Here is a 57,671-nt window from a genome sequence, read left to right as displayed (position 1 = left end):
TGCGCCCCGTCATCTTCTCCACTTTCCTGATGTGGTTGCTCGCCGACCTGTACACCCAGCTGCCCGAGGTCGGCGACGTGGACAAGCCGAAGCTGGTCTTCTTCTTCGACGAGGCGCACCTGTTGTTCGCGGACGCGTCCAAGGCCTTCCTCGAGCAGGTCGAGCAGACCGTCAAGCTGATCCGCTCCAAGGGCGTCGGGGTGTTCTTCTGCACCCAGCTCCCGACGGACATCCCCAACGACATCCTGTCTCAGCTGGGCGCGCGGGTTCAGCACGCGCTGCGGGCGTTCACACCCGACGACCAGAAGGCGCTGAGCAAGACCGTCCGCACCTACCCGAAAACCGATGTCTACGACCTGGAGTCGGCGTTGACGTCGCTGGGAATCGGCGAGGCGGTGGTGACCGTGCTATCTGAGAAGGGCGCACCGACGCCGGTCGCGTGGACCCGCATGCGGGTACCACGCTCGCTGATGGCGTCGATCGGCAACGACGCGATCGTGGCCGCGGCGAAAAACAGTCCGCTGCAGGCGAAGTACGGTCAGACGCTGTCCCAACCCCTGCAGCCCCAGTCCGGCCCGCCGGAGACGCAAACCCCGTCCGCTCCGCAGCCGCCGCAAACCCGGTCCGAATACCCGCCGGTTCCGCCGAACGAGCCGGTGCCGCCGATGCCGGAGCCGGCGGAGCCGAAGGGCACCAAAGGGCCCTCCATGTTGGAGGAAGTTCTGCAGAACCCCACCGTGAAAAGCGGCATCAACACTGCGATACGCGAAGCGGTGAAAGGCATCTTCGGGTCCGGACGCCGCCGGAAATAGCGCCTACCCGCCACCGAGCTTCTTGTAGAACGCGCCCACGATCGGCGCCACGATGGCGCGCGGACCGTACCCGCTGGCCACCGACATGGCCTTCGACGTCAGGCCAGGAACGACGCGCATCTTGTTGCGTGCCAAGGCATCCAGCGAAACCCGCGCGGTGTGCTCGGTCGAGATCCACAGGAAATCCGGCACCAGCCGCTCGACGATCGAGGCCTCGGCGTCGTCGGGCAGGTCGGTGCGTACCGGGCCCGGCGCCAGCAGCGTCACATTGACGCCGGACCCGCGCAGTTCGCCGCGCAGCGATTCGCTGAAGGTGTTCGCGAAGGCCTTGGTGGCCGCATAGGTGGCGTTGTAGGGGATCGGCGAATTGCCTGCCGCCGAACCGGAGATCAGGATTCCGCCGGACCCACGCTCGACCATCCCCGGCAGCACCGCCAACGCAAGGTCATGCACGCCAAGGACATTCAGCTGCAGCTGGGCTTTTTCGCCGGCCGGATCGAGCCGGGCGACCGGGCCGAAGGTTGCGGTGCCCGCGTTGGCGCACAGGATCGAGATGGGGCGGGCGGCCAGCTCGTCGCACAGCTTCGCGCGTTCGCCCGGATCGGCCAGGTCGGCGGGGCGCACGTCGACAGCGACGCCGTACTTGTCGGTGAGGCGGGCGGCCAGCTCCTTGAGCAGGTCTTCGCGGCGCGCGGTGACGATCAGGTTGTATCCGCGTGCGGCGAGTTCGGTGGCGAGCGCTTCACCGATGTTCTGCGAAGCTCCGGTGACAACGGCGCGCGCCTCGGGGCTTGGGGCGGGTAGCGGCATGCGCCAATCGTAGACAGCGGTCCGAACGCGGCCCGCAGGCGATCGCGAGCGCCGATAGAGTGCCGGGCATGAGCCAGCCGGAGCCGCGGCCCGCCACCCCCGCGCGATCGCGCGTGGTGGCATGGGCCCTCTGGGACTCTGGCTCGACCGGTCTGAACGCGATTGTGGCGACGTTCGTCTTCTCCGTCTATCTGACCAGCAGCGTTGGGGTGGGAGTATCCGGCTCCACCACGCCGGCGAGCTGGCTGGGCCGCGCGGCGGCCATCGCGGGGCTGACCGTCGCGGTGCTCGCGCCCGCCGTCGGCGTGTGGGTGGAGTCCGCGCATCGCAGGCGGGTGGCGCTGAGCGTGCTGACGGCCGCGGCGGTGACGCTGACTTGCCTGATGTTCTTCATCCGCGAGCGCCCCGGCTACCTGTGGGCGGGTCTGGTGCTCCTTGGGGCGACGGCGGCCTGCGGCGATCTGGCCAGCGTCCCCTACAACGCCATGCTGCGTCAGCTCTCGACGCCGCAGACGGCCGGGCGGATATCCGGATTCGGCTGGGCGGCCGGCTATGTCGGCAGCGTTCTGCTGCTGCTGGTGATCTACACCGGCTTCATCTCCGGATCCGGCAAAGGGCCCGATGCGACGCGCGGCCTGCTGCGAGTTCCCCTGCGGGACGGGCTCTATGTCCGCGAGGCGATGGTGGTGGCTGCGATCTGGTTCGCGGTGCTGGCGCTGCCCTTGTTGTTCGTCGCGCACCGACTGACCGAGTCGTCGGAGGCCCACCGGTCGACGAGCATGCTGGGCGGCTATCGCAAGCTGTGGACCGAGGTCGCCGCGGAATGGCGCCGCGACCGCAACCTGGTCTACTTCCTGTTAGCCAGCGCGCTCTTTCGGGACGGGCTGGCGGCGATCTTCGCGTTCGGGGCGGTGCTCGGCGTCAACGTGTACGGCATCTCGCAGGCCAACGTGCTGATCTTCGGGGTGGCGGCCAGTGTGATCGCCGCGGTGGGCGCGGTGCTGGGTGGGTTCGTCGACCACCGCGTCGGCTCAAAGCCAGTCATCGTGGCGTCACTGTCGGCGATCGTCGTCCTGGGACTGACCTTGATGGCGCTGTCGGGACCGGTGGCCTTCTGGGTGTGCGGGTTGGTGCTGTGCATGTTCATCGGGCCGTCGCAGTCGTCGTCGCGCGCTTTGCTACTGCACATGGCCAAGCACGGCGGGGAAGGGGTGGCGTTCGGTCTCTACACCATGACCGGGCGGGCGGTGGCGTTCGTGGCGCCGTGGCTCTTCTCGCTATTCGTCGACGCCTTCGGTGCCGTGCGGGCCGGACTGGGCGGGATCTTGCTGGTGCTGATCGCCGGACTGCTGGCGATGCTGGCCGTCCGGGTCCCACTGCGCGCCGCCGCGGTAGCCGAGCCCTCATAGCCCGTTGGGGTAGCGCCTAGCCGCGGGCGTCGCACACCGTGAGACCGCCGCCGACGCGTTTGCTGATCTGAACCCCGTCGATGGTGAGCGTGCAGGTGACGCTGTGGCCGATGTTGACGATCGTGACGTTGGCCGGGTGGGTCGCCGATTTCGACAGGCTCACCTCTTTGCTCCACGGCAGCGCGACGTTGAATTCGGTCTGGATGAGGCCGCCGGTGTCGATGTACATGATGCTGATCGCGCGGCCCTCACCCGAGACGGTGTAGACGACGTCCTGCATCGCGGCCGGTCCGGTCGTCTCGGACGGCAGCTCGGGGCCGCTGGTCGGCGGTATCGGGGCCGGAATGAGCGACGGCGACCGGTGCGTCGACGTCGTCGGGATCTCCGTGCTCGGCTCCGGCATCGCCGGCAACGGCGGGACGGCGGTCTGGGTCTTGATCGCGTCGTTCGCCAGCACCAGCGCAATCACCAAGGCGACGACCAGCAGCACCGCCGCGCCGGCGCCGATCCACAGCCATCGCGACGACTTCGGGGCGTCCGGCGGCGGGGGAGCCATGCCCGGCGGTATGTCGCCCGACGGGCCAAGGTCGTGCTGCCAATACGCCGGCAGCGGCTTGGTCGTGTTCGTCTCGTTCGGGGTGGGCGCCCAGGGCGGTGTTGCCCCGCCATAGCTCTGCGCGTAGGGAGTTTGGTCGGCGTACGCGGGATCAGCGGAGGGCGAGTACCTCGGCTGTTGGGGCCCCGGCTGCGATGTGGGAAACCGCTCGGTGGGACGTGAATCGTTCATGTCCACCTCATGGCTTGCAGGGTACCTGGACCGGGTGTTGAAGGCCTGAGCCAGCTTACGACGGGGAGCTCAGGGGCAATGATTTCCGGCCGCGAGCGCGGCCACCGTCATCGCTCGCATGACGGCGCGCGACCTCGCGGCGCGGCCGGACCTGCCGCGCAGAGTATCCGCGGGCTTGATGCTGTGCGGTGTCGAATTCAACAGGCCGAACACGGCGTGCGCGGTCAGCCGGGCGTCGGCCTCGGCCAACTCGGGGTTTAGCTCCCGCAGCACCCCCACCCAGACCTCGACATATTGACGCTGGGATTTGCGCACCTGCTTTTCGGCGGCTTCGGGCAGGTACGCGAGGTCGCGATCCTGGATGCGAATGAGGTCGGGCTCGTTGAACACGAAGTCCAGGTGAAAGTCGATCAGCCCGTCGAGTGCGGCCGCCGCGTCGGTGCTCTCGGAGTGCACCCGCCGCGCACCGGCGAGCAACCTGGTGCTGATGCCCACCAGCAACTCGACCAGCAGCGACTCCTTGTTCGGAAAGTGGCGATAGATGGCCGGACCGCTCACCCCGGCCGCCGCACCGATGTCTTCCAGCCGCACCGCGAGGAAACCACGCTCAGCGAACAGCCGTTCGGCGGCGGACAGCAGTTGCAAGCGACGGTCGGACTTCAACTGGCTCCGGCGATTTGGGGCGTCGACGGGACCGGCTCGCCCCTCGGAGGAGGACGCTGTCATGACGGACCTCCGCTTGGTCAATTGGCCCTAACGTAGCACGAGTTATTCGCGATTAACTCGCACTTTTCGCCACGCGTGGTGCCGCCTGGACCGGCAACGGCGGCAATGGTATTCTCACCTCTTGAGTTAATCGGCATTAACTCAAAACCCCGACCGCACGACGGCAAGGAGGCTGCTGCGGCGATGGACAACCTGGTGGCCTCGCCCGCCGAGGCCGAGGCGTCGTACTCCGATGAGCACCGCCGGCTGGTCGGCGAGCTGAACGCCAAGCTGGCGGCGGCGGCGCTGGGCGGAAACGAACGCGCACGGGAACGTCACGTCAGCCGCGGCAAATTGTTGCCCCGCGAGCGGGTGGACCGTCTGCTCGACCCCGGCAGCCCTTTCCTGGAGCTCTCACCACTGGCCGCAGACGGCATGTATGGCGACGAGTCTCCCGGGGCCGGGATCATCACCGGCATCGGGCGCGTGTCGGACCGCGAGTGCGTGATCGTCGCCAACGACGCGACGGTCAAGGGCGGCACCTACTACCCGATGACAGTCAAAAAGCATCTGCGCGCCCAAGAGGTGGCGCTGCAGAATCGGCTGCCGTGCATCTACCTGGTGGACTCCGGGGGCGCGTTTCTGCCCCGGCAGGACGAGGTCTTCCCCGACCGAGAGCATTTCGGCCGCATCTTCTACAACCAGGCGACCATGAGCGCCGAAGAAATCCCGCAAGTTGCGGCGGTGCTCGGTTCCTGTACCGCCGGCGGCGCGTATGTGCCGGCGATGAGCGACGAGGCCGTCATCGTGCGCGAGCAGGGCACGATCTTCTTGGGTGGTCCGCCCTTGGTCAAGGCGGCGACCGGGGAGATCGTGTCGGCCGAGGAACTGGGCGGCGGCGACCTGCATTCCCGGGTTTCCGGTGTCACCGACCACCTCGCCGACGACGACGAGCATGCCCTGCGGATCGTCCGCGCGATCGCGGCCACCTTCGGTCCGCGCGAGCCGAGCCCTTGGGACGTGCGATCTCCGCTCCCGCCCACGTGCGCACAGACGGAGCTCTACGAAGTCGTGCCGCCCGACCCGCGGGTGCCCTACGACGTGCACGAGGTCATCGTGCGGCTGGTCGACGGCGGCGAAATCAGCGAATTCAAGGCCAATTACGGCAAGACGCTGGTGACCGCGTTCGCCCATATTCACGGCCACCCGGTGGGCATCGTGGCCAACAACGGCGTACTCTTCAGCGAATCCGCCTTGAAGGGTGCGCATTTCATTGAGCTGTGCGACAAGCGCAAGATACCGCTGCTGTTCTTGCAGAACATCGCCGGCTTCATGGTCGGCCGCGACTACGAGGCCGGCGGCATCGCCAAGCATGGTGCCAAGATGGTCACCGCTGTCGCCTGCGCGCGGGTGCCCAAGCTGACCGTCGTGATCGGTGGATCCTATGGGGCGGGCAACTATTCGATGTGCGGCCGGGCGTATTCGCCACGCTTCCTGTGGATGTGGCCGAATGCCCGCATCTCGGTGATGGGCGGCGAACAGGCCGCCTCGGTGCTGGCGACCGTACGCGGCGAGCAACTTGCCGGCGCCGGCAAACCGTGGTCGGCCGACGAGGAAGAGGAGTTCAAGGCGCCCATTCGCGAACAGTACGAAAGTCAGGGCAACCCCTATTACTCCACGGCTCGGCTTTGGGACGACGGGATCATCGACCCCACCGACACCAGAACCTTTGTCGGACTGGCTCTTTCGGTGTGCGCCCAAGCACCGCTAAAACCCGTCTCCTACGGCGTCTTTCGGATGTGAGTGCAGTGTTCGAGACCGTTCTAGTGGCCAACCGCGGCGAGATCGCGGTACGGGTGATCCGAACTTTGCGCCGGCTGGGCATCCGCTCGGTCGCCGTCTACAGCGATCCCGACGACGGCGCGCGCCACGTGCTCGAAGCCGACGAAGCGGTGCGGCTGGGGCCCGCAGCGGCCCGCGAGAGTTATCTGAACATCGACAAGGTCGTCGAGGCGGCCATGCGCACCGGATCCCAAGCGATCCATCCGGGGTACGGATTCCTCTCCGAGAACGCGGATTTCGCCGCCGCCTGCGAGCGAGCCGGAGTGGTGTTCCTGGGGCCCCCGGCCCGGGCGATCCAGGTGATGGGCGACAAGATTACCGCCAAGAACGCGGTCGCCGCCTTCGATGTCCCGGTGGTGCCTGGTGTCGCCAAGCCCGGGCTGAACGACGACGAGCTGGCTGCGGCCGCGGACGAGGTTGGGTACCCGGTCCTGATCAAACCGTCGGCGGGCGGCGGCGGCAAGGGCATGCGGTTGGTGGAAGAACCGGGCAGGCTGCGCGAGGCGCTGGTGGGGGCGCGGCGCGAGGCCGCTTCGTCGTTCGGGGACGACACGCTGTTTCTGGAACGATTCGTGTTGCGGCCCCGGCACATCGAGGTGCAGGTGCTCGCCGACACGCACGGCAACATCGTGCACCTCGGCGAGCGTGAGTGCAGCCTGCAGCGCCGCCATCAGAAGGTGATCGAAGAGGCGCCTTCGCCGTTGCTTGACGAGGCGACGCGGGCACGCATCGGGGCGGCCGCCTGCGATACCGCGCGCAGCGTTGATTACGTCGGCGCGGGCACGGTCGAGTTCATCGTCTCCGCCGACCGGCCCGACGAGTTCTTCTTCATGGAGATGAATACCCGCCTGCAGGTTGAGCATCCGGTCACCGAAGCGGTCACCGGGCTGGACCTGGTCGAGTGGCAGCTGCGAGTGGCCGCCGGCGAGAAGCTCGCGTTCGCCCAGGACGACATCGAATTGCGTGGGCACGCCGTCGAGGCCCGGGTGTATGCCGAGGATCCGGCGCGCGGCTTCCTGCCCACCGGCGGGCGGGTGCTGCACGTTTCCGAGCCGTCCGGCGACGGCGTGCGGGTCGACTCCTCGCTATTGACTGGCACGCTCGTCGGCAGCGACTACGACCCGATGCTCAGTAAGGTGATCGCGCGCGGCGACGACCGCGGCGAGGCGCTGGCGAAACTCGACCGCGCGCTGAGCCGAACCGTAATCCTGGGCGTCCAAACCAACGTCGAATTCCTCCGATTCCTGCTCGCCGACCAGCGGGTGCAGGCCGGGGATCTGGACACCGCGCTGCTCGACGAGCGCCTGGCGGACTTCGCTCCGCTGCCGGCTCCCGATGACGTGCTCGCCGCGGCCGGCCTCTATCGGCAAGCGGCCCTGGCTTTGCGCGCTCGCCGCTTAGGCGACAATCCCTGGGCGGCGCCGACCGGATGGCGGGTCGGCGGTAACCCCGCGCCGGTCCGCACCGATATGCGCACGCCGCTGCGCAGTGAGACGGTGTCGGTGCGGGGGATACCCGAGGCGGCCACGGTGCAGGTCGGCGAAGGTGAAACTCATTCCGCCGCCGCGCACGTCGAACCGACACGGTTGAGTATGACGCTGGACGGTGTGCGCCGGGACTACCGCTGGGCCGAAGCGGACCGGCACCTGTGGATCGCCGATGAGCGCGGAACCTGGCATGTGCGTGAAGCCGAGGAAAATAGAATCCATCGCGCCGCGGGCGCGCAGCGGGCCGAGATCGTCAGTCCGATGCCCGGCAGCGTGATCGCGGTCCAGACATCCTCGGGCACCGACGTTTCCGAGGGCGACGTAGTGGTTGTCGTCGAGGCGATGAAAATGGAACATTCGCTTGCCGCACCGGTCTCCGGACAGGTGGAAGTACTGGTCTCCGTTGGTGATCAGGTGACGGTGGACCAGGTGCTGGCTCGACTGGTGCCCGAAGAGTCCAGCGCGGCAGCCGATTCGAGTAAGGACACGTCATGACCACATCCATCACCGCGGGGACATTGCCCAAGGAATACGAGGATCTTCGCGACACGGTCGCCGAGTTCGCGCGCACCGTGGTCGCGCCGGTGTCGGCCAAACACGACGAGGAGCACAGCTTCCCGTACGAAGTCGTCGCCAAGATGGGGGAGATGGGCCTGTTCGGCTTGCCGTTCCCCGAGGAATACGGCGGCATGGGCGGTGACTACTTCGCCCTTTCGCTGGCGCTCGAGGAACTCGGCAAGTTCGACCAGTCGGTGGCGATCACCTTAGAGGCCGGCGCCAGCCTCGGCGCCATGCCCATCTACCGGTTCGGCACCGAGGAGCAAAAGCAGAAGTGGCTGCCGGACTTGACCGCCGGCCGTGCCCTCGCCGGCTTCGGGCTTACTGAAGCCGGGGCGGGCTCCGACGCCGGAGGAACCCGCACCACGGCCCGGCTCGACAACGGCGATTGGGTGATCAACGGCAGCAAGCAATTCATCACCAACTCCGGCACCGACATCACCTCGTTGGTCACCGTCACCGCCGTCACCGGAACCGCCGCGAACGGCAAGAAAGAGATCTCGTCGATCATCGTGCCCAACGGCACACCGGGTTTCACCGTCGAACCGGTGTACAGCAAGGTCGGCTGGAACGCGTCGGATACGCACCCGTTGAGCTTCGACGATGTCCGCGTCCCGGAGGAGAACCTGTTGGGTGGCCGGGGCACCGGTTACTCGAACTTCTTGTCCATCCTGGACGAGGGTCGCATCGCGATCGCTGCGCTGGCGACCGGGGCGGCGCAGGGCTGCGTCGACGAAAGCGTCAAGTACGCCAAGGAACGCCAGGCGTTCGGTCAGCCGATCGGTGCCTACCAGGCGATCAGCTTCAAGATCGCGCGGATGGAGGCGCGTGCCCATGTGGCACGCACCGCGTACTACGATGCGGCCGCAAAGATGTTGGCGGGCAAGCCGTTCAAGAAGGACGCAGCGATCGCGAAGATGATCGCGTCGGAAGCGGCGATGGACAACGCCCGCGACGCAACCCAGATCCACGGCGGCTACGGCTTCATGAACGAATATCCGGTGGCGCGGCACTACCGCGACAGCAAGATCCTCGAGATCGGCGAAGGGACTACCGAAGTGCAGTTGATGCTCATCGCGCGATCGCTGGGACTGTCATGACGCGCGCCGGCGACGATGCAGAGCGAAGCGATGAGGTGGGGGCACCTCCCGCTTGCGGGGGAGAGCGGCGCTGATGACGGATGCCAAATCGGTTGTCCAGCGTGGCTTGTGGTTTGAGGAATTCGAGATCGGCACCACTTATCTGCACCGGCCGGGCCGCACGGTGACCGAGGCAGACAACGTCTTGTTCACCACGCTCACCATGAACACCCAGTCGCTGCACCTCGACGCGGCCTGGGCTGCGGAACAGCCGGGGTTTCGGGGCGAGCGACTGGTGAACTCCATGTTCACCCTCTCCACGCTGGTCGGTCTGTCGGTGTCGCAGTTGACGCTGGGCACCATCGTGGCCAACCTCGGCTTCTCCGAGGTGTCCTTCCCCAAGCCCGTCTTCCACGGCGACACCCTGTACGCGGAGACCGTGTGCACAGGCAAGCGCGAATCCAAAAGCCGGCCCGGCGAAGGCATCGTCACCCTCGAGCACACGGGACGCAACCAGCACGGCGACGTCGTCGCGCGTGCCGTGCGCACCACGCTGGTGCAGAAGCGCCCAAGCAACCAGGAGACCAGGTGAACCTGCAAGCCGCCGGCCCCGGATGGCTGTTCTGCCCGGCCGACCGCCCCGAGCGTTTCGCCAAGGCCGCCGCCGCCGCCGACGTGGTGATCCTCGACCTCGAGGACGGCGTGGCCAAGGCGGACAAACCCGCGGCGCGTAAGGCGCTGCAGGAGACACCGCTGGACCCGGAGCGCACCGTCGTGCGGGTCAACGCGGCCGACACTGCGGAATATCCTCTCGATCTCGAAGCCCTGGGCGGCACCGCGTACACGACGGTGATGCTGTCCAAGACCGAATCGGCCGCGCAGGTGACGGCGCTCGCGCCACGCGAGGTGATCGCCCTGCTGGAGACGCCGCGCGGTGCGGTATTCGCCGCCGAAATCGCGGCGGCACAGGGCACACTGGCGCTGATGTGGGGCGCCGAGGACCTGGTCGCGACGCTCGGCGGGAGCTCCAGTCGCAAGGCCGACGGCTCCTACCGCGACGTCGCCCATCACGTGCGGTCGACCGCCCTGCTCACGGCGTCCACCTTCGGCCGCGTCGCGCTCGACGCGGTGCATCTGGACATCCGCGATCTTGACGGCTTGCGGGAGGAGGCCGAAGACGCCGTCGCGCTGGGCTTCGGCGGAACCGTGTGCATCCACCCGAGCCAGATTCCGGTGGTGCGCGAGGCGTATCGCCCCACCGAGGAGCGACTGGACTGGGCACGACGGGTGCTGACCGCGGCGCGGTCCGAGCGCGGAGTCTTCACCTTCGAGGGACAGATGGTCGACTCACCGGTGCTCAAGCACGCGCAGATGACGTTGCGCAGGGCGGGTGAGGCCGTCCCCGAGTGACGGCTGCATTACCGCCGGACGGGCGCCGAAGCGCGACACGCTGTGCCGTTCTCGCAATCAGCCGGTCTCTTCCGGTTTGAGCGCATAATGGTGAGTACGTCAGTGTCGCGGCGAGCGAAGCCTTTCGTGTAGCTGGCGATCGATCTCCGCTCGCGGTAGATCCCGGCTGACCGTTAGCCGGGACCCGCTGTGGTCTACCGGACCACGCGGCACCCCACGAGGGAGGCGGTGTGGCGCAGATGTCTTCGACGGCCATGACTGTCGATCTCGAGCCGGTACAACTCGTGGCCCCCGATGGTTCGCCGACGTCCGAAAACCGCTACAGCCGTGAGCTTCCCGCGGAGACGCTGAGCTGGCTCTACGAGATGATGGTGATCACCCGCGAACTGGACGGCGAATTCGTCAACCTCAAGCGGCAAGGGGAGCTGGGACTGTATGCTTCCTGCCACGGTCAGGAAGCGGCACAGGTTGGTGCCGCGGCGTGCCTGCGCAAGACGGACTGGTTGTTTCCCCAGTACCGGGAACTCGGAGCATTTTTGGTGCGCGGCATCCCGCCCGGACACGTGGGGGCGGCGTGGCGCGGAACCTGGCACGGCGGCCTGGACTTCACTAAAAAATGCTGCGCTCCGCTGTCGATTCCGATCGGCACCCAGACCCTGCACGCCGTGGGCGCGGCGATGGCCGCCCAACGCCTGGGCGAGGATTCGGTGACAGTGGCCTTCCTCGGCGACGGCGCCACCAGCGTGGGAGACGTGCACGAGGCGTTGAACTTCGCGGCCGTGTTCAACACGCCCTGCGTGTTCTCCGTGCAGAACAACCAATGGGCGATCTCGGTGCCGATATCCAAACAGACCGCCGCACCGTCGCTGGCGCACAAGGCGATTGGTTACGGCATGCCCGGAATCCGGGTGGACGGCAACGACGTGCTGGCCTGCTATGCGGTGACGGCCGAGGCCGCCGCCCGGGCCCGCGCGGGCGGCGGCCCGGCATTGATCGAGGCGGTCACCTACCGCTTGGCCCCGCACACCACTTCCGATGATCCGAGTCGATACCGGACGCAGGACGAAGTCGACCACTGGACGGCGCTGGAACCGATCGCGCGATACCGCAGCTACCTGCAGGCCCAGGGCTTGTGGTCGAAACGGTTGGAGGAAAGGGTCGTTGGCCGCGCGAAGCGGATGCGGGCCGAACTGCGCGACGCGGTGTTTGACGCACCCGATTTTGACATCGACGAGGTGTTCACGTCGGTGTACGCCGAAATCACCCCGGGGCTACAGGCGCAGCGATTGCAGCTGCGGGCCGAACTGGACCGAAGTGATTGAGAGGCGTCCATGACCCAGCTCGCCGATCGTCCGGCCGGCCACGACGAAACACTCACAACGGCAGTGCAGAACGTCGCGTTCGGCACCGAGTCGTTGACCATGGTGAAGGCGCTCAACCGCGCGCTGCACGACGCGATGGCCGCCGACGATCGGGTGTTGGTGTTCGGCGAGGACGTCTCGGTCGAGGGAGGAGTGTTTCGGGTAACCGAGGGGCTGGCCGCGGCGTTCGGCGAGAAGCGCTGCTTTGACACGCCACTCGCCGAGTCCGCCATCATCGGGATTGCGGTGGGCCTGGCACTGCGTGGCTTCGTTCCGGTACCCGAGATCCAGTTCGACGGGTTTTCTTACCCTGCATTCGATCAGGTGGTCAGCCACCTGGCGAAGTATCACACTCGGACCCGCGGTGAAATCAACATGCCGGTGACGGTGCGCATCCCTTCCTTCGGGGGAATTGGTGCCGCCGAGCATCATTCGGACTCCACGGAGTCGTACTGGGCACACACCGCCGGCTTGAAGGTCGTGGTGCCGTCCAGCCCGGCTGACGCGTACTGGCTACTGCGTCACGCGATCACCTGCCCGGACCCGGTCATGTTTTTGGAGCCAAAGCGCCGGTACCAGGGCCGCGGCCCGGTCGACGTCACCAGGCCCGAACCGCCGATCGGGCAGGCGATGGTGCGCCGGGCCGGCACCGACGTGACCGTCGTAACCTACGGCAGTTTGGTCAGCACCGCGGTCGGTGCCGCCGAAGCGGCGCAGCGGCAACGGGATTGGAGCCTGGAGGTCATCGACCTGCGGTCCCTGGTGCCACTCGACTTCGACACCGTCGCCTCTTCGATCCACCGGACCGGGCGCTGCGTGGTGATGCACGAGGGCCCGCGAAGCCTGGGGTACGGAGCGGGCTTGGCCGCCCGCATTCAAGAAGAGTTGTTCTACGAGCTTGAGGCGCCGGTGTTGCGCGCCTGCGGGTTCGACACCCCGTACCCGCCTGCGCGGCTGGAGAAGTGGTGGTTGCCCGGCCCCGACCGGCTATTGGATTGCGTCGAACGCGTGTTGGCGCAGCCATGAGCGACGGGCGAATCAAGTCGTTTCGGGTCCCCGATCTCGGCGAGGGACTCGAAGAAGTTACGGTGACGCAGTGGCACGTGGCGATCGGTGACGACGTCGAACTCAATCAGGTGCTCTGCACGGTGGAGACCGCGAAGGCCGAGGTGGAAATCCCGAGCCCGCACGCCGGACGGATCGTCGAAATAGATGGCGCCGAAGGTGATGTGGTCAGCGTGGGAGCGGTGCTGCTGCGGATCGACACGGTGCCGCTCAGCGGTGACCTGCCTACCGCCGAAACAGCGGTGCCCACGCTGGTCGGCTATGGCGCCGACTCCGGCATCGACACCAGCCGGCGGCCCACCCGCCCGCTCGCCGCCCCTCCGGTGCGAAAGCTGGCCAAAGAGTTGATGGTTGACCTCAACTCGGTGCAGCACCACGCCGGCGCCATCATCACCCGGGAGGACGTGCTGTCGGCTGCTCGGGGGAACGGCAATGGCGCCGATGTCCGGCCGGTCCGGGGTGTGCAGGCCCGGATGGCGGAGAAGATGACCTTGTCGCACAAAGAGATTCCGGCAGCGAAGGTCGGTCTGGAGGTCGACTGCACCGAGCTGGTCCGACTGTCGGACCGGATGAGTTCGGCGGAGGAGACCATATCGCCCTTCGTGCTGGTGTTGCGAATGGTCGTCATCGCGTTGCGCCACAACGAGCTGATGAATTCCACCTGGGTCGACTCGCCGCAGGGACCGCAGGTTCGTGTCGAGCATTGTGTGCATCTGGGCATCGCCGTGGCCACCGAACGTGGGCTGCTGGTCCCGGTCATCACGGACGCCCACAGCAAGACGACCCGTGAACTGGCCGGCAGGGCAGCCCATTTGATCGTCGGTGCCCGTGCCGGCAGCCTGGGGCCGGGGGAGTTGCGAGGCTCGACATTCACCGTGACGAATTTCGGGGCGCTGGGCGTGGACGATGGGGTGCCGGTGATCAACCACCCCGAGGCGGCCATCCTCGGCATGGGTGCGATCAGGGCGCGGCCAGTGGTCGTGGGCACACAGATCGTGGGCCGCCCGACGATGTCGTTGACGTGCGTATTCGACCATCGCATTGCCGACGGGGCGCAAGCGGCCCAATTCGTCTGCGAATTAAGGGATCTGATCGAGTCGCCCGAAACCGCACTGCTGGACCTGTAAGTCTCGCGTCGGGAGTGCGCCCGTGCGGGGCACCACTACCTACCTGCGTTGCGCCGCGGCCAAACGCTGTGCGAATTCCGGCGATTGGATGGAATGGGATTGCGGACCGAGCTCCGCACGCATGGCGAACTGATGCTGCTCGGTGTCCAGCGATCCGGGACTGGCGGTGGAGCGCATGGTGGCCTTGGTCGCCAGCACCACGTCCCGCGGAGCCGCCGCCGGACCGGCGGCAAGCTCCAGCGCCGCAGCGACCGGATCTTCGGCCACGGTCAGCGCCAAGCCGTGCCGCACGGCGGCGTCGGCGTCGAAGCGCATACCGAACAAGAGGGCAGCGCGGGCGACCTGCGGGCCGACCGCCCGCTGCAGCATCCACGTCGCACCTCCGCCGGGGTGCAGCCCCAGCTTCTGGAATCGCGCGTCGAACACGGCGGTGGGTCCGGCGATGCGCACATCGGCCGCCAGGGCCAAGTTCAGGCCCGCGCCCACCGCCGCGCCGTTGACAGCGGCAATGGTGGGCAATCGGCAACTACCGACGGCCATGAAGCCGTCATAGAGCTTTTTCAGGCCCGTCTCGGCCGCTCCACCGCCGGCAGCACCGAGGGCGCTGAGGTCGGCGCCCGCGCAGAATGCCTTGCCCGCCCCGGTGACCACCACGGCATGCACATCGGCGTCGGCTTCGGCCCGCTCGACGGCCTCGCGCAGCTGCCCCGACGACTCGGCACTTATCGCATTGCGCCGGTCGGGGTCGTTGACGGTGATGAGCGCAACGCGGTTGGTGACCTCGAAAAGGATCGGTTCGGACTGGGCCATCGGGCACCTCCGGCTTCGCTTTCTGGCTGTGAATTGACCCGTCCACACCGTTCATCGGCGGCAGCGCCACGGGCGAGGTAAGACTACTTCGCGGCGCATGCGCGGCCCGGGCCGGTATAAGCGTGATTAGCAAAACCAGCAGCACAACGCGGGAATTCCGCATCGACCACCGTGGTATTGGCTTGCCGCATCGGCCGAACGACATTAGCCCTGCGCCCGACGCGCCATTGGCCCTGCCGCGGGAAGGCGCAGACCTTTGCGGAACGCACGACGGATATTGGAACGCAATAGTAATAATGGATTTATCAAAACGTTATCTGCCACGTTTGGCATCTTCGGCCAAATCTCTCAGCCGACGTGCCAAAATGTTCGCATGACACCGGCGCTACGGCCGGGCACCGACGCTGACTGCCGGCTCGGTTGAGCGCCCAAAATTACGCGATCCGCTACAGCTCGGGTTTCGCTAGCTTCTTCGCCAGCTCATCGAGTTCGGCTTGGCGCTCCCGCACCGCACAGCCCCGCCGCTCGATCCGTGTCCCATGCGAAATCGCGCGCGGCAGCGCATTGCTACGCAACTTATTGTTCGCATAATGGATTGCAGCGTCGATCATTTCGATGTATCGCTCCGCCTCGTGTTCTGCGCAGGAACCCTCGATACGCTGGACTTCGTCCCAACAGGGATAGGAAGAGTATCGGGCGTCGAGTTGCTGCTGAGAGATCTGCGCCCCGAAATAGCGGCGCCAGTCGCGGCTCAACCAACCCCTGGTCTTGACTTCAACTTTGATTCGATTGCCAACGCCCGCTATGAACGTCGGCTCCCCGACGCGCACCACCGGCTGCCATTCATTCGCCGCCATATATCGCCAACCCTCTCGAAGAGAAGACGCTCTAGCCAGGCTCTCGCCGTAAGCGCCGTCTGCTCGTCTGACAACGGTGTGGGATTATTAAACCGCATTCTTTTAACATTGGCTTCGGCTTTTGCCCGGTTACCCGGCTGTACGAACACCAACTAAATGGCATTACCGGTGGTGTCGGGTAGTGCTTTGCACTGATCGCGACGGCGGAAAATTGCCTTGACCTGCGCGTCACTGTGCGCCGGGCCGTCGCCTGGGTGCCGGTCCCTCCGGAGCTTGGCGCCGCCTCCACCACTGAACATCCGCTTGGAGTCGCTGCTGCCTCATCCGTCACTCCGGCACCTGTCGCTCAACACGAGTTGACTTTCGAATTCGATGGCACCCGCGCTAGCCGTTCGGGAATGCGGTCGAGCCCGTCGGCGGGGCGATCAAGGATCCGTTGAGGATCTGTCAAGGTGCGCAGCGCACGCTCATGTCAGCCCAAAAGGCATCCCAATCGGCATCGACGCTAGGAGCACCTCATGCGAACAACGGCGTACAGGACACGCCACATGGTGCCCCCGGCACGACTCGAACGTGCGACCTAGGGATTAGAAGGCCCTTGCTCTATCCACCTGAGCTACGGAGGCAATGTGCAGGTCAGTCTATCCAACCGCGCCCGCCGACCCGATTTCCCGCCGCCACGCGCGCGAAAACCCTTCCGGCACCGCATTTATCGGTTATGGTGGGGACCCTCGACACACGTACAACATCTGCCGGCAATCGGCCGTTAACCGCAACGAGGCGTGTGCATAACGTCGAGGGGTGGCATTGCAATGAGCGTGGCCAGTGCTTTGACTTCACACCGCTCGTGGGCGGGCGCCCAAGCGGCACGCCTGGCGGCCGACGCCCGCGATGTCTATCAGCTGGGCAATCTGGTGCTGCGCGGCGGGCCGTTCGCTCTGGGCTGCTTCGCCGGCTGGCTGTTCACCGAGTTCCCTCCCCACGTGGTGACCGGGCACGCGCTGTCGCGGGTTGCCCATCCGTCCGTCGGCCGCGTCGGCACGGCGTGGGCCGCCCAGCGGGCGGATCGAGCCCTAACCGCCGCCCTCGAGGAGTCCTTTGGACCGGAGTATCGCGAGCAAATATGCCACCCGGCCGCCGTCGGGGCCCTGTGCGCCCCGCGCGGTCGCCTGTTGAGCAGGCCCGGTCCCCACCGCCGTTACGCGGCCCAGACTTCCGACATCTCCTATGGTCCGAGTCCGCGCGACAACCTGCTCGACGTCTGGCGGCGCGATGATTTGGCGCCCGGCTGCCGGGCGCCGGTGCTGATCCAGGTGCCGGGCGGAGCGTGGGCGCTGAACGGTCGGCGTCCGCAGGCCTACACGTTGATGAGCCGAATGGTCCAACTCGGCTGGATCTGCGTCTCGATCGATTACAGCAAAAGCCCGCGCGCCACGTTCCCTGCGCACCTCATCGACGTCAAAAGGGCAATCGCGTGGGTGCGGGAGAACATCGCCGACTACGGCGGCGACCCCGACTTCATCGCGATCACCGGCGGATCGGCGGGCGGACATCTGGCCTCCCTGGCGGGGCTCACCCCGAACAACCCCGCCTTCCAACCCGGCTTCGAAGACGCCGACACCACCGTGCAAGCGGTGGCGCCCTACTACGGCGTCTATGACTTCACCGACTTCGAGAACATGCACGAACTGATGCTGCCGTTCCTCGAGCAATTCGTGATGAAGGCCCGCTACGCCGACGAGCCGGAGCGCTTCACGGCGGCCTCCCCGGTTTCCTACGTGCACAGCGACGCGCCTCCCTTCTTCGTACTGCACGGCGAGAAGGACGAGTTGGTGCCCAGCGGCCAGGCCCGCGCCTTCTGCGCGGCGTTGCGCGCGGCCGGCGCGGCCACGGTGGCCCACGCTGAACTCGGCAACGCCCACCACGCTTTCGACATCACGCCGACGGTCCGATCGCGGCTGGCCGCTGATGCGGTCGCCGATTTCCTCGGTGTCGTCTACGGGCGGCGCGTCAGCGCGCTGCTGGATTCGCTGCCCTTGTCGGCCACTTCGGCCGGCTGAGCCCGCGCCCCAGTAACCGCCGCTCCTTTCACCAGGGCGGTAACCCGACTAGCGTTGGGTAGACCATTGGGGTTGGTTGGGTCCAAGGCAGGAGGCTTGATCGACGGTGACACGGTTGGCGCGTCGAGCTGATGACCATGGCTGAGGCCGTCGAGGCGATCAAGTTGTCCGACGAGCTCGGACCGGTCGACTACCTGCTGCACAGGGGAGAGGCAAACCCTCGCACCCGGTCGGGACTCATGGCGCTGGAGCTCCTGGACAACACACCGGACTGGGAACAGTTCCGCACCCGTTTCGAAAGCGCGTCCCGGCGGGTGCTGCGGCTGCGGCAAAAGGTCGTCGTGCCGACCTTGCCTACGGCGGCGCCGCGCTGGGTGGTAGATCCCGATTTCAACCTGGATTTCCACGTGCGCCGGGTGCGGGTGTCCGAACCCGGCACGCTGCGTGAGGTATTCGACCTCGCCGAGCTCATCCTGCAGTCGCCGATGGACATTTCGCGTCCGCTGTGGACGGCCACTCTGGTCACCGGTCTGGCCGACGGAAAGGCCGCGGCGCTGCTGCACGTCAGCCACGCCGTCACCGACGGTGTCGGCGGGGTCCAGATGTTCGCCGAGATCTATGACCTCGAACGCAATCCACCGCCCAGGCCGAACCTGCCGCTGCCCGTCCCGCAAGACCTGACATCCAATGATCTGATGCGCCAGGGCATTAACCACCTGCCCTTCGCCGTTGTCGGCGGCGTCGTGAGTGCGCTGTCCGGCGCGGTATCGGCGGCCGGGCGGGCCGTGTTGGAACCGACGGCCACCGTTTCGGGCATCGTTGGGTACGCCATGTCGGGCATGAGGGTGCTCAACCGGGCCGCCGAGCCGTCGCCGCTGCTGCGTCGGCGCAGCCTGGTAACCCGCAGCGAGGCGATCGATATTCCGCTGGCCGACTTGCACAAAGCCGCGAAAGCCGGCGGCGGGTCGATCAACGACGCCTACCTCGCCGGGCTGTGTGGCGCCTTGCGCCGTTACCACGAGGCGTTCGGCGTGCCGATCAGCACGCTGCCAATGGCGGTGCCGGTCAACCTGCGGGCCGAAGCGGATACGGCCGGCGGCAACCGATTCACCGGCGTCAACCTGGCGGCGCCGATCGGCACCGCCGACCCCGTTTCCCGGATGAAGAAGATTCGCGCGCAGATGACGCAGCGCCGCGACGAGCCCGCGATGAACATCGTCGGTTCGATGGCGCCGGTGCTCAGCGTCTTGCCGACCGCGGTGCTGGAAGGGATCACCGGCTCGGTGATCGGCTCCGACGTGCAGGCCAGCAATGTGCCGGCCTTCCCTGGGGACACCTACATCGCCGGCGCAAAGGTCTTGCGCCAGTACGGTATCGGACCACTGCCCGGTGTGGCGATGATGGTTGTGCTGATTTCGCGGGGCGGGTGGTGCACCATCACCGTGCGCTACGACAGGGCCTCGGTGCGAAACGATTCGTTGTTCGCTCAGTGCCTGCTGGAAGGTTTCGACGAGATCCTGGCACTGGCAGGCGACCCACCACCGCAAGCGGTGCCCGCCTCGTTCACCGAGCCGGCCGTGTCGTCTCGATCGGTGGCGGGCTCATGAGCGCCTCGAAAGCACAGGGAGACAACCGCGAAACCCCCGGATCGGACATGCGCCTGCCCGGTTCGGTGGCGGAGATTATGGCCAGCCCCGCCGGGCCGAAGATCGGCGCGTTTTTCGACCTGGACGGGACATTGGTCGCCGGGTTCACCGCGGTCATCCTGACTCAGGAGCGTTTGCTGCGGCGCGACATGGGCGTGGGGGAACTGCTCGGCATGGTGCAGGCCGGCCTGAGCCACACCCTCGGTCGTATCGAGTTCGAGGACCTCATCGGTAAGGCCGCAGCGGCGCTGACCGGGCGACTGCTCGACGACCTGGAAGAGATCGGTGAGCGGCTTTTCGTCCAGCGGATCGAGTCACGGATCTACCCGGAGATGCGCGAGCTGGTGCGTGCCCACACGGCCCGCGGCCACACCGTGGTGCTCAGCTCGTCGGCGCTGACCATCCAGGTCAACCCCGTCGCGCGTTTCCTCGGCATTGCCAACATGCTCACCAACAAGTTCGAGACCACCGAGGACGGCATGCTCACGGGTGGCGTCGAGAAGCCGATCCTGTGGGGTCCGGGCAAAGCCGCCGCGGTACAACGCTTTGCCGCCGAGCACGGCATCGATCTCAAGGACAGCTACTTCTACGCCGACGGTGACGAGGACGTCGCCCTGATGTATCTGGTCGGTAATCCCCGGCCGACGAATCCCGAAGGCAAGATGGCGGCGGTGGCCAAGCGCCGCGGTTGGCCCATCTTGAGATTCAGCAGCCGAGGTCCGGTGGGTCTGCGACGGCAGGTGCGCACCCTTGCCGGACTGGGCTCGATTGTCCCCGTCGGCGCCGGCGCAGTGGCAATGGGTGTGCTGACCGGTAGCCGGCGGCGGGGCGCCAATTTCTTTACTTCCATTTTTTCCCAAACCGTGCTGGCGACCACGGGAGTGCACCTCAATGTCGTCGGGAGAGAGAATCTGACCGCGCAACGTCCGGCCGTTTTCATCTACAACCACCGCAATCAGGTGGACCCGGTGATCGCGGGTGCGCTGGTCAACGACAACTGGGTTGCCGTGGCCAAGAAGGAATTACAGAAGAATCCGATCATGGCCCTGCTCGGCAAAGCGTTGGACGGGGTTTTCATCGACCGAGACGATTCGGCCTCCGCGCTGGAGACGATGCGCACGGTCGAAGAGCGGGCCAAGAACGGACTTTCCATTGTGATGGCGCCGGAAGGCACCCGGCTGGACACCAATGAGGTCGGCCCCTTCAAAAAGGGTCCATTTCGTCTCGCGATGGCCGCCGGCATCCCGATCGTTCCGATCGTGATCCGCAACGCCGAGCTCGTTGCCGCCCGGAACTCGACCGTCATCAATCCGGGGACAGTCGACATCGCGGTCTTTCCGCCGATCTCGGTACAGGACTGGACGCTCGACACGCTGCCGGAGCGCATAGCCGAGGTTCGCCAGCTGTACCTGGACACCCTCGCCAATTGGCCCGTCGACGAACTTCCCGAGGTGGATCTTTTCGCCGAGAAGAAGGCGGCGGCCAAGAAGGCGGCGGCCAAGAAGGCGCCGGCCAAGAAGGCGCCGGCCAAGAAGGCGCCGGCTAAGAAGGCGCCGGCTAAGAAGGCGCCGGCTAAGAAGGCGCCGGCTAAGAAGGCGCCGGCCAAGAAGGCGCCGGCTAAGAAGGCGCCGGCTAAGAAGGCACCGGCCAAGAAGGCCGCGTCAAAAGCGAAGCCGCCCAAGGCAACTTCGCATGAGTCCCAGGCCGCCCTCAACGACGGCGAGGTGCAACGACCCGCCGCCGAGGCGGCGGCCCCCGGCGCCGAGCCACCGGATTCGCCGCCCCGAGGGAATCCGTGACCGAACCGGCTGCAGATAGCAGCGCGGTTCTTACCGGAAGAGACTCGCTGGTATTGGCGTCGATGGCCTCGCCGGTCGAGACGGAACTGGTGACGGCGTGGCTGGATCACCAGCGCGCCGACCATCCCGGAGCGGATTTCGGCTTGGTGAAGCTGCCGGCGCTCGACGCGCCGCCGGAAGCGATGCATGCCCTGGCCGAACAGCTCGAATCCGGACAGGACCGCTCGATCGTGCCGGTGCGAGTGTTCTGGCTGCCGGAGCCCGATCGCGGCCGTCTCGCCAAACTGGCCGGGCTGCTCCCCGGCCGGGATCCCTACCACCCCAACCACCGTCAGCAAGAACAGATAGTGCGGAGCGCTCCCCAGCGCGCACGGGTGGTGGCCGGTGAGGCGGCCACCGTCTCCGAACTGCGCCGGCAGTGGCGCGACACAACGGTCGGAGAAGACAAGAACGACTTCGCCCAATTCGTGATCCGCCGCGCCATCTTGGCGATGGAACGCGTCGAGTACCGAATCCTCGGACCGCAGTACAAGTCGCCGCGGTTGGTGAAGCCGGAAATACTGGCGTCCAACCGGTTTCGTGCCGGCCTGGCCAAAATCCCCGGCGCGACCGTCGACGAAGCCGGAAAGATGCTCGACGAACTCGCCACCGGGTGGAGCAGGGCATCGGTCGACCTCGTCGGGGTTCTCGGCAGAATGCTCAGCCGCGGGTTCGATCCCGAGATCGACTACGACGGCTTTCAGGTTGCGGCAATGCGGGCCGGCCTGGAAGCTCACCCGGCGGTGTTGTTGTTCTCCCACCGCTCCTACATCGACGGCGCCGTGGTGCCGGTTGCCATGCAGGAGAACCGGTTACCGCCGGTGCACGTGTTCGCCGGCATCAATTTGTCGTTCGGAGCGATGGGGCCGTTGCTACGGCGTTCCGGTGTCATCTTCATCCGCCGCAATATCGGCAACGACCAGCTCTACAAGTATGTGCTGCGCGAATACGTCGGTTATATCGTCGAGAAGCGGTTCAATCTGAGTTGGTCCATCGAGGGCACCCGCTCGCGAACCGGGAAGATGCTGCCACCCAAACTCGGCCTGCTGGCCTACGTGGCGGACGCCTACCTGGACGGCCGCAGCGAAGATATTCTGCTGCAACCGGTCTCGATCAGCTTCGACCAGCTGCACGAGACCGCCGAATACGCCGCCTACGCCCGCGGCGGTGAAAAGACTTCCGAAGGCGTGGGCTGGCTGTACAACTTCATCCGCGCGCAGGGTGAACGCAACTACGGCAAGATCTACGTCCGGTTCCCCGAAGCCGTGTCGATGCGCCAGTACCTGGGCGCTCCGCACGGCCCAATGTCCCATGACCCGGACGCCAAACGTCTAGCGCTGCAGAAGATGTCGTTCGAGGTCGCCTGGCGAATACTGCAAGCGACGCCGGTGACGGCAACGGGCCTGGTCTGCGCACTGTTGCTGACCACCCGCGGTGCGGCTTTGACGCTCGGTCAGCTGCACCACACCCTGCAGGACTCCCTGGATTACCTGGAACGCAAACAAGACCCGATGTCGACCAGCGCGTTGCGGTTGCGCAGGCGCGACGGGGTGCGCGCGGCGGTCGATGCACTGTCCCACGGTCACCCCATCACCCGGGTCGACGGCGGCCGGGAACCGGTGTGGCGCATCGCGCCCGAAGAACAGCACGCCGCGGCCTTCTACCGCAACTCTGTGATCCACGCCTTCCTGGAAACGTCGATCGTCGAGCTTGCGCTGGCACACGCCCGCCACGCCGACGGCGACCGCATGGAGGCCTTCTGGGGCCAGGCAATGCGGCTGCGCGATCTGCTGAAGTTCGACTTCTATTTCGCGGACTCGGCGACCTTCCGGGACAACATCGCCGAAGAGATGGCGTGGCACAACAATTGGGAAGCTCACGTCGCCGCCGGGGGTGACGAGATCCGCTCGCTGTTGTTCTCGATGCGTCCGCTGATGGCGGAAGCGATGCTGCGGGTGTTCTTCGAGGCCTATGAGATCGTCGCCGACGTGCTGTGTGACGCACCGGCGGACATCGGACACAAGGAACTGACCGCCTTGGCGCTGGGCGTCGGCAGGCAGTACGTGGCGCAGACCCGGGTTCGCAGCAGCGAATCGGTGTCGACGCTGTTGTTCGCCACCGCCCGCCAGGTCGTCGACGACCAGGACTTGATCGCGCCCGCCCCAGACCTGGCGGAAAGGCGAGGCGCCTTCCTGAAAGAGCTGCGCGACATCCTGCATGACTTCAGATACGTCGGGCAGATCGCGCGTGATCAGTTCGTCGCCCGGGAGGACAAGGCGCGTCAGGACCTTCTGGACAGCCAGACCCGGTAGCCGGTGGTCCGCCCATACCCTGGACAGATGACCGTCGCCCCGCCGGCCGGCACGGCCTCGACCAAGGCCTCTGCCCAGCGCCGCACGCTGGTGTGGCCGGTCCTGGTCGGGGTGGCCGTGCTGGCGGGCTGCACGGCCGCGGGCATCGGGACGCTCTCGTTGGCCAGCGCGCTGACCGTGACGGGCCTACCCGATCCGGGTCAGGTGACCACGCTGGGGCTGCCCTTCGTCCGGGCGGCGGGTGAGATCGCCGCGGTGCTGGCGGTCGGGTCCTTTCTGTTTGCAGCATTTCTGGTGCCGCCACAGCGCAACGGTGTCCTCGACGCCGGCGGCTATCGGGCCCTTCGGCTCGGGACGGTGGCGTCGGGGGTGTGGGCGGTGTGCGCCGCCGTCCTCGTCCCGCTGACCATCTCCGACGTGTCCGGTCATCCCGTCGCCGACATCAGCCCGACGCGGATGTGGTCGCTGGCGGGTCTGATCAGCAACGCCTCCGCGTGGCGCTGGACCGCGATCCTCGCCGCGGTGATCACGCTGGCGAGCCTGTCGGTGCTGCGCTGGTCGTGGACCCCCGTGCTGGTCGCCGCCTCGGTGGTGACGTTGATTCCGCTGGGGCTGACCGGTCATTCGTCGGCCGGCGGTTCGCACGACCTGGCCACCAATGGCCTGCTGATCCACCTGGTCGCCGCCAGCCTGTGGGCCGGCGGCCTGCTCGCCCTGCTTGCCCACGCGCTGCGCGGCGGTGATCACCTCGGGCTGGCCGCCCGGCGTTTCTCGATGATCGCGCTGTGGTGTTGGGTCGCGATGGCGGGCAGTGGACTGGTCAACGCCCTGGTCCGGGTCCAGCCGTCCGACCTGTTCAGCACCGACTATGGCCGGCTGGTGACCGCCAAGTTCGTCGCGCTGTGCCTGCTGGGGGTGCTGGGCTGGCGCCAGCGTCGCGTGAGTGTGGCCGCGCTGCAAGCGGATCCGAGTCACGGGCGTGGCGCGCTGCTGCGGCTGACGTTGATCGAGGCCGCCATCTTCGGCCTCACCTTCGGCATCGCCGTCGGGCTGGGCCGCACCCCGCCGCCACCACCCCCGGCCCGGTTGCCGTCGATTCCCGAAGCCGAGATCGGATACGACTTCGACGGGCCGCCCACGGTGGCGCGCATCCTGTTCGACTGGCGCTTCGACCTGATTTTCGGTTCTGCGGCCGTCGTCTTCGCAGCGCTGTATGTGGCCGCGTTGGTGCGGCTGCGCCGCCGCGGCGACAAGTGGCCGCCGGGCCGGACTTTTTCGTGGCTGCTCGGCTGCCTGGTGTTGCTGTTCGCGACGTCGTCGGGTGTCGGCCGCTACATGCCGGCGATGTTCAGCATGCACATGGTGGTCCACATGTGCCTGTCGATGCTGATCCCGATCCTGCTGGTGCTCGGCGCGCCGGTCACCCTGGGGTTGCGGGCGCTGCCCGCGGCCGGCCGTGACGATCCGCCGGGCATGCGGGAATGGCTGTTGGCCGCGCTGCACAGCCGCTTCTCCCGGTTCCTCACCAACCCGGTGGTGGCCACCGTGCTGTTCGTCGCCGGGTTCTACGGGCTATATCTGTCGAACCTTTTCGACACCACCGCGAGCAGCCACGCCGGGCACTTGGCGATGAACGTGCACTTCCTGCTGAGCGGCTATCTGTTCTATTGGGTGGTGATCGGGGTCGACCCGACGCCGCGACCGATCCCGCCGCTGGCAAAGGTGGCCGTGGTGTTCGCCTCGCTGCCGCTGCACGCCTTTTTTGGGGTGGTGCTGATGGGCACCAAGAAGGTGCTCGGCGCCGACTACTACCGTTCGCTGGGCCTGAGCTGGCACACCGACCTGCTGGGCGATCAGCGACTGGGCGGGGGCATCGCCTGGGCAGCGGGGGAATTTCCCCTTGTGATCGTCATGCTCGCGTTGCTCATCCAGTGGGCGCGCAGCGACCGGCGCACCGCCACGCGGTTGGACCGGGCCGCCGAGCGCGACGACGACGCCGAGCTGGTGGCCTACAACGCGATGCTGGCGCAGCTGGCGCAGGGCGAGAAGCCCAAGCGATCCGGCCCGGCCGATCCCGACTGATCCACAGTTCCGCTTTCATCCACAGCGACGGCCGATCTCCGGGCCGTTCCCCGCAGCATTCGTCGGTGGCGCCGGGCCTACTGGCAGCCATAGCCAATGCAATCGAGAAGGGATCAGCCCATGTTCGAAACTCCGCTTACCGTCGTCGGTCACATCGTCAACAACCCCGAACGTCGACAGGTCGGCACCCAGGAGGTCATCAAGTTCCGCGTCGCCAGCAATTCCCGGCGGCGCACTGCCGACGGCGGCTGGGAGCCCGGCAATTCGCTCTTCATCAACGTCAACTGCTGGGGCAAGCTGGTCACGGGCGTGGGTGCCGCATTGGGCAAGGGCGCACCGGTGATCGTGGTGGGCCACGTATACACCAGCGAGTACGAGGACCGTGACGGCAACCGCCGGTCTTCGCTGGAGATGCGCGCCACCGCTGTCGGGCCCGATGTGTCGCGCGCGATCGTGCGCATCGAGAAGCCCGGTTACACCGGTCCGACCACGGAGGCCGCCACACCGCCAGCTGATGCGTCCGACGCCGCTGGTGAGGACGCTGAGGCCGATGACGCCGAGTCCGCCGACACGGGCCCGCTGCCGCTGACCGCTTAGCGGCGCGCTTCCGCCGCCGGGCGATGCCTAGGATGGTCCGCGAGATCGCTTCGCAAATCAGAAAGGCATAACCGCGGCATGGCTGAGTTCATCTACACGATGAAAAAGGTCCGCAAGGCGCACGGCGACAAAGTGATCCTGGACGACGTCACGTTGAGCTTCTATCCAGGTGCCAAGATCGGTGTCGTTGGGCCCAACGGCGCCGGCAAGTCGAGCGTCTTGCGGATCATGGCGGGCCTGGACAAGCCGAACAACGGTGATGCCTTCCTGGCCAACGACGCGACCGTCGGCATCCTGCTACAGGAGCCCCCGCTGAACGAGGAGAAAACCGTTCGCGGCAACGTGGAAGAAGGCCTGGGCGAGATCAAGGTCAAGCTCGACCGCTTTAACGAAGTCGCCGAGTTGATGGCCACCGACTACACCGACGAGTTGATGGAGGAGATGGGCCGGCTGCAGGAGGAGCTCGACCACGCCGACGCGTGGGACCTCGATTCGCAGCTGGAGCAGGCCATGGACGCGCTGCGCTGCCCCCCGCCCGACGAGCCGGTGACGAACCTGTCCGGTGGCGAACGTCGCCGCGTCGCGCTGTGCAAACTGCTGCTGTCCAAGCCCGACCTGCTGCTGCTCGACGAGCCCACCAACCACCTGGACGCCGAGAGCGTGCAGTGGCTCGAGCAGCACCTCGCCTCCTACGCGGGCGCGATCCTGGCGGTCACCCACGACCGGTACTTCCTGGACAACGTCGCCGAATGGATCTTGGAACTGGACCGTGGCCGCGCCTATCCGTACGAGGGCAACTACTCCACGTACCTGGAGAAGAAGGCCGAGCGGCTGGCGGTGCAGGGACGCAAGGACGCCAAGCTGCAGAAGCGGTTGACGGAGGAGCTGGCGTGGGTGCGCTCCGGGGCCAAGGCGCGTCAGGCCAAGAGCAAGGCGCGGCTGCAGCGCTACGAAGAGATGGCCGCCGAGGCCGAGAAGACGCGCAAGCTCGACTTCGAGGAGATCCAGATCCCGGTCGGACCGCGGCTGGGCAACGTCGTGGTCGAGGTCGACCATCTCGACAAGGGCTACGACGGCCGCACCCTGATCAAGGACCTCTCGTTCACGTTGCCGCGCAACGGCATCGTCGGCGTCATCGGGCCCAACGGGGTCGGTAAGACCACCCTGTTCAAAACCATCGTCGGCCTCGAGCAGCCGGACAGCGGCACGGTCAAAGTCGGCGAGACCGTCAAGCTCAGCTACGTCGACCAGACGCGCGCCGGGATCGATCCCAAAAAGACTGTATGGGAAGTCGTGTCCGACGGGCTGGATCACATCATCGTCGGCCAGACTGAGGTGCCGTCGCGGGCCTACGTGTCGGCGTTCGGGTTCAAGGGCCCGGACCAACAGAAGCCGGCCGGCGTGCTCTCCGGTGGCGAGCGCAACAGGCTCAACCTCGCGCTGACGCTCAAACAGGGCGGAAACCTCATGCTGCTCGACGAGCCCACCAACGACCTCGACGTCGAAACGCTGAGTTCGCTGGAGAACGCCCTCGAGCAATTCCCCGGCTGCGCGGTGGTGATCTCGCACGACCGATGGTTCCTGGACCGCACCTGCACGCACATCCTGGCCTGGGAGGGTGACGACGACAACGAGGCCAAGTGGTTCTGGTTCGAGGGCAACTTCGGTGCCTACGAGGAGAACAAAATCGAGCGGCTCGGAGCCGAAGCGGCACGGCCGCACAGAGTGACCCACCGCAAGCTCACGCGCGACTAGTGTCAGCTCTGCCCCGCATTGCCACGGAACGGGGCGACCCAGCGCACTGACATCCCTCGCCAGTTGGGAGCTATCGGCATGACGATCGATCCCGGAGCCAGACAAGGTCTCGAGGCGTGGACCACCTTCACCCAGCAGCAGGACATTCCTGAGTGGATCTCGAAAGCCTACGTCGAAAGCTATCGGGGTCCGCATAGCGACGAGTCGGGGGGCGCGGAAACCAGGCCCATCGATCTGACCGTGCCCGCGGCGATCGTGACCCCGGCCATGCTCAGCGCGCACTATCGGCTCGGCCTGCACCGCCCCGACGGCGAGAGCCGCGTCGCGGTGTACTCGGCGGAAGACCCGGCCGGTTTCGGGCCCGCCCTGCAAGTCGTCACCGATCACGGCGGCATGCTGATGGACTCCGTCACCGTGCTGCTGCACCGGCTCGGCGTCCCGTACACGGCCATCATGACGCCGGTGTTCGACGTGAAGCGCAGCCCTGACGGCGACCTGCTGCGCGTCGAGGCGAAAGCGGAAGGCGCGTCGCAATACGCCGGCGAGGCCTGGATACACGTGCAACTGCTGCCATCGGTCGACAGCAAGGGCCTCACCGAGGTCGAACGGCTGTTGCCCAAGGTGCTGGCCGACGTGCAGCAGGTCGCCAGCGACGCATCGAGTCTGATCGCCGCGCTGAAGGATCTGGCCGCGCAAGTCGAGGCCAACGCCGACGATCACTTCTCGGCGCCGGACCGCGACGACGTCGCGGCGCTGCTGCGCTGGCTGACCAACGGCAACTTCCTGCTGCTCGGCTACCAGCGCTGCCATGTGCACGACGGGCATGTCTCCGGCGACGGGACGCCCGGCCTCGGCGTGCTGCGCACCCGCACCGGCTCGCGTCCCCGGCTCACCGACGACGACAGATTGCTGGTGCTGGCGCAGTCCGTGGTGGGCAGCTATCTGCGCTACGGCGCCTACCCGTATGCCATCGCGGTTCGTGAATATGTAGACGGTGCCGTGATCGAACACCGCTTCGTCGGGCTGTTCACGGTGGCGGCGATGAACGCCGATGTCCTGGAAATTCCGACGATTTCTCGCCGGGTCCGCGATGCGCTGGCAATGGCCGACAGCGACCCGATACACCCGGGCCAGCTGCTGCTCGACGTCATCCAGACCGTCCCCCGCTCGGAGCTGTTCACGCTCAGTGCCGAACGACTGCTGGCGATGGCCAAGGCGGTGGTGGATCTGGGACCGCAACGAAACGCGTTGCTGTTCCTGCGCGCCGACCGCCTGCAGTATTTCGTTTCCTGCCTGGTCTACCTGCCGCGCGACCGCTACACCACGGCGGTGCGGCTGCAGATCGAAGACATCCTGGTGCACGAATTCGGCGGCACCCGACTGGAATTCACCGCTCGGGTCAGCGAATCGCCCTGGGCGCTAATGCATTTCATGGTTCGCCTGCCGTCCGGTGGGTCCGATGTGGCGCCGGTCGACGTTTCCGAAGACAACCGGATCCGCATCCAGGCGTTACTGAGCGAAGCCGCGCGAACCTGGGCCGACCGGCTGGTCGCCGCGGCCGCCGAAGGCTCGGTGGGGCACGCCGACGCCGAGTACTACGCGGCCGCCTTTCCCGAGGTCTACAAGCAGGCCGTGACCCCGGCAGACGCCATCGACCACATCGCCATCATCAATGGGCTGCAAGATAACTCGGTCAAGCTGGTGTTCATCGAAGGCGACGACGGGACCGCGCAGCTGACCTGGTTCATGGGCGGACGCACCGCCTCGCTGAGCCAGCTGTTGCCGATGCTGCAAAGCATGGGCGTGGTGGTGCTCGAGGAGCGCCCCTTCACGGTCAACCGGTCCGATGGCCTGCCGGTGTGGATCTATCAGTTCAAGATCTCACCACACCCCACCATCCGGCTCGCCTCGACGCAAGCCGAGCGCGACGCGATGGCAGAGCGGTTCGCGGACGCGGTCACCGCGATTTGGCAGGGCCGGCTGGAGACTGACCGGTTCAACGAGTTGGTGATGCGCGCGGGCCTTCGATGGCAGCAGGTCGTGCTGTTGCGGGCCTATGCAAAGTATCTGCGGCAGGCGAACTTTCCCTACAGCCAGTCCCACATCGAGTCGGTGCTCAACGAGCACCCCTCGACCGCACGATCGCTGGTCGCGCTCTTCGAGGCGCTGTTCGACCCGAGCCCCGATTCGTCGGGGAACCGCGATGCGCAGGCCGCCGCCGCCGCGGTCGCCGCCGACATCGACGCACTGGTGGGCCTGGACACCGACCGCATCCTGCGTGCCTTCGCATCGCTGGTGCAGGCCACGTTGCGCACCAATTACTTTGTCACAAACGAGGGTTCGGCCCGGGCCCGCAACGTGCTGGCGATCAAGCTGGACGCCCAGCTGGTCGACGAGCTGCCACTGCCGCGTCCCAAATACGAGATCTTCGTCTACTCGCCCCGAGTCGAAGGCGTGCACCTGCGGTTTGGACCGGTGGCCCGCGGTGGCCTGCGCTGGTCGGATCGTCGCGACGACTTCCGCACCGAAATCCTGGGCCTGGTCAAAGCGCAAGCGGTCAAGAACGCCGTCATCGTGCCCGTCGGCGCAAAGGGCGGATTCGTCCTCAAGCGACCCCCACTGCCCACCGGCGACGCCGCCGCCGACCGCGAAGCCAGCCGCGCCGAGGGCGTCGCCTGCTACCAGCTGTTCATCTCCGGCCTGCTTGATATCACCGACAATGTCGACCACGCGACCGGAAAGGTCAGCCCCCCAACGGAAGTCATTCGCCGCGATGGTGACGACGCGTACCTGGTGGTGGCGGCGGACAAAGGCACCGCCACGTTCTCCGATATCGCCAACGACGTCGCGAAGTCTTACGGATTCTGGCTGGGTGATGCGTTCGCGTCCGGCGGGTCGGTCGGCTACGACCACAAGGCCATGGGCATCACCGCCAAGGGCGCGTGGGAGGCCGTCAAGCGGCACTTCCGCGAGATGGACGTCGACACGCAGGCCGAGGACTTCACCGTAGTGGGTATCGGCGACATGAGCGGCGACGTCTTCGGCAACGGCATGCTGCTGAGCAAGCACATCAGGTTGCTCGCGGCCTTCGACCACCGGCACATCTTCCTGGACCCCGACCCCGACGCCGCGGGCTCGTGGGAGGAACGCAAACGGATGTTCGACCTACCGCGGTCCAGCTGGGAGGACTACGACACATCGCTGATCAGTGAGGGCGGCGGCGTGTACAGCAGGGAGCACAAGGCGATCCCGGTCAGCCCCCAGGTTCGCGCTGCGTTGGGGATCGAGGGGTCGGAGGAGGGGGTCACCGAGATGACCCCGCCCAACCTGATCAAGGCGATTCTCCAGGCGCCGGTGGACCTGCTCTTCAACGGCGGCATCGGCACCTACATCAAGGCGGAGTCCGAATCCGACGCCGACGTCGGCGACCGCGCCAACGATCCGGTTCGGGTCAACGGAAGCCAGGTGCGCGCCAAGGTGATTGGCGAAGGCGGCAACCTCGGGGTGACCGCGCTGGGTCGTGTCGAGTTCGACTTGGCAGGTGGCCGGATCAACACCGATGCGATGGACAACTCGGCCGGTGTTGACTGTTCGGATCACGAGGTCAACATCAAGATCCTGATCGACTCCCTGGTGACCGCCGGCAAGGTCAAACCCGAGGAGCGAAAACCGCTGCTGGAGTCGATGACCGACGAGGTTGCACAGCTGGTGCTCGCCGACAACGACGACCAGAACGACCTGATCGGCACCAGCCGCGCGAACGCGGCGAGCCTGCTGCCGGTGCACGCCAGGATGATTCAATACCTGGTCGACGAGCGCGGCATCCACCGCGACCTGGAAGCGCTGCCCTCGGAGAAGGAGATCGCGCGGCGGGCGGAGGCCGGCATCGGGCTCACCTCACCGGAGATGTGCACCCTGATGGCACACGTGAAGCTGGGGCTCAAGGAGGAGATGCTCCAGACCGAGCTGACCGAGCAGGACGTGTTCGCCTCCCGGCTGCCGCTGTACTTCCCGAAACCTCTGCGGGAACGGTTTACTCCGGAGATCCGCACGCATCAGCTGCGCCGCGAGATCGTCACCACCATGCTGATCAACGATCTGGTGGACGCCGCCGGGATCAGCTACGCCTTCCGGATCGTCGAAGACGTCGGGGTCGGGTCGGTCGACGCGGTCCGTACCTACGTCGCCACCGACGCCATCTTCGCGGTGGGAGCGACATGGCGACGCATTCGCGCGGCGAAACTGCCCGTCGCACTGTCGGATCGGCTCACGCTGGACACCCGGCGGCTGATCGACCGCGCCGGGCGCTGGCTGCTCAACTACCGTCCGCAGCCGCTGGCGGTCGGCGCCGAGATCAACCGGTTCGCCGCCAAGGTCCAGGCGCTGACGCCGCGCATGTCGGAGTGGCTGCGCGGTGACGACAAGGCCATCGTCGAAAAGGAAGCCGCGGAATTCACCGCCCAGGGCGCGCCCGAAGACCTCGCCTATTCGGTGGCCGCCGGGCTCTACCGCTTCAGCTTGCTCGACATCATCGACATCGGCGACATCAGCGACATCGACGCCGCCGAGGTGGCAGACACCTACTTCGCGCTCATGGACCGGCTCGGCACCGACGGACTCTTGACGGCGGTGTCGGAACTGCCGCGCCGGGACCGCTGGCACTCCCTGGCCCGCTTGGCGATTCGTGACGACATCTATGCTTCGCTGCGATCGCTGTGCTTCGATGTGCTCGCCGTAGGGGAGCCGGACGAAAGCGGTGAAGAGAAGATCGCCGAGTGGGAGCACCTGAGTGCCTCCAGAGTCGAGCGGGCCCGCCGAACGCTGATCGAGATCCAGGAAAGCGGGAACAGGGATCTCGCGACGCTGTCGGTCGCCGCGCGGCAAATCCGTCGCATGACCCGCACCAGTGGAAGAGGATCATCAAGTTGAGCGTCGGCTTCGTCGCGCCCGTGCCAGTGCGCTGGTCGGACATCGACATGTATCAGCACATCAACCACGCCACGATGGTCACGATCCTCGAGGAGGCGCGTGTCCAATTTCTCCGAGAGGCGTTCGAGGTCGATATTCTGACCATCGGGTTGCTCATCGCCGAGGTCAAGGTGACCTACAAAGGCCAGCTGCGGCTGGTGGATTCGCCGCTGCAGGTGACCATGTGGACCAAGCGGTTGCGGGCGGTCGACTTCACGCTGGGCTACGAGGTGCGCTCGGTCGCCGCGGATCGGGAGTCGAAGCCCGCCGTCATCGCCGAGTCGCAACTGGCCGCAGTGCACATCGAGGAGGAGCGACTGGTGCGCCTCTCGCCACAACATCGGGAGTATCTACAACGGTGGATCAGGTAGCCGACCGAGGACTATGGCTGGGCGCCGACGCCAGGGACGCCCACCGCACGGATCTGGCCGCGTTCGTCGACCGCGCATTGCGACTCGACGACGGCGCGATCATCCGATTCCGAACCCGATCCCCGGGGCTACTGACAGCCTGGGTAGCAACGGGTTTCGACGTGCTGGCCAGCAGGGTGGTGGTCGGGGAGGCGCGGCCCGGCGACCTGTCGGTGGGCGCGGACGCGCTGGCGCGCGGCCTTTCCGCGATGGACGCCTCGGGATACGTCGATCCGGGTTTCGCGATGGATTCGGCGTGGCGCGGTGCCTTGCCGCCGGAAGCCGGCTTCACCCACCTCGAGGACATACCGGCCCGGGTGATGCTGGATTTGGCGCAACGCGGTGCACAACTTGCCAAGCAGCACAGCGGTTCTCATGGACCGCCGGTGTCGCTGCTCGATCAGGAGGTCGTTCAGGTCAGCGCGGCCGACGTGCAGGTCGGGCTACCCATGCGCTGCGTGTTCGCCTTGACCGCGATGGGTTTTCTGCCGCAGTCGCCCGATGCGGTCGCCGCCGACGAATTGATCAGAGTCCGGATACTGCCCACGTGGTTGCGTCTGGACGCCCGATTCGGTTCGGTATACCGCCGCCGCGGCGATCCCGCGCTGCTACTGGGCTGACGCGAACCGGCCGTGGGCGATTTCTCAAAACGGATCACGCTGAGTTAAACCGATCGCGGGCGGGGTCCGCTCGCCAAGATCAGGGACCGTAGCGCAGCCACAGCGGCAGAACTGCGTCGAGATGGTCCATGAATTTCTTCAGGCCCACGCGAAACTGCCCGTACCCGTAAGGGTCTTCGGCATACTCGGGAAACGCGATGCCCACCCCGAACAGGCCGGGGGCCAATATTCCGTTGACGCGGTTGTAATCCAGCGGCCCCCACTGCGGCGTCTCGGGCAACTTCCTGCGCGCGAAACCGACGGTGTAGACCACCCGGTCGCACTGCGCCAGCTTCTCGTCGAATTCCGGGCTCGATACCCAGCACCGCTCGAGGCGGTCGGGCAGCACCCCATCGATGTTCTCGCGCGCCCAGACGGCCGCCTGGCCCTTCAGTCCGGTGTCGTCGAACAGGATCCAATCGTCCAGATAGACAGCGTATTTGAGGGGGCTTTGATAGAAATTGACGATGCGCTCGACGGGGTGGCGCAACAGGTTCGGCAGCACGATCATCGACGAGTGCGACGAGCCGAACACCGCGACCGTCGCGCCTTCGAGTGGTTCTTCGGCCAGCTTGTCGGGATCCAGGGCGACCTCGACGGGGATCTCCTCGATGTCGGGGTGGCAAAGTTTTTTGGGATCTACGCCGACGGCCAGGATCACGTTCGTGGCGAAGATGTCGCGCCGTCCCGTCTGGACCCGCCATCGCCTGTTCTCCAGGAACAGCGCGGTGGCGGTGGTCGTCACGGCGTCGACCTGCTCACGCAGCTGCTCGGTGATCCATACCAGGGGTTCGGCGACCAGACCGAGCACACAGGTCTCTTGTGGATCGATCTCCTTGAGCGGCATGGGCGGTGCTTCGGAGAACCGAAATGCTTTGGAGCCGTTGAAGTACTCCAGGAAGAGCGCGACATGGGTGTTGCTGGACACGGTCCGCCACTTCTGGCCGATGTCGCCGCCGGCGAAGGCCGGATCAATCCAGGCGATCCGGTCGCCCGCGACTCCGTGATCCAGCAGCCTCCCCACCGCGGCGATGCCCGCCGGTCCGGCACCGATCACTGTCCATTCGTAGGAAGCCATGCACAACATATAGAGCAGTCCGCCGCGAAATGCCCACCGTGACTTCGATGGCGTGATCCGGCCCGGCTACGCCAGCCAGGCGGCGGAATCGGGTGGCAGTTTCCCGTCCAGCAGCGGTGCGCTCGCCAGCATCAGCTCGCTGCCCGGCAAGAGCACCGGCGAGTCGCCGCCGTTGAGCGCGCAGATCAGCCCACCGGGGCGCCGGAAGATCACCACATCACCGGACGCATCCAGCCACTCGACGCCGTCACCATCGAATTCCACACGGTGCCTTCGCAATTCGAGTGCCCGCTGGAAGAACGACAAGGTGGAGTCGGGATCGCCGCTCTGCTTCTCGACGGTCAACGCCGCCCATTGTGCGGGCATCGGCAACCAGATCTCGGATGACGACGAGAATCCGAACGGGGGCTCCTCGCCCGACCACGGCATCGGCACCCGGCACTTGTCGCGGCCCCGCTGGGTATGTCCGGACCGTTCCCAGGTCGGGTCCTGCAGCACCTCCTCGGGCAGATCCAGCACGTCGGGTAGACCCAATTCTTCGCCGTTGTAGATGAACACCGTGCCCGGCAGGGCCAGCATGGCCATCGCCATGGCCCGAGCCCTGCGCAGCCCGATCTCGCCGCCGCCGTAGCGGGTCACCTCGCGTTCCACGTCGTGGTTCGACAAGGTCCAGGTCGGGACGGCGCCATAGATCGCGGTGGCCGCGAGCGAGTTGTCGATGGCGTCACGGATTTCGCCGGCGTCGAAGCCGATCTTGGTCAGCCGAAAATTGAAGCCCAGGTGCAGTTCGTCGGGCCGCAGGTACTCGGCCCACAGCTGGTTGTCCATCACCCATACCTCGCCGATGGTCACCGCCTCGGGATACTCGTCGACGACCTTGCGGATTTTGCGGTGGATGTCGTGCACGCCTGCGTTGTTGAAACGCGGGTCGTCGTCGGTGTGGCTCAACACCTTGACGTCCGCCTTGGCATCGGGCAGGCCGGGCGGCTTGGCCATTCCGTGCGCCACGTCGATGCGGAAGCCGTCCACGCCGCGATCCAGCCAGAACCGCAGCGATGTCGCGAAGTCCTCGAAGACCTCAGGGTTCTCCCAGTTCAGGTCCGGCTGCTCGGCGTCAAAGAGGTGCAGGTAGTACTGGCCGGGGTTGCCGTCCGGCTCGACGACCCGCGTCCAGGCGGATCCGCCGAACACCGACGTCCAGTTGTTCGGCGGCAACGCCCCGTCGGGCCCCTTGCCGTCGCGGAAGTGGTAGCGCTCCCGCGCGCCGGTACCCGGGCCGGCGGCCAGAGCCGCCTGAAACCACGGGTGCGCAGAGCTGGTGTGGTTGGGCACCACGTCCATGGTGATCTTGATGCCCCGCTGGTGCGCCGCCGCGATCAGCCGATCGATTGCGGGCATCCCGCCGAACAGGGGGTCGATGTCGCGCGGATCGGCGACGTCATAGCCGTGGTCGGCCATCGGGGAGACGGTGACCGGGCTGAGCCAAATCGCATCGATTCCGAGCCGCTCCAAATGATCCAGATGGGCGACGATCCCGTCGATGTCGCCGACGCCGTCGCCGTTGCTGTCGGCGAACGATCGCGGATAGACCTGGTAAAAGACCGCATTCGACCACCATGCTGCGGGGCTCATAGTGCTCCGTTCGATTGCGAGGTACTAGAAGGGCGAATTGACCAGTGAGGCGGCAGCCATTTCCAAGTAGTTCAGCAACTCGCGGCGGTGCTCATCGTCGAGCGTCTGCGAATCGATCGACGCGACCGCCGTGTGCATGCACCGCAGCCACGCGTCGCGCGCCAGGGGAGTGATCCGGAACGGCACGTGACGCATCCGCAGCCGGGGGTGCCCGCGCCGGTCGGAGTAGGTGCGCGGCCCGCCCCAGTACTGCTCGAGGAACATCCGCAGGCGTTCCTCCGCGCCCTCGAGATCGTCCAGCGGATACAGCTCACGCAGGATCTCGTCCTCGGGAACCTGGGCGTAAAAGCGGGACACGATCGCGTGGAAAGTCTCGGCACCGCCGACCGCGTCGTAGAAGGAGTCTGCTACCTGATCCATCGCCGTCCATTGTGGTGCATCGCCGCAGTGCCGGCCCGAGGAGGCCCGACCCCATGCCTGCTGTTCACCCGGTCGGACACGGCGTTTCACCTGCCATAGGGGTGCGATTAGCGGCGAATCATGGTGGACTGTTCGACGGAGGATCTATGGCGCAGGGCAAGAGACGCCGCAGCCACCGCAATCCGGTAGCCGCGGCGGGGTCAACCGGACCCACAACCGTGTCGTCGCTGCATCGTGTTGAAACCCATCCGCCCGCCCGCTCCGAGGGCACGTCCATCTGGAGCCGCCGGCGGGTGCTGCTGCTGAATTCCACCTACGAGCCGCTGACCGCGCTGCCGATGCGCCGCGCGATCGTCATGGTCATCTGCGGAAAGGCCGACGTGGTCCACCACGATCCGGCCGGCCCCGTCATCCACTCGGCGACCAGCTCGATCGTGGTGCCCTCGGTAATCCAGCTGCGGTCGTACGTCCGGGTCCCTTACCGCGCGCGCGTCCCGATGACCCGCGCCGCGCTGATGCACCGCGACCGGTTCTGCTGCGCCTATTGCGGCGCGAAGGCGGACACCGTCGACCATGTGCTGCCCCGCAGCCGCGGCGGTGACCATTCCTGGGAGAACTGCGTCGCGTGCTGCTCGACTTGCAACCACCGCAAAGGCGACAAGCTGCTCAGCGAGCTCGGCTGGGCACTGCGCCGCCCGCCGGTGCCGCCGACCGGGCAGCACTGGCGGCTGTTGTCGACGGTCAAGGAACTGGATCCGGCTTGGGCCCGATATCTGGGCGAGGGCGCGGCCTGATCGGCAATCTGGTGTCCGGTCGCGCCGGTAGATCGCTTCGTGGGATACGGTTTGCGTCGTGAGTCCTATGCATGTCCATCTGTTCATCGTCGGAATACCGCTGTTGCTGGTGATCGTGCTGTCGGTGCTGATCTGGTCCCACAAGGGACCCCACCCGGCGGCCTACAAGTTGGGCGAGGAGTGGACGCATCCGCCGATCCTGTGGGCGGCCACCGGCGAAGACGTCGGCCACGCCCACCACGGCCATGGCGGGCACGGTACGTCGGAATTCGCGGTCGGAGGTGGCGCCAGTGGCACGTGGTGAGGTAGCGACCAAGGAACCAACCGAGCTGCCCCACGGCTCGGTGATCACCACGAGCGGACGGATCTCCGGAGTCACCGAGCCGGGCGAACTCTCGGTGCAATTCCCGTTCTCGACCAAAGACCTGGTCGCCGTGGACGATGCCCTGAAGTTCGGCTCGCGGGCGTCCAAGACGCGCTTCGCGATCTATCTGGGCGACCTGGGCAGCGACACCGCCGCGCGGGCCCGCGAGATCCTGGCCGACGTGCCGACGCCGGAAAACGCAGTGCTGCTGGCCGTCTCGCCCGACCAGAAGGTCATCGAGGTGGTCTACGGCACGCAGGTTCGCGGCCGCGGTGCCGAGTCGGCCGCACCGCTGGGTGTCGCCGCCGCATCTTCGGCGTTCGAGCGCGGCGACCTGGTCGACGGCCTGGTCAGCGCGATTCGCGTGCTGAGCGCCGGTATTTCGCCGGCCTAGCTCTACCGGACAGGAGAGCTCAGCCCTCGGCGGCGTCGAACCGGCGCGCTCGCAACGAACGCTTCACCCCCGCCTGGCCCTCGAGGACGAGGCGTCGCAACGCGGCCGGCACCTGCGGGTCGGACAGGAACTTGTCCGCGGCGGCGACGCCGTCGTCGCTGATGTCCCAGTGCGGGTACAGGCCGATCACGACGGTCTGGGCCACCTCGCTCGAGCGGCGTGCCCAGACCCCGGAGATCGCCTCGAAATAGCGTCCGGTGAACGGCTTGAGCAAGTCGGCCTGCCCGGGCGGGGCGATACCCGCGATGATCGATCGGGCGGTGATGTTCGCCAGGGTGTCGTCCTCGACCACCGTCGTCCAGGCCGCCTCCTTGACCGGCAACTGTGGTCGCGCCGTCGCGGCCTGGGCGCCGTGGCGCTTGCCGGCGGCGGTCGGGTCGCGCGCAATCTCGGCATCGATGAACGGTGTCGCGGGCCCGTCGGCGTCGACCTTGCCCGCGGTGGCCAGCGCCGTGACGATCCGCCACCGCAGGTCCGTGTCGACCTCGAGGCCGGCCAGTCCTGACTCGGCGGGGCCGCGGTCGAGCAGGTTCGCCAGTGTCGCAACATGACTGGCCGATAGCACCGATGAGCACAGCGTGTTGACGAAGGCGAGTTGATGATCGGAGCCGGGCTGCGCGCCACGCGCCAACTCCAAGAGCCGGTCGGCGAACTGCGGCCAGCCGTGCTCGCGCGCCCAGCCTTGCTCGGCGTATGACGTCAGGGCCGTCTGCGCCTGCAGCAGCAGCCGCTGTGCCACACCGACCTCGGACTCGGCGTGCACGCCGCCCATGACCAGGGCCACGAAGTCGCGGGCGCGCAGTTCGGCCTCGCGCGTCATCTCCCAGGCGGCCGACCAGACCAGCGACCGCGGCAGCGGCTCGGCGATGTCGGCGATGCGCTCCAGCGCGGTGTGCAGCGACTCGGCGTCCAGCCGCAGCGAGCAGTAGGTCAGGTCGTCGTCATTGACCAGCACCAGCCGGCCACGCGAAACACCAACCAGCGCAGGGACTTCCGTGACGGGACCCTCGACGTCGAGTTCCTCGCGGTGCACCCGCACCAGCTTGCCGGTCCCGTCGTCGTCGTAGATCCCGACCGCCAGCCGGTGCACGCGGGTCTCGCCGGCACCCGGAGCGGCACCGCTCTGGCTCACCGCGAACCGGGTGAACTCGCCGTTGTCGTCGACGTCGAACTCCGCCCGCAACGTGTTCAGTCCGGTCGTCTTCAGCCACTGCTGACCCCAGTCGGACAGGTCACGTCCCGACGCCCGCTCCAGGGCAGCGACCAGATCGTCGAACGTGGCGTTGCCGAACGCGTGGGCCCGGAAGTAATCACGCAGCCCGGCCAGGAAGTGCTCCAAGCCGACGTAGGCGACGAGCTGCTTGAGCACCGAAGCGCCTTTGGCATAGGTGATGCCGTCGAAGTTCACCTCGACCGCGGCCAGGTCGGGGATGTCCGCGGCGATCGGATGTGTCGAAGGCAACTGGTCTTGGCGGTACGCCCACGACTTCTCGACGGTCGCAAAAGTCGTCCACGCCTCGGTGAACTCGGTTGCCTCGCTTTGGCACAGCACCGATGAGAAGGTCGCGAACGACTCGTTCAGCCACAGGTCGTCCCACCACGTCATGGTGACCAAGTCCCCGAACCACATGTGCGCCATCTCGTGGAGCACGGTCTCGGCGCGCCGCTCGTAGGAGGCCCGGGTGACCTTGCTGCGAAAGACGTAGTCCTCGAGGAACGTCACCGCGCCCGCGTTTTCCATTGCGCCGGCGTTGAATTCGGGGACGAACAGCTGATCGTATTTCCCGAATGCGTAGGGCATGCCGAAGTTGTTGTGGTAGAAGCCAAATCCCTGCTTGGTCTGGGTGAAGAGCCGCTCGGCGTCCATGTGTTGGGCCAGTGAGGAGCGGCAGAAGATGCCCAGCGGGATCTCGCCGTGCTCGTCGGTGTAGGTGTCGTTCCACTCGGCGTATGGGCCTGCGATCAACGCGACCAGGTAGGTGCTCATCCGCGGCGTGGTGGCGAAGGTGTGCAGGCCGTCGATCACCGACACCGTCGCGCCATTGGAGATCACCTTCCAATGCGCGGGCGCGATCACTCGCATATCGAACGTCGCCTTCAGGTCCGGCTGGTCGAAGCACGCGAACATGCGCTTGGCATCGGCGGTTTCGAACTGTGAGTACAGATAGGTCTCGTTGTCCACCGGGTCGACGAATCGATGCAGCCCCTCTCCGGTGTTGGAGTAGTGGCAGTCCGCATCGACGACGACGACGTTGCGGTCGGCCAGCCCGCGCAAGGGAATGCCCGTCGACTCGTCGTAGCCGGAGACATCCAGATCGCGCCCGTTGAGCGTGGCGCTGCGGATGGTGTCGGCGGCGATGTCGATGACCGAGTCGGCGCCGGCAAGCGCGTCGAACACCACCGTGGTGACCGAGCGGAAGGTCCGTTCGCCGGGCGCGCCGGAGCCGTCGGTGAGATCGAGGTCGATCTGATAGCTGGCGACGGTGATGAGGGCGGCGCGCTCGACTGCTTGTTCGCGGGTGAGGTTGGGGAGAGCCACATGTCCAACTTACGGGTCGGGCAGATCGGGAACAGGACGTAGACGCCTACGGTTGTGCAGATCAGACTTTCAACCGACGAAAGGACCCGCCATGCCTGCGACCGCCGCCGCGAAGAACAAAGCCGATTTTTGGTTCGATCCGCTATGTCCGTGGGCGTGGATCACCTCGCGCTGGATCCTCGAGGTGGAGCAGGTTCGCGACATCGACGTCAACTTCCACGTGATGAGCTTGGCCGTGCTCAACGAAAACCGGGAGGGTCTGCCTGACGAATACCGCGACCGGTTGGCGAAGGCCTTCGGCCCGGTGCGGGTGGCGATCGCGGCCGAGCAGGCCCACGGTGCCGAGGTCCTCGCGCCGCTGTACACCGCGATGGGCACCCAAATTCACAACAAGGGCAACAAAGACTTGGATGACGTCATCAAGCAGTCGCTGGCGGAGGTGGGCTTGCCGGCCGAGTTGGCGGAGGCCGCGAACAGCGACGAGTACGACGAGGCGCTGCGCAAGAGCCACCACGCCGGCATGGATGCGGTGGGCGACGACGTCGGCACCCCGACCATTCACGTCAACGATGTGGCCTTCTTCGGGCCGGTGCTCTCCAAGATTCCGCGCGGTGAGGAAGCGGGCAAGCTGTGGGACGCCTCGGTGGCCTTCGCGTCGTATCCGCATTTCTTCGAGCTCAAGCGCAGCCGCGACGAGAAACCCGAATTCGACTAGACGGTAGGGCGGCGATCCTGCGCGATCGCCGCCACCGACTCGGCGGGTGGCTGTGTAAGTATTGCGGGCATGCGCGTCTACCTCGGTTCTGACCACGCCGGATTCGAGCTCAAGCAGCAGATCACCGACCACCTCAAAAAATCCGGGCACGAGCCGATCGATTGCGGCGCCTTCAGCTACGACGCCGACGACGACTACCCGGCCTTCTGTATCGCCGCCGCGACACGCACGGTGGCCGACCCGGACAGCCTGGGCATTGTGCTGGGCGGGTCGGGCAACGGCGAGCAGATCGCCGCCAACAAGGTCCCCGGCGCCCGTTGCGCGCTGGCCTGGAGCGTCGAAACGGCGACCCTGGCCCGGGAACACAACAACGCCCAACTGATCGGCATCGGCGGTCGCATGCACACCGTGGCCGAGGCGCTGGCCATCGTCGATGCGTTCTTGACCACACCGTGGTCGAAAGCCGAACGCCACCAACGGCGTATCGACATCCTCGCCGAATACGAACGCACCCACCAAGCTCCGCCGGTGCCCGGCGCGGTGGGTTGACGCCGGAAAGGTCTGCGCGTGCCCGAAGGGCATACCCTGCACCGGCTGGCCCGGCTGCACCAACGCCGTTACGCCGGCGCCCCCGTCGCGGTTTCCAGCCCACAGGGCCGCTTCGCTGACGCGGCCGCCATGGTCGACGGCCGCGTGCTGTGGCGCACCAGCGCGTGGGGCAAACACCTGTTCCACCACTACACCGGCGGCCCGATCGTGCACGTGCATCTCGGGCTCTACGGGGCTTTCACGGAATGGGAACGGCCCGGCGACGGGTTGTTGCCCGAGGCAGTCGGGCAGGTGCGGATGCGCATGATCGGCGCCGGCCACAGTACCGACTTGCGCGGCCCGACGGTGTGCGAAGTCATCGACGAAGGCCAGGTCAGCTCCGTGCTAGCCAGGCTTGGCCCCGACCCGCTGCGCAGCGACGCCGATCCATCCTGGGCGTGGAAGCGGATTGCCAAGTCCCGCAGGCCCATTGGCGCGCTGCTGATGGATCAGACGGTGATGGCCGGCGTGGGCAACGTCTATCGCAGCGAGTTACTGTTCCGTCACCAGATCGACCCGTTCCGGCCCGGCCGCGACGTCGGCGAGGACGAGTTCGACGCGGCCTGGACCGATCTGGTCGCGCTGATGAAGGTCGGACTGCGCCGGGGCAAGATCATCGTGGTGCGGCCCGAACACGACCACGGCGCGCCGTCGTATCGGCCCGATCGGCCCCGCACCTACGTCTATCGGCGCACCGGCGAACCCTGCCGCGTGTCGGGCGACCCGATCCGCACGACGGTGCTGGAGGGCCGAAACGTCTTCTGGTGCCCGACATGCCAACAGTGAGGGAACCGGACCGACCGGCAGGGCGCAAAGCGGATTGGCATGAAAGTCTCAGCTCGAAACACTGGCGCCGATTGTTTAGCCAAAGCATCGATGCGGGTAGACCTACCCGTGTGAAAACTCTTCCACGTTTGGCCGCTACGGCCGTCGCGATCGGCGGGCTGGGCTTGGCGGGCTTGGGCGTCGCAACTGAGGCGCAGGCTCACCCCGGACCCTTCCCGCAATGGTGTCCGGGTGAGTGGTGGGACCCGGGCTGGGGCAACAACTGGGACTGGAACAACTGCCACGACTGGCGCCACGAGGGCTGGGGACCGGGTAATCCCGATTGGGACCGCGACCACCCAGGCGGTCAGTGGGGCCCGGGCGGCCCCGGTCAGTGGGGCCCGGGTGGCCCCGGTCAGTGGGGCCCGGGTGGCCCCGGACAGTGGGGCCCGGGCGGGCCGCCGCCTCCCGGCTGGCACCCCTGATCCAAAAAACTCACGCAAACCAAACGCGCCCTGCCAGGCAGGGCGCGTTTGCGTTCAGTTCTAGATAACTCCGAGCGCGGAGTAGACCTCGTTGGACAAAACCAGGCTGCGGGGGTCGGCGTTGGCCTTGGTCGGGTCGAAGTGATTGGCCACATACGCGTAGCCGATGCGGTGCTCTAAGTCGACGAATCCGAACGAGCCGCCCAGTCCGCCGTGGCCGAAGATCCGGGGGTTGGGCCCGTTGACGCACCGCTGATTGAGCATGTAACCCAACCCCCAGCCGTGGTCGGCGACCCGCGGTCCCAGCACCAGATCGGTGTCCTGCCCGCCCCGGCACACCCGCACCAGATCCATGTGCTCGCGACTGAGCAGCTTCTCCTGCGCGAGCGCGTTGTAGAACGTCGCCAGTCCCAGCGCCGACACCTGCCCGTTAGTGCCCGGGAACTCGAGTTCACGCCACAGATTCAGATCGTGCGAGCCGAGTTCGTCATCGGGGGCGAACCCCATGGAGATGGACAGTCCCGCCTTGGGGTGCTCGGCCAGGCTGGTCGGGTAGTCGGGGGCCTTCGCGTCGGCCAGCAGATCGCGGGCGTGCGGTTTGTTGACCCGCTCGGCACAGCGGTGTTGCTCGCTCAACGGCAACCCGATATGGACGTCGGCGCCTAAGGGTTCGGCGATCTCGGTACGCAGGTATTGGCCGATGGTGCGGCCCGTGACTCGACGGAACACCTCGCCCGTGATGAAACCGAAGGTGGTCATGTGGTAGCCCTGCGCGGTGTCCGGCTTCCACCACGGCTCGGCGGCGGCCAGTTGTTCGCAGACGTAGTCCCAGTCGGCTACCTGTTCCCACCGCAGCCGGGTGCGCGGGCCGATCACCCCGGATCGGTGGCTCATCACCATCGCCAACGTGATGTCCTGTTTGCCCGCCTGGGCGAACTCGGGCCAGTAGTGCGCGACGGGAGCGTGCAGGTCCAGCTCCCCGCGGTCGGCGAGTTGGTGCACGCAGGTGGCCGAGAGGCCCTTGGTGCCCGACAGCACGGTGGTCAGGGTGTTCTGCTGCCAGGGCCGGGTACGGGCCGCGTCGGCCCAGCCACCCCACAGATCGACGACCAGAGTCCCGTCGACCCACACGGCGACGGCCGCGCCGACTTCATCGCCGTGGGTGAAATTGCGCTCGAACGCGTCGCGAACGCCGACGAACTCCGAGGCGCATGAGCCATGGATAGACGCGTCGGTCAACAGGTCGCTCATGGCGCCTTTCTATCGAGCAGATAGTTAGCCCGAGCGGGCGACGGGAATCGAACCCGCGTAGCTAGTTTGGAAGACTAGGGCTCTACCATTGAGCTACGCCCGCATGTATTCAGTCGAGCGTGACTGTAGCTGGCGACAAAGATCAAATCTAATCGACTCGGTTTTGTGATCGCTCCGTGAGGTCTGCGACGTCGCAGCGAAGCCCGTGGCCAACCCGGTGTTGAGGGGCCTTAGGATCATCGAGGTCAGCGCGGGGTGTAGCGCAGCTTGGTAGCGCATCCGCTTTGGGAGCGGAAGGCCGCAGGTTCAAATCCTGTCACCCCGACCAGCACGACCGGCCCGGTGCCCTGAGCAGGACTCACCGGCGGCAATGACGAGTAACGAACGAGCATTGAGGAGCACACCCGTGAAGAGCACCGTCGAGCAGTTGAGCCCCACCCGGGTGCGCATCAACGTGGAGGTTCCCTTCTCCGAACTCGAACCCGACTTCCAGCGCGCGTACAAGGAGCTGGCCCGGCAGGTGCGACTGCCTGGCTTCCGGCCGGGCAAGGCGCCGGCGAAGTTGCTGGAGGCGAGGTTCGGGCGCGAGGCGATGCTCGATCAGGTTGTCAATGAGGCGCTGCCCGCGCGGTACGGGCAGGCCGTCGCCGAGTCGGAGGTGCACCCGCTGGGCCAGCCCGAGATCGAGGTCACCAAAAAGGAGTACGGCGAGGAGCTAGCCTTCACAGCCGAGGTCGACGTGCGCCCCCAGCTCACCCTGCCGGACCCCGGCGAGCTCAAGGTCTCGGTGGACCCGATCGAGGTCAGCGACGACGACGTGGACGCCGAACTGCAGTCTCTGCGTGCCCGATTCGGCACGTTGACCGGTGTTGACCGACCCGTCGCCGACGGTGATTTCGTCTCGATCGACCTGTCGGCCACCATCGACGGCGAAGAGATCCCGGGCGCCGCCGCCGAAGGCCTGTCCCACGAGGTCGGCTCGGGCCGGCTCATCGCGGGCCTGGACGAGGCCCTGATCGGTTTGTCGGTCGACGAACCCAAGGAGTTCACCGCGCAGCTGGCGACCGGCGAGCACGCGGGCAAGGACGCGCAGGTGACCGTCACGGTCAAGTCGATCAAGGAACGTGAGCTGCCCGAGCCGGACGACGAGTTCGCGCAACTGGCGAGCGAGTTCGACACCATCGAGGAGCTGAAGGCCAACCTGCGCGAGCAGGTCGGTCGCACCAAGCGTGCTCAGCAGGCCGAAAACATTCGGGAGGCCGCCCTCGACGCACTGCTCGAGCAGGTCGACGTGCCGCTCCCGGAGGCGATCGTCAAGGCCCAGGTCGATAGCGCCCTGCACGATGCCCTGCACAGCCTTGACCACGACGAATCCAAGCTCGAAGAGGTGCTGGCCCAGCAGGGCAAGTCGCGTGAAGAATTCGAGACCGAGACGCGCACCGCCGCCGAGACGGACGTCAAACGCCAGCTGCTGCTGGACGCCCTGGCCGACGAGCTACAGGTCCAGGTTGGCCAGGACGACCTGACCGAGCGCCTGGTGGCTACCTCGCGGCAATACGGCATCGAGCCCCAGCAGCTGTTGGCCTACCTCCAGGAGAACAACCAGCTGCCGGCCATGTTCGCCGATGTGCGCCGGACGCTGGCCATCGCCGAGGTGATCCGGGCAGCGACCGTTACCGATACCGCCGGAAACGCCATCGACACCAGTGAGTTCTTCGGCAGGGGCTCGGAGGCCGACGAGGCCGAGGCGGTTGGCGAAGCTGAGGCCGATGAGCCCGAAGAGCCCGGCGCCGGGGAGTGACCGCGCCATGAAGCTGTGAGCGAACGTGGGGTGCGTGGCCGCGAAACAGCGGACTCGGTTGGCTAGTGTCGTGAATACAGATCTTGAGAAAGCAGGTAACCCAGTCGTGACTGACATGCGTTCGAACTCGCAGGGTCTCAACCTCACGGACTCGGTCTATGAGCGCTTGCTGTCCGAGCGCATCATCTTCCTGGGTTCAGAGGTGAGCGACGAAATCGCCAATCGGCTGTGCGCGCAGATTCTGCTGCTCGCCGCCGAGGACGCCACCAAGGACATTTCGCTGTACATCAATTCACCGGGCGGATCGATCAGCGCCGGTATGGCGATCTACGACACCATGGTGCTGGCGCCGTGTGACATCGCCACCTACGCGATGGGCATGGCCGCCTCGATGGGCGAGTTCTTGTTGGCCGCCGGCACCAAGGGCAAGCGGTACGCGTTGCCGCACGCCCGCATCCTGATGCACCAGCCGCTGGGCGGGGTGACCGGTAGCGCGGCCGACATCGCCATCCAGGCCGAGCAGTTCCACGTCATCAAAAAGGAGATGTTCCGGCTCAACGCCGAATTCACCGGGCAGTCGATCGAACGCATCGAGGCCGACTCCGACCGCGACCGCTGGTTCACCGCGCAGGAAGCCCTCGAATACGGCTTCGTCGACCACATCATCACCCGCGCCGCCCACATCACCAATGGAGAAGCCCGATGAACCCCGACACCCAACCCCAGGCGCGCTACATCCTGCCGTCGTTCATCGAGCACTCCAGCTTCGGGATCAAGGAGTCCAATCCCTACAACAAGCTGTTCGAGGAACGCATCATCTTCCTCGGTGTCCAGGTCGACGACGCCTCGGCGAACGACATCATGGCGCAGCTGCTGGTGCTCGAGTCGCTGGACCCGGACCGCGACATCACCATGTACATCAACTCGCCCGGTGGCGGGTTCACCTCGCTGATGGCGATCTACGACACCATGCAGTACGTCCGCGCCGACATCCAGACGGTCTGCCTCGGTCAGGCCGCCTCGGCCGCGGCGGTGCTGCTGGCCGCCGGGACGCCGGGCAAGCGCATGGCGCTGCCCAACGCTCGGGTGCTCATCCACCAGCCGTCGCTGCAGGGGGTGATCCAGGGGCAGTTCTCCGATCTGGAGATCCAGGCCGCCGAGATCGAGCGGATGCGCACGCTGATGGAGACCACGCTGGCCCGCCACACCGGCAAGGACGCCGCGACGGTCCGCAAGGACACCGACCGGGACAAGATCCTGACCGCCGAAGAGGCCAAGGATTACGGGATCATCGACACCGTGCTCGAGTACCGGAAGCTCTCGGCGCAGACCGCCTGACCGTTCGCCGAAAGTGCACTCACGGCGAATCTTCGCCCGATTTTTCGCCCTGACTGCACACTCGGCGAATCACGGCGATATCGCCGGGTCCTACCCGGCAGCATCCGCCGACGATGCGGGCGCCGGCCGCGATCCATTGCGCGGCCAGGTCCGCGCCGAACCGTGACGGGCCGATCCAGCTGTGCCGCAACGCGTCCCAGCGCTCGCCGCTGTTCGGGTAGACGATGACGGGTTTCCCGACGGCCGCTGCGGTCGAAATGGCAGGCAACACGTCGTCGGGCGCACAGCAGTTCACCCCGATCGCGACGACCTCATCGACGCCGGCCGCCACCGCGAATGCGTCGGCCAGCGGTTGCCCAGCCCGGGTCCGGTCGCCGTCGACGGTGTAGCTCAGCCAAGCCGGCCTCCCGACCGAGCGCACCAGCTCGACGAGGGCCTGCGCTTCGTCGGCGTCGGGCACGGTTTCGCACGCGAGCACGTCCGCGCCCGCGTCGGCAAGGATCTCCAACCGTGGCCGGTGCCATCGCGCCAGGGCCGCAACCGACAGGCCGTAACGTCCGCAATATTCCGACCCGTCCGCGCGCGCCGCGCCGTACGGGCCGATCGAGGCGGCCACCAGCAGGCCGTCGACGCCGGCTTCGTCTTTCGCCTGCTTGGTCAGCGCGACGCTGCGGCGCAGCAGCGCGGCGGTCTCCTGCCGATCGAACCCGTGGGCCCCGAATCCCTCGAACGACGCCTGGTAGCTGGCCGTCGTCGCGATCGCGGCCCCGGCGCGAAAGTAGGCGGCATGCACGGCGGCGATGTCCTGCGGGGCGTCCGCGAGCAGCCTTGCCGACCACAACGGGTCAGAAAGGTCATGGCCGCGCGCTTCGAGCTCGGTGGCCAGGCCGCCGTCGAGCAGCACGGATCCGCTGGGCCATTCGAAGCCCACAGCCAAACCCACGTCGCCACTGTAGGGTGATTTCTTGGGGGGCCGCCCAGGCCTCGCGTGAACATTTGGCGTCGGGTTGGCACCTCCACCGGAAGCAAGGCCGTAGGCCGGTCGGCCTCGGCCGTGTTACGACCGCGACACGCCAAAGACACGCAAAGCGCGTCTTTCGCGAGTTACGGGCACCGTCTGGCTATATGTTTCATCCATACGGACATACATGAATACCACCGACGCGATTCGGCCCTTATGGTCGCGTCGGGCTCGATCAAACGGGTAGCGTCGGTAAATACATCCGGGCACAGGCAAGACCAACGGCGAACAGGAAGTAGGCCCTCAGCACCATGGCGCGCATCGGAGACGGCGGTGACCTGCTGAAGTGCTCGTTCTGCGGGAAGAGCCAGAAGCAGGTCAAAAAGCTCATCGCTGGCCCCGGCGTGTACATCTGCGACGAATGCATCGATCTCTGCAACGAGATCATCGAAGAGGAGCTCGCCGACGCCGACGACGTGAAGCTTGATGAACTTCCCAAGCCGATCGAGATCCGGGAATTCCTCGAGGGATACGTCATCGGGCAGGACACCGCCAAGCGGACGCTGGCCGTGGCCGTCTACAACCACTACAAGCGGATTCAGGCCGGTGAAAAGGGCCGGGACTCGCGGCACGAGCCGGTGGAGCTGACCAAGTCCAACATCTTGATGCTCGGACCGACCGGTTGCGGCAAGACCTACCTGGCCCAAACGCTCGCCAAGATGCTCAACGTCCCGTTCGCCATCGCCGACGCCACCGCCCTGACCGAAGCGGGCTACGTCGGTGAGGATGTCGAGAACATCTTGCTCAAGCTGATCCAGGCCGCCGACTATGACGTCAAGCGCGCCGAGACCGGCATCATCTACATCGACGAGGTCGACAAGATCGCCCGCAAGAGCGAGAACCCGTCGATCACCCGCGACGTCTCCGGAGAAGGCGTCCAGCAGGCCCTGCTGAAGATCCTGGAAGGCACCCAGGCCTCGGTTCCCCCGCAGGGTGGTCGCAAGCACCCACACCAAGAGTTCATCCAGATCGACACGACGAACGTGCTGTTCATCGTCGCCGGGGCCTTCGCGGGACTGGAGAAGATCATCTACGAGCGCGTCGGCAAGCGCGGCCTGGGCTTCGGCGCCGAGGTGCGCTCCAAGGCCGAGATCGACACCACCGATCACTTCGCCGACGTGATGCCCGAAGACCTGATCAAGTTCGGTCTGATCCCCGAGTTCATCGGCCGGCTGCCGGTGGTCGCATCGGTCACCAACCTGGACCGCGAGTCGTTGGTCAAGATCCTGTCCGAGCCGAAGAACGCGTTGGTCAAGCAGTACACCCGGCTCTTCGAGATGGACAATGTCGAGCTCGAGTTCACCGACGACGCGCTGGAGGCCATCGCCGACCAGGCCATCCACCGCGGCACCGGGGCCCGCGGCCTGCGCGCAATCATGGAAGAGGTCTTGCTGCCGGTGATGTACGACATCCCGAGCCGCGACGACGTCGCCAAGGTTGTGGTGACCAAGGAGACCGTCCAGGACAACGTGTTGCCGACGATCGTGCCGCGCAAGCCGTCCCGTTCGGAACGTCGGGACAAGAGCGCCTAACTAGACCCTGAAGCGCACCGTAAGTCCGAGCGACGCCGTGCCCAGGCGTCTTGCGCACGGGCTGGACCTGCTGAATTTTCTGGTGGCCGACGTCCGCGACGGCTTGGGCCCGTACCTGTCGATCTATTTGCTGCTGACCCATCATTGGGATCAGCAGTCCATCGGCTTCGTCATGGCGGTCGGCGGCATCGGGGCGATCGTCGCGCAAGGTCCGGCCGGTGCCTTGGTGGACAGGAGCACCGCCAAGCGGGCGCTGATCATCGGCGGGGCGCTGACGATCACCGCGGCGTCGTTGGCGATGCCCTTGTTTCCCGGGTTCTATTCGATCTCGGTACTGCAGGCACTCACCGGGATCGCCGGGTCGGTTTTCGCTCCCGCACTGGCCGCCATCACCCTGGGGCTGGTCGGCTCCCGTCGATTCTCCCGGCGGATCGGACGCAACGAGTCGTTCAACCACGCCGGGAACGCCTGCGCCGCAGCGATCACCGGCGGCCTGGCCTATGTTTTCGGCCCGGTCGTGGTGTTTTGGGTGCTGGCCACCATGGCGGCCGCCAGCATTGTTGCGGCACTGTGGATTCCGGGGGAGGCGATCGATCACGACGTAGCCCGCGGGATGGACCATGTTGCCGGGGAGCCGCACCAAACTCCGTCCCGGCTCACCGAGTTGCTGGGCAATCGGCGGCTGATGATCTTCGCCGTGACGGTCGTCGCGTTCCACTTCGCCAATGCGGCCATGTTGCCGCTGGTCGGTCAGCGCCTGGCGCTGCACAACAAAGACGTCGGAACCGCCCTGATGGCTGGCTGCATCGTGGCGGCGCAGGTCGTCATGGTGCCGGTGGCCTACCTGGCGGGAGCCAAAGCCGATTCGTGGGGACGAAAGCCGATCTTTCTGGCCGGATTCGCGGTCCTGGCCGCGCGTGGATTCCTCTACACGTGCTCGGACAACTCCTACTGGCTGGTGAGCGTACAACTGCTCGACGGCGTCGGAGCCGGCGTGTTCGGCGCTCTGTTTCCCCTGGTTGTGCAGGATGTGACGCACGGAAGCGGTCGGTTCAACATCAGCTTGGGGGCGATAACCGCCGCGACCGGCACCGGCGCCGCGGTATCGAACCTGGTGGCGGGCTCGATCGTGGTCGCGGCCGGCTACAACGCCGCGTTCGTCTTCCTGGGTGCCCTCGCGGCGGCTGGCTTCGTGCTGTATCTGGTCGCGATGCCGGAAACGGCGGCGACAAAATCCGGCGCCGGACTCGCGGCAGCCGGAGGCCGGCACGGTATGGGCGACAGTAGTTAACGCGCAAGACGTGACCAACAACACAGTTTGGTTCGTACTCGTCAGTAGCTCCGGCTGACTTCGGGTTTTGCCGACAAAATGGCGCCGTGACATGCATAAGGGACGGCCATACAACCCTCAAGAAAATGCCATAATTGATACCGGCAGTGACATAAAGCGCTAGTGGGCTGATGCCGCTTCGAAGGCGCGTAACCTGGAACGTCGGCGGAGTGTCTGTCCGATGAGCAAAGTGGAGGGCAAAGACGTGGATCCGAACGGCAGCGGAGCCGCATCAGACTCACATGGGGCTTCTCCCAACGGATCTGCCCGTCAGCGCCTCGAACAAGTCGTCATTCGCTTCGCCGGGGACTCCGGCGACGGCATGCAGCTCACCGGAGACCGGTTCACATCCGAGGCAGCGCTTTTCGGCAACGACCTGGCGACCCAGCCCAACTACCCCGCCGAGATCCGTGCCCCTGCAGGCACGCTGCCTGGCGTCTCGTCCTTCCAGATTCAGATCGCCGATTATGACATCCTGACCGCCGGCGACCGGCCCGACGTTCTCGTCGCGATGAATCCCGCTGCGCTCAAAGCCAATATCGGTGACCTGCCCCGCGGTGGAATGGTGATCGCGAACTCCGACGAATTCACCAAGCGCAACCTGACCAAGGTGGGCTACATAACCAACCCGCTCGAGACCGACGAGTTGTCGGACTACGTGGTGCATTCCGTCGCGATGACCACGCTGACGCTCGGGGCCGTCGAGACGATCAGCGCCACCAAGAAGGACGGCCAGCGCGCCAAGAACATGTTCGCGCTGGGTCTCTTGTCGTGGATGTACGGACGGCCCATCGAAACCAGCGAAAAGTTCATTCGAGAGAAGTTCGCCCGCAAACCCGACGTCGCCGAGACCAACGTGCTGGCGCTGAAGGCGGGCTGGAACTACGGCGAAACCACCGAGGCTTTCGGCACTACCTATGAGGTGTCCCGCGCGACCCTGCCGTCGGGCGAATATCGCCAGATCTCGGGCAACACCGCGCTGGCGTACGGCATCGTGGCGGCCGGCCAGCTGGCAGACATCCCGGTCATGCTCGGCAGCTACCCGATCACGCCGGCGTCCGACATCCTGCACGAGCTGTCCAAGCACAAGAACTTCAACGTCATCACCTTCCAGGCCGAGGACGAGATCGGTGGAATCTGCGCGGCGATCGGCGCCTCGTACGGCGGTGCGCTGGGCGTGACCACCACCTCCGGCCCGGGCATCTCGCTGAAGTCCGAAGCCCTTGGGCTGGCCGTGATGACCGAGTTGCCGTTGCTGGTCGTCGACGTGCAGCGCGGCGGCCCCTCGACCGGGTTGCCCACCAAGACCGAACAGGCCGACCTGTTGCAGGCGCTGTTCGGCCGCAACGGCGAGTCACCCGTTGCGGTGCTGGCCCCCCGCTCACCCTCGGATTGCTTCGAGACCGCACTCGAGGCGGCGCGCATCGCGGTGTCCTACCACACCCCGGTGATCGTGTTGTCCGACGGCGCGATCGCCAATGGGTCGGAGCCGTGGCGCATTCCGGATGTCAGCACGCTGCCGAGCATCACGCACACCTTCGCCAAGCCCGACGAGCCGTTCCAGCCTTACGCGCGTGACCCGGAGACGCTGGCCCGGCAGTTCGCCGTTCCCGGCACGCCCGGGCTCGAGCACCGTATCGGCGGCCTGGAAGCGGCGAACGGCTCGGGCAACATCTCTTACGAGCCGGTCAACCACGATCTCATGGTGCGGTTGCGGCAAGCCAAGATCGACGGGATCTCCGTCCCCGATCTGGAAGTTGACGATCCGACCGGCGACGCCGAGCTCCTACTGATCGGCTGGGGCAGCTCCTACGGTCCGATCGGCGAAGCCTGCCGGCGCGCGCGGCGTAAGGGCATCAAGGTGGCGCACGCCCACTTGCGTTACCTCAACCCCTTCCCGGCCAACCTGGGTGAGGTGCTGCGGCGCTACCCGCAGGTGGTCGCGCCGGAAATGAACCTGGGTCAGCTGGCGTTCCTGCTGCGGGGCAAGTACCTGGTGGACGTGCAATCGGTCAGCAAAGTGCAGGGAGTCGCCTTCCTGGCCGACGAGATCGGCCGCGTCATCCGTGCCGCGCTGGGCGGGACGCTGGCCGAAGTCGAGAACGACAAGACCATGGTCGCCAGGATGGCGGCAGCAACGGTTGGAGCCGGCGCATGAGCTCAATGGCCTTGGCGGGCAACAACGTAGAGCGAAGCGATGAGGAGGGGCGACGCTCGTGACTAACGTGATCGGCAACTTGGCGGGCAAAGACCTCGGTGTGATCCCGAAGTTGACCAAAAACGACGGGGTCCCCACGTTGGCTGCTGAGGACCAGCCGCAGAAGTCCAAGGACTTCACCAGTGACCAGGAGGTCCGTTGGTGCCCGGGCTGCGGGGACTACGTCATCCTCAACACCATCCGCAACTTCTTGCCCGACCTCGGGCTGCGCCGCGAGAACATCGTGTTCATCAGCGGCATCGGCTGCTCGAGCCGCTTCCCGTATTACCTCGAGACCTACGGTTTCCACTCGATCCACGGCCGCGCGCCGGCCATCGCCACCGGTTTGGCGCTGGCCCGCGAGGACCTCTCGGTGTGGGTGGTCACCGGTGACGGCGACGCCTTGTCGATCGGGGGTAACCACCTGATCCACGCGCTGCGCCGCAACGTCAACATCACCATCCTGCTGTTCAACAACCGGATCTACGGCCTGACCAAGGGTCAGTACTCGCCGACCTCGGAGGTCGGCAAGATCACCAAGTCGACCCCGATGGGATCGCTGGATCATCCGTTCAACCCGGTGTCGTTGGCCCTGGGCGCCGAGGCGACCTTCGTCGGCCGCGCGCTGGACTCCGACCGCAACGGACTGACCGAGGTGCTGCGCGCCGCCGCGGGGCACCGGGGTGCCGCCGTGGTCGAGATCCTGCAGGACTGCCCAATCTTCAACGACGGCTCGTTCGACGCACTACGCAAGGAAGGCGCCGAGGAGCGGGTCATCAACGTCCGCCAAGGCGAGCCAATCGTGTTCGGCGCCAACGGCGAATACTGCGTCGTGAAGTCGGGCTTCGGTCTGGAGGTGGCCAAGACGGCCGACGTGTCGGTCGACGAGATCGTGGTGCACGACGCGCACAGCGACAACTCGGCCTACGCCTTCGCCCTGTCGCGGTTGTCGGACCAGAACCTCGAACACACCGTGCTGGGCATCTTCCGCAACATCAGCCGGCCCACCTACGACGACGCGGCGCGCTCGCAGGTCCAGGCGGCCCAGTCGGCGAAGCCGTCCGACTCCGCGGCGCTGCAATCGCTGTTGCGCGGACGCGACACCTGGACCGTCGACTGACGTGGGCGACCAGGTACTCGGCACAGCGGAACGGGCCGTGTCGCTAGCAGGGGTAGTGCTGGCCGGCGGTGAATCGCGGCGCATGGGCCGCGACAAGGCAACCTTGCCCGGCCCTGGGGGTGCCGCCACGCTCCTCGAATACGTCGCCGGGGTGCTCGCGCAGCGTTGCGAGCCGGTTTTCGTGGTGGCCGCGCCGGGGCAGCCGTTGCCGGCCGTGCAGGCGAAAGTCATTCGCGACGAAGTGCGCGGCCAGGGGCCGCTGCCGGCGACCGGACGGGGGCTGCGGGCGGCCGCGGAGGCGGGCGCCCGGCACGCCTTCGTCTGCGCGGTCGACATGCCGCTTCTGTCGGCGGAATTGATCGACGACCTGGTGCGTCTGGCCACGGAGACCAACGCCGAGATCGTGCTGCCGTGGGATGGTCGCAGCCACTACCTGGCCGCGGTGTACCGCACCGATCTGGCCGAGCGGATCGACGGCCTGGTGGCCGGCGGTGCCCGCTCGATGCGCGCCTTGATCGATGCCTCGGATGCGCAGCAGATCGTGTTGCCGGAATCGCGCTTTCTGGCCAACGTCAATACGGAGAGCGACCTGCTCGCCCTGGCGCAGTCGCGGAGCTGAAGGGCTCTTCACGTAGCCCTAATTCCACTATGGCGAGGTGGCCTCGAGCTAGGCTAACCCCCGCCAGTGGCTAGCCGTGATCTGTTGCGGCGGTGGTGATTTGAAGCGCTCACCAGATCATCATCGATCTGGCGCTTGCCTTGCAGTCCAACTCCGCCGAAGATTGCCGGCATTTTTAGCAAAATCTGGTTGCGGTGAGCGCGTTCGTCCACGCGGCTAACGGTCACACGGAGTTTGGCGCTGCCGCGCCGGCCCGTGAAGGAAGCCGACTCGGTCAATGTGGTTGAAACATCTTGCAGGAGCGCATGGTTGACTGAAAAATGTTGATGGTCAACACATTACACGCGCCGTATTCCGGCCCGTCCACTGGGATATGTGTCGAATCCCGCTGGCGCACAAATTAAGTCGATGCCCCTCGATCTTCTTGTGCGCGGCCTTCGCTTGGAAGTCTTTAGGTGAGCAGAACTTGCGATATCCTGCGCAACCTCTCTGGCTTCGGATCCGTTGAAACGCTGGCGAATCGGCTCGCACTGCTGCAAATAAACGTGCGCCAGCTCACAAAATGCAGGTGATTCGGCTCACCATTTGTTTGGCTGATCCGGTCGCGCGTTGATTCGGAAAACGCTGCAATGACCTGCCTAAATGGTGTCGGTGCCGCGGCGTGATCGACCCGTTACCGAAACGAGATATCCGTTTCGTCAAGATGACGAACGCGCCGAGGTTCTCTACGGTCCGTGTTAGCCCACAACGGGTTACGGAAGAGTAATCAGATAATTGAATCCACGGACCCGCGTGTGAGCGGCGCCACGGACGGCGAGAGCCCGACCGTGGCCGGTGGGTAACACCCGCCGGGCAGACTTGGCCCGCCGCTGCCGTGCCTGACCCAGACGGCACGTTTCAAAGCAGGCAATAACCAGACAGCTTCAGCCCACATCCGTGGGCTTGCTTTGGCGCGCGCGCACCGCGAAAGGAAGATTCTTGAAGAACGTCCGAAAGACGCTCATTCTTGCCGCGGTCACGGGCACGCTCGTGACCATCCCGTCGGCCACCGCTCACGCGGACGAGGTGCCGGCGGGCTTCGACCCGAACGCGCCGGCCGCCGGCCCCGCCCCGGACGCCCCACTGCCGCCGGCTCCGGACGCTCCGCCGAACCCGGACGCTCCGCTGCCCCCGGCTCCGGAC

The 57,671-nt window shown here is 66.4% G+C and carries 45 protein-coding genes, 3 tRNA genes and 2 pseudogenes (1 of these 50 running past the window's edge); 37 read left to right on the top strand and 13 right to left on the bottom strand.

Annotated features, from left to right (window positions below):
- A protein-coding gene (locus tag A5753_RS06530) for a helicase HerA-like domain-containing protein (protein ID WP_067124664.1) crosses the window boundary here: on the top strand, positions 1–812 show its 3' portion. 769 nt of this gene lie to the left of the window's left edge; only the last 812 of its 1,581 coding nucleotides appear in the window; its start codon lies beyond the left edge, outside the window; the stop codon is at positions 810–812.
- Between the two features lie 3 nt (positions 813–815).
- Here the strand turns inward: A5753_RS06530 and cmrA are convergent, their stop codons facing one another.
- Entirely contained in the window at positions 816–1,622 is an 807-nt protein-coding gene (gene cmrA / locus A5753_RS06525; protein WP_067124661.1) for a mycolate reductase, read from the bottom strand.
- A 68-nt stretch (positions 1,623–1,690) separates the two neighbouring features.
- On the opposite strand from cmrA, the gene A5753_RS06520 reads away from it, so the two are divergent.
- A complete protein-coding gene (locus A5753_RS06520; RefSeq protein ID WP_067124658.1) occupies positions 1,691–3,031 on the top strand; it encodes an MFS transporter in 1,341 nt (446 codons plus the stop codon).
- 16 nt (positions 3,032–3,047) lie between these two features.
- Here A5753_RS06520 and A5753_RS06515 read toward each other — a convergent pair whose 3' ends face one another.
- Positions 3,048–3,824: an MmpS family transport accessory protein gene (locus A5753_RS06515; protein ID WP_082971190.1), complete on the bottom strand. Its 777-nt coding sequence runs from the start codon at positions 3,822–3,824 to the stop codon at positions 3,048–3,050.
- Between the two features lie 63 nt (positions 3,825–3,887).
- Positions 3,888–4,544: a TetR/AcrR family transcriptional regulator gene (locus A5753_RS06510; RefSeq protein ID WP_067124656.1), complete on the bottom strand. Its 657-nt coding sequence runs from the start codon at positions 4,542–4,544 to the stop codon at positions 3,888–3,890.
- 183 nt (positions 4,545–4,727) lie between these two features.
- Here A5753_RS06510 and A5753_RS06505 point away from each other — a divergent pair, with 183 nt between their 5' ends.
- From A5753_RS06505 to A5753_RS06470, 8 genes and pseudogenes are all read left to right on the top strand, one after another.
- Positions 4,728–6,326: a carboxyl transferase domain-containing protein gene (locus tag A5753_RS06505; RefSeq protein ID WP_067124655.1), complete on the top strand. Its 1,599-nt coding sequence runs from the start codon at positions 4,728–4,730 to the stop codon at positions 6,324–6,326.
- Between the two features lie 5 nt (positions 6,327–6,331).
- Positions 6,332–8,347 (top strand): acetyl/propionyl/methylcrotonyl-CoA carboxylase subunit alpha, encoded by a 2,016-nt coding sequence (locus A5753_RS06500; RefSeq protein ID WP_067124652.1) that lies wholly within the window; start codon positions 6,332–6,334, stop codon positions 8,345–8,347.
- Positions 8,344–9,510: an acyl-CoA dehydrogenase family protein gene (locus A5753_RS06495; RefSeq protein ID WP_067124648.1), complete on the top strand. Its 1,167-nt coding sequence runs from the start codon at positions 8,344–8,346 to the stop codon at positions 9,508–9,510. The genes A5753_RS06500 and A5753_RS06495 overlap by 4 nt, the downstream gene beginning before the upstream one ends.
- Positions 9,507–10,081 (top strand): annotated as a pseudogene (locus tag A5753_RS06490) (MaoC family dehydratase). Before A5753_RS06495 ends, A5753_RS06490 begins: the two are co-directional and overlap by 4 nt.
- Positions 10,078–10,899 (top strand): CoA ester lyase, encoded by an 822-nt coding sequence (locus A5753_RS06485; protein WP_067124642.1) that lies wholly within the window; start codon positions 10,078–10,080, stop codon positions 10,897–10,899. Before A5753_RS06490 ends, A5753_RS06485 begins: the two are co-directional and overlap by 4 nt.
- Before the next feature lie 239 nt (positions 10,900–11,138).
- Positions 11,139–12,221: a pyruvate dehydrogenase (acetyl-transferring) E1 component subunit alpha gene (gene pdhA, locus A5753_RS06480; protein WP_197694606.1), complete on the top strand. Its 1,083-nt coding sequence runs from the start codon at positions 11,139–11,141 to the stop codon at positions 12,219–12,221.
- A 9-nt stretch (positions 12,222–12,230) separates the two neighbouring features.
- On the top strand, positions 12,231–13,286 hold the full coding sequence (gene bkdB / locus A5753_RS06475; RefSeq protein WP_067124639.1) for a 3-methyl-2-oxobutanoate dehydrogenase subunit beta: 1,056 nt from the start codon (positions 12,231–12,233) through the stop codon (positions 13,284–13,286).
- The gene (locus tag A5753_RS06470; RefSeq protein ID WP_067124637.1) at positions 13,283–14,452 is read left to right on the top strand and encodes a dihydrolipoamide acetyltransferase family protein; all 1,170 of its coding nucleotides are present in this window, start codon (positions 13,283–13,285) and stop codon (positions 14,450–14,452) included. Before bkdB ends, A5753_RS06470 begins: the two co-directional genes overlap by 4 nt.
- Before the next feature lie 39 nt (positions 14,453–14,491).
- On the opposite strand, the gene A5753_RS06465 is transcribed toward A5753_RS06470, so the two are convergent.
- The 3 genes from A5753_RS06465 to A5753_RS06455 form a co-directional block, all read right to left on the bottom strand.
- A complete protein-coding gene (locus A5753_RS06465; protein WP_067124632.1) occupies positions 14,492–15,262 on the bottom strand; it encodes an enoyl-CoA hydratase in 771 nt (256 codons plus the stop codon).
- A 446-nt stretch (positions 15,263–15,708) separates the two neighbouring features.
- The gene (locus A5753_RS06460) at positions 15,709–16,119 is read right to left on the bottom strand and encodes a hypothetical protein (protein ID WP_067124627.1); all 411 of its coding nucleotides are present in this window, start codon (positions 16,117–16,119) and stop codon (positions 15,709–15,711) included.
- A 549-nt stretch (positions 16,120–16,668) separates the two neighbouring features.
- Positions 16,669–16,745, bottom strand: a tRNA-Arg gene (locus tag A5753_RS06455).
- Positions 16,746–16,931: 186 nt separating this feature from the next.
- Between A5753_RS06455 and A5753_RS06450 the strand changes: the two genes are divergently transcribed.
- From A5753_RS06450 to A5753_RS06405, 10 genes are all read left to right on the top strand, one after another.
- Entirely contained in the window at positions 16,932–18,179 is a 1,248-nt protein-coding gene (locus A5753_RS06450) for an alpha/beta hydrolase (RefSeq protein WP_067124624.1), read from the top strand.
- A gap of 137 nt (positions 18,180–18,316) precedes the next feature.
- Complete coding sequence (locus A5753_RS06445) at positions 18,317–19,786, top strand: wax ester/triacylglycerol synthase family O-acyltransferase (protein WP_156655973.1); 1,470 nt, start codon at positions 18,317–18,319, stop codon at positions 19,784–19,786.
- Positions 19,783–21,624: an HAD-IB family hydrolase/lysophospholipid acyltransferase family protein gene (locus A5753_RS06440; RefSeq protein ID WP_067124618.1), complete on the top strand. Its 1,842-nt coding sequence runs from the start codon at positions 19,783–19,785 to the stop codon at positions 21,622–21,624. The genes A5753_RS06445 and A5753_RS06440 overlap by 4 nt, the downstream gene beginning before the upstream one ends.
- Positions 21,621–23,975, top strand: a complete 2,355-nt coding sequence (locus A5753_RS06435; protein WP_067124615.1) for a glycerol-3-phosphate 1-O-acyltransferase — start codon at positions 21,621–21,623, stop codon at positions 23,973–23,975. The genes A5753_RS06440 and A5753_RS06435 overlap by 4 nt, the downstream gene beginning before the upstream one ends.
- 27 nt (positions 23,976–24,002) lie before the next feature.
- Positions 24,003–26,057, top strand: coding sequence for a cytochrome c oxidase assembly protein (locus A5753_RS06430; protein WP_067124612.1), 2,055 nt, complete (start codon positions 24,003–24,005; stop codon positions 26,055–26,057).
- A 120-nt stretch (positions 26,058–26,177) separates the two neighbouring features.
- The gene (locus A5753_RS06425) at positions 26,178–26,654 is read left to right on the top strand and encodes a single-stranded DNA-binding protein (RefSeq protein WP_067124609.1); all 477 of its coding nucleotides are present in this window, start codon (positions 26,178–26,180) and stop codon (positions 26,652–26,654) included.
- Positions 26,655–26,732: 78 nt separating this feature from the next.
- Positions 26,733–28,409, top strand: coding sequence for an energy-dependent translational throttle protein EttA (ettA, locus tag A5753_RS06420; RefSeq protein ID WP_067124605.1), 1,677 nt, complete (start codon positions 26,733–26,735; stop codon positions 28,407–28,409).
- Positions 28,410–28,487: 78 nt separating this feature from the next.
- Positions 28,488–33,338 carry an NAD-glutamate dehydrogenase gene (locus A5753_RS06415; protein WP_067124603.1) on the top strand — a complete coding sequence of 1,617 codons (4,851 nt, stop codon included), beginning with the start codon at positions 28,488–28,490 and terminating at the stop codon, positions 33,336–33,338.
- The gene (locus tag A5753_RS06410) at positions 33,335–33,748 is read left to right on the top strand and encodes a thioesterase family protein (protein ID WP_067124600.1); all 414 of its coding nucleotides are present in this window, start codon (positions 33,335–33,337) and stop codon (positions 33,746–33,748) included. Before A5753_RS06415 ends, A5753_RS06410 begins: the two co-directional genes overlap by 4 nt.
- The gene (locus A5753_RS06405) at positions 33,736–34,407 is read left to right on the top strand and encodes a hypothetical protein (protein ID WP_067124597.1); all 672 of its coding nucleotides are present in this window, start codon (positions 33,736–33,738) and stop codon (positions 34,405–34,407) included. Before A5753_RS06410 ends, A5753_RS06405 begins: the two co-directional genes overlap by 13 nt.
- A 79-nt stretch (positions 34,408–34,486) precedes the next feature.
- Here A5753_RS06405 and A5753_RS06400 read toward each other — a convergent pair whose 3' ends face one another.
- The 3 genes from A5753_RS06400 to A5753_RS06390 all read right to left on the bottom strand — a co-directional run bounded on the left by A5753_RS06400 (position 34,487) and on the right by A5753_RS06390 (position 37,576).
- A complete protein-coding gene (locus A5753_RS06400) occupies positions 34,487–35,503 on the bottom strand; it encodes a pyridine nucleotide-disulfide oxidoreductase (protein ID WP_067124686.1) in 1,017 nt (338 codons plus the stop codon).
- Between the two features lie 87 nt (positions 35,504–35,590).
- A complete protein-coding gene (locus A5753_RS06395) occupies positions 35,591–37,156 on the bottom strand; it encodes a glycoside hydrolase family 13 protein (RefSeq protein ID WP_067124594.1) in 1,566 nt (521 codons plus the stop codon).
- A gap of 24 nt (positions 37,157–37,180) precedes the next feature.
- Positions 37,181–37,576: a globin gene (locus A5753_RS06390; protein WP_067124591.1), complete on the bottom strand. Its 396-nt coding sequence runs from the start codon at positions 37,574–37,576 to the stop codon at positions 37,181–37,183.
- 146 nt (positions 37,577–37,722) lie between these two features.
- Between A5753_RS06390 and A5753_RS06385 the strand changes: the two genes are divergently transcribed.
- The 3 genes from A5753_RS06385 (at position 37,723) to A5753_RS06375 (ending at position 39,128) form a co-directional block, all read left to right on the top strand.
- On the top strand, positions 37,723–38,370 hold the full coding sequence (locus tag A5753_RS06385; protein WP_067124588.1) for an HNH endonuclease: 648 nt from the start codon (positions 37,723–37,725) through the stop codon (positions 38,368–38,370).
- Positions 38,371–38,437: 67 nt separating this feature from the next.
- Positions 38,438–38,674: a hypothetical protein gene (locus tag A5753_RS06380; protein ID WP_067124585.1), complete on the top strand. Its 237-nt coding sequence runs from the start codon at positions 38,438–38,440 to the stop codon at positions 38,672–38,674.
- Entirely contained in the window at positions 38,661–39,128 is a 468-nt protein-coding gene (locus A5753_RS06375) for a DUF5130 domain-containing protein (protein ID WP_067124582.1), read from the top strand. Before A5753_RS06380 ends, A5753_RS06375 begins: the two co-directional genes overlap by 14 nt.
- Positions 39,129–39,147: 19 nt before the next feature.
- On the opposite strand, the gene pepN is transcribed toward A5753_RS06375, so the two are convergent.
- A complete protein-coding gene (pepN, locus tag A5753_RS06370; protein ID WP_067124578.1) occupies positions 39,148–41,727 on the bottom strand; it encodes an aminopeptidase N in 2,580 nt (859 codons plus the stop codon).
- Positions 41,728–41,818: 91 nt separating this feature from the next.
- On the opposite strand from pepN, the gene A5753_RS06365 reads away from it, so the two are divergent.
- From A5753_RS06365 to A5753_RS23655, 4 genes are all read left to right on the top strand, one after another.
- Positions 41,819–42,442 carry a DsbA family protein gene (locus A5753_RS06365; protein ID WP_067124575.1) on the top strand — a complete coding sequence of 208 codons (624 nt, stop codon included), beginning with the start codon at positions 41,819–41,821 and terminating at the stop codon, positions 42,440–42,442.
- A 69-nt stretch (positions 42,443–42,511) separates the two neighbouring features.
- Positions 42,512–42,991: a ribose-5-phosphate isomerase gene (locus tag A5753_RS06360; protein ID WP_067124572.1), complete on the top strand. Its 480-nt coding sequence runs from the start codon at positions 42,512–42,514 to the stop codon at positions 42,989–42,991.
- 18 nt (positions 42,992–43,009) lie between these two features.
- Positions 43,010–43,816, top strand: coding sequence for an Fpg/Nei family DNA glycosylase (locus A5753_RS06355; RefSeq protein ID WP_067124569.1), 807 nt, complete (start codon positions 43,010–43,012; stop codon positions 43,814–43,816).
- Between the two features lie 128 nt (positions 43,817–43,944).
- Positions 43,945–44,280: a hypothetical protein gene (locus tag A5753_RS23655; protein WP_156655970.1), complete on the top strand. Its 336-nt coding sequence runs from the start codon at positions 43,945–43,947 to the stop codon at positions 44,278–44,280.
- Positions 44,281–44,340: 60 nt separating this feature from the next.
- Here the strand turns inward: A5753_RS23655 and A5753_RS06350 are convergent, their stop codons facing one another.
- Positions 44,341–45,531 (bottom strand): serine hydrolase domain-containing protein, encoded by a 1,191-nt coding sequence (locus tag A5753_RS06350; RefSeq protein WP_067124566.1) that lies wholly within the window; start codon positions 45,529–45,531, stop codon positions 44,341–44,343.
- Between the two features lie 32 nt (positions 45,532–45,563).
- Positions 45,564–45,634: transfer RNA gene (locus tag A5753_RS06345), tRNA-Gly, on the bottom strand.
- Positions 45,635–45,782: 148 nt separating this feature from the next.
- Here A5753_RS06345 and A5753_RS06340 point away from each other — a divergent pair.
- From A5753_RS06340 to clpP2, 4 genes are all read left to right on the top strand, one after another.
- Positions 45,783–45,859 (top strand) — tRNA-Pro (locus A5753_RS06340).
- A 78-nt stretch (positions 45,860–45,937) separates the two neighbouring features.
- Entirely contained in the window at positions 45,938–47,332 is a 1,395-nt protein-coding gene (gene tig / locus A5753_RS06335) for a trigger factor (protein ID WP_067124563.1), read from the top strand.
- Between the two features lie 115 nt (positions 47,333–47,447).
- Positions 47,448–48,038, top strand: coding sequence for an ATP-dependent CLP protease proteolytic subunit ClpP1 (gene clpP1 / locus A5753_RS06330; protein WP_067124560.1), 591 nt, complete (start codon positions 47,448–47,450; stop codon positions 48,036–48,038).
- Positions 48,035–48,670, top strand: a complete 636-nt coding sequence (gene clpP2, locus A5753_RS06325) for an ATP-dependent CLP protease proteolytic subunit ClpP2 (protein ID WP_067124557.1) — start codon at positions 48,035–48,037, stop codon at positions 48,668–48,670. The genes clpP1 and clpP2 overlap by 4 nt, the downstream gene beginning before the upstream one ends.
- A 19-nt stretch (positions 48,671–48,689) precedes the next feature.
- On the opposite strand, the gene mmuM is transcribed toward clpP2, so the two are convergent.
- A complete protein-coding gene (gene mmuM, locus A5753_RS06320) occupies positions 48,690–49,574 on the bottom strand; it encodes a homocysteine S-methyltransferase (protein WP_067124683.1) in 885 nt (294 codons plus the stop codon).
- Between the two features lie 368 nt (positions 49,575–49,942).
- Here mmuM and clpX point away from each other — a divergent pair, with 368 nt between their 5' ends.
- From clpX to A5753_RS23650, 6 genes and pseudogenes are all read left to right on the top strand, one after another.
- Positions 49,943–51,223 carry an ATP-dependent Clp protease ATP-binding subunit ClpX gene (clpX, locus tag A5753_RS06315; protein ID WP_067124554.1) on the top strand — a complete coding sequence of 427 codons (1,281 nt, stop codon included), beginning with the start codon at positions 49,943–49,945 and terminating at the stop codon, positions 51,221–51,223.
- Between the two features lie 7 nt (positions 51,224–51,230).
- On the top strand, positions 51,231–52,514 hold the full coding sequence (locus A5753_RS06310; RefSeq protein ID WP_067124549.1) for an MFS transporter: 1,284 nt from the start codon (positions 51,231–51,233) through the stop codon (positions 52,512–52,514).
- A gap of 244 nt (positions 52,515–52,758) precedes the next feature.
- Positions 52,759–54,711 (top strand): 2-oxoacid:acceptor oxidoreductase subunit alpha, encoded by a 1,953-nt coding sequence (locus A5753_RS06305; RefSeq protein ID WP_156655975.1) that lies wholly within the window; start codon positions 52,759–52,761, stop codon positions 54,709–54,711.
- A 58-nt stretch (positions 54,712–54,769) separates the two neighbouring features.
- Complete coding sequence (locus A5753_RS06300; protein WP_067124546.1) at positions 54,770–55,870, top strand: 2-oxoacid:ferredoxin oxidoreductase subunit beta; 1,101 nt, start codon at positions 54,770–54,772, stop codon at positions 55,868–55,870.
- 1 nt (position 55,871) lies between these two features.
- Positions 55,872–56,489 (top strand): molybdenum cofactor guanylyltransferase, encoded by a 618-nt coding sequence (gene mobA, locus A5753_RS06295; protein ID WP_197694605.1) that lies wholly within the window; start codon positions 55,872–55,874, stop codon positions 56,487–56,489.
- Positions 56,490–57,467: 978 nt separating this feature from the next.
- Positions 57,468–57,671, top strand: a pseudogene (locus A5753_RS23650) (resuscitation-promoting factor rpfE); the annotation flags it as partial.

The organism is Mycobacterium sp. 852002-51971_SCH5477799-a (genome assembly GCF_001667145.1).
Taxonomy (GTDB): Bacteria; Actinomycetota; Actinomycetes; order Mycobacteriales; family Mycobacteriaceae; genus Mycobacterium.
Note: the sequence above shows the minus strand (reverse complement) of the source record. Positions and strands in the feature narration are given on the sequence as shown.

Bases quoted from the DNA above. Each gene is read 5' to 3' on its own strand.
- cmrA (WP_067124661.1), bottom strand. From the start codon at position 1,622: ATGCCGCTACCCGCCCCAAGCCCCGAGGCGCGCGCCGTTGTCACCGGA.
- A5753_RS06520 (WP_067124658.1), top strand. From the start codon at position 1,691: ATGAGCCAGCCGGAGCCGCGGCCCGCCACCCCCGCGCGATCGCGCGTG.
- A5753_RS06510 (WP_067124656.1), bottom strand. From the start codon at position 4,544: ATGACAGCGTCCTCCTCCGAGGGGCGAGCCGGTCCCGTCGACGCCCCA.
- A5753_RS06505 (WP_067124655.1), top strand. From the start codon at position 4,728: ATGGACAACCTGGTGGCCTCGCCCGCCGAGGCCGAGGCGTCGTACTCC.
- A5753_RS06495 (WP_067124648.1), top strand. From the start codon at position 8,344: ATGACCACATCCATCACCGCGGGGACATTGCCCAAGGAATACGAGGAT.
- pdhA (WP_197694606.1), top strand. From the start codon at position 11,139: ATGTCTTCGACGGCCATGACTGTCGATCTCGAGCCGGTACAACTCGTG.
- bkdB (WP_067124639.1), top strand. From the start codon at position 12,231: ATGACCCAGCTCGCCGATCGTCCGGCCGGCCACGACGAAACACTCACA.
- A5753_RS06470 (WP_067124637.1), top strand. From the start codon at position 13,283: ATGAGCGACGGGCGAATCAAGTCGTTTCGGGTCCCCGATCTCGGCGAG.
- A5753_RS06465 (WP_067124632.1), bottom strand. From the start codon at position 15,262: ATGGCCCAGTCCGAACCGATCCTTTTCGAGGTCACCAACCGCGTTGCG.
- A5753_RS06460 (WP_067124627.1), bottom strand. From the start codon at position 16,119: ATGGCGGCGAATGAATGGCAGCCGGTGGTGCGCGTCGGGGAGCCGACG.
- A5753_RS06450 (WP_067124624.1), top strand. From the start codon at position 16,932: ATGAGCGTGGCCAGTGCTTTGACTTCACACCGCTCGTGGGCGGGCGCC.
- A5753_RS06445 (WP_156655973.1), top strand. From the start codon at position 18,317: ATGGCTGAGGCCGTCGAGGCGATCAAGTTGTCCGACGAGCTCGGACCG.
- A5753_RS06440 (WP_067124618.1), top strand. From the start codon at position 19,783: ATGAGCGCCTCGAAAGCACAGGGAGACAACCGCGAAACCCCCGGATCG.
- A5753_RS06430 (WP_067124612.1), top strand. From the start codon at position 24,003: ATGACCGTCGCCCCGCCGGCCGGCACGGCCTCGACCAAGGCCTCTGCC.
- A5753_RS06425 (WP_067124609.1), top strand. From the start codon at position 26,178: ATGTTCGAAACTCCGCTTACCGTCGTCGGTCACATCGTCAACAACCCC.
- ettA (WP_067124605.1), top strand. From the start codon at position 26,733: ATGGCTGAGTTCATCTACACGATGAAAAAGGTCCGCAAGGCGCACGGC.
- A5753_RS06415 (WP_067124603.1), top strand. From the start codon at position 28,488: ATGACGATCGATCCCGGAGCCAGACAAGGTCTCGAGGCGTGGACCACC.
- A5753_RS06395 (WP_067124594.1), bottom strand. From the start codon at position 37,156: ATGAGCCCCGCAGCATGGTGGTCGAATGCGGTCTTTTACCAGGTCTAT.
- A5753_RS06390 (WP_067124591.1), bottom strand. From the start codon at position 37,576: ATGGATCAGGTAGCAGACTCCTTCTACGACGCGGTCGGCGGTGCCGAG.
- A5753_RS06385 (WP_067124588.1), top strand. From the start codon at position 37,723: ATGGCGCAGGGCAAGAGACGCCGCAGCCACCGCAATCCGGTAGCCGCG.
- A5753_RS06380 (WP_067124585.1), top strand. From the start codon at position 38,438: ATGCATGTCCATCTGTTCATCGTCGGAATACCGCTGTTGCTGGTGATC.
- A5753_RS06365 (WP_067124575.1), top strand. From the start codon at position 41,819: ATGCCTGCGACCGCCGCCGCGAAGAACAAAGCCGATTTTTGGTTCGAT.
- A5753_RS06360 (WP_067124572.1), top strand. From the start codon at position 42,512: ATGCGCGTCTACCTCGGTTCTGACCACGCCGGATTCGAGCTCAAGCAG.
- A5753_RS06350 (WP_067124566.1), bottom strand. From the start codon at position 45,531: ATGAGCGACCTGTTGACCGACGCGTCTATCCATGGCTCATGCGCCTCG.
- clpP1 (WP_067124560.1), top strand. From the start codon at position 47,448: ATGCGTTCGAACTCGCAGGGTCTCAACCTCACGGACTCGGTCTATGAG.
- clpP2 (WP_067124557.1), top strand. From the start codon at position 48,035: ATGAACCCCGACACCCAACCCCAGGCGCGCTACATCCTGCCGTCGTTC.
- clpX (WP_067124554.1), top strand. From the start codon at position 49,943: ATGGCGCGCATCGGAGACGGCGGTGACCTGCTGAAGTGCTCGTTCTGC.